Below are 54535 nucleotides of genomic sequence, written 5' to 3'. Positions count from 1 at the left end.
TCCTGGTCGTCGGTGCCGGTCCCGCCGGCTCGGCGGCCGCCGCCTGGGCCTCCCGTCACGGCCTGGACTCCCTCCTGGTCGACATGGCCGTCTTCCCCCGCGACAAGACCTGCGGCGACGGCCTCACGCCGCGCGCCATCGGGGAGCTGACCCGGCTCGGCCTCGAGGACTGGCTGCGCGCGCACGTCGTCAGCAAGGGCCTGCGCGCCCACGGCTTCGGCCAGACCCTGCACCTGCCGTGGGCGGTGCCCGGCGGCACGCTGCCCGACTGGGGCTCCGCGGTCGCGCGCACCGAGCTCGACGACCACCTGCGCAGCACCGCCATCAAGTGGGGAGCCACGGCGGTCGACGGCACCAAGGCGGTCGACGTCGTGATGGACGGCGACCGGGTGGCCGCCGTGGTGCTCGAGCGCGACGGCGTCCGCACCGAGGTCCGCTGCCGGTGGCTCGTGGTGGCCGAGGGCGTCCGCTCGCCGCTGGGCAAGAAGCTGGGCCGCGAGTGGCACCGCGACACCGTCTACGGCGTGGCGGGCCGCTCCTACGTCGCCTCGACCATGTCGCAGGACCCGTGGATCTCCTCCCACCTGGAGCTGCGCGACGAGACCGGCAAGGTGCTCTCCGGCTACGGCTGGATCTTCCCCCTCGGCACCGGCGAGGTGAACCTGGGTGTGGGTGCGCTGGCCACCTCGAAGCGGCCGGCCGACATCGCGGTCAAGCCGCTGATGCGGTTCTACGCCGAGCAGCGCCGTGCCGACTTCGGGATCACCGGCCAGCTGCGGGCCGAGACCTCCGCGCTGCTGCCGATGGGCGGCGCGGTCAGCAACGTCGCCGGCCGCAACTGGGCGCTGATCGGCGACGCCGCCGCCTGCGTCAACCCGCTCAACGGGGAGGGCATCGACTACGGCCTGGAGACCGGGCGGCTGGTCGCCGAGACCATCGCGGCTGGGGACGACCTGGGCGAGGCGTGGCCCGCGCTGCTGCGCGAGCACTACGGCGAGGCGTTCTCCATCGCCCGCCGGCTCGCCGGGATCGCCACCGTCCCCCGGGTGGTGGCCACCCTGGGGCCGCCCGGGATGCGCTCGGACTGGCTGATGACGCTCGCGCTGCGCTGGATGGGCAACCTGGTCACCGAGGAGGACCGGGACCGGGCCGCGCGGGTCTGGCGCTGGGCCGGCCGGCGGTCGCTGGCGCTCGACGCGCGTCCGCCCTTTTCCTGATTCCACCGGCGCCGGACCTCGCTGACGGCTACCGTCGGCGCCTGTGAGGGAAGGCTGCTACCGGACCACCCTGGCGCTGGGCAGCCTCGCGATGCGGGCCCTCGACGTACGCCTGGAGGTCTCCGGCCTCGAGCACCTGCCGCGCCACGGGCCGGTCATCCTCGCCGCGACGCACGTCTCGTACGCCGACTCCCTGCCGATCGCGCTGGCGGCCCGGCGCCGCGGGCGCTTCGTCCGCTTCACCGCCCGGCACGACGTGTGGCACGCGCCCGGCCTCCGGCTCCCGATGGACCGGATGCGGCACGTGCCGGTCGACCGCAGCGCGCCCGCCGGCGCCTACCTCGCGGCGCGCCGCCTGCTGCGCGAGGGCGAGGCCGTGGGCATCTATCCCGAGGCCGGGATCTCCTACTCCTTCACCGTGCGGTCACTGATGCGCGGCACCGCGGCGCTGGCCCGGGAGACCGGGGCGGTCGTCGTCCCGGTCGCCCTGTGGGGGATCCAGCGCCTCTACTCGGTGGGGCGCCCGGTCGACGGGGTGGAGCCGTCGCCCGACTGGACCCGCGGCAGAAGGGTCGACCTCGCCTTCGGCCCGCCCCTCACCTTCGGTCCCGGGGAGGAGCTGACGCAGTGGACGCGCCGGCTGGGCGCGACCCTGACCGAGATGCTGGAGGGGCTGCAGCGGCTGCCGCACCACCGGCCCGGTCCCGGCGAGCACGCCCCGTGGTACCCCGCCCACCTCGGCGGGCACGCCCCCTGCCTGGTCGAGGCCGCCGCGCTGGACGACGTGCCGCGTGCCGCGGTCAGCCCGACGTGGGGACCTGGGGCCGTCTCCGCTCCGCCCGCCACCGGGTGAAGGTGTTGACGGGGTCGACCAGCCAGAGCAGCCGGGTCGCCAGGGGGCGCCAGCCCAGCAGCAGGGCCAACCCCACCGCGGCGGCCACGGTGATGAAGAGCGACGTCCAGCCGTCCCCGGGCAGCCACTCCTGGTAGCCCTGCGCCTCCACCCAGCGGATCACGAAGCCGTGCAGGAGGTAGACCCCCATCGTGTAGGCGCCGACGTCGGTGACGGCCGACCGCCGGTGCGGGACGAGGCTCAGCACCGCGAAGGTGCCCAGCAGGGCGAGGACGATCAGCTGGGCCCGGATCTCGGCGCCCTCGGCGAGACCGACGCCCAGGGTGTCGTAGGCGTTGCGGTAGTAGAGCCACTGCGTCGACCAGTGGTCGTCGGTCCGTGCCGCCAGCCACCAGAGCCCGGCGAGCACGGCCAGGCCGGCGAGGCCGGAGCCGCGGGCGCGGAGGGCGCCGAGCACGGGGCGGGGCAGGTGCAGCCCGACGACGAAGAAGGGCAGCAGCCCGAGCGCGCGGTTGAGGTCGAGGAGCTCGACGTCGATCCCCCCGGCCAGCAGGCTCACCACCACCGAGGCCGGCACCATCAGCCAGTGCAGCACCAGCACCGGGGTGGCGAGCCGCCACAGGATGAGGACCACCAGGTACCACATCGGCCAGTGCGGGTTGAGCCACAGCGGGGAGAGCGCCTCGAGGCTGGAGACCTGGTGGACCACGTGGACCCGCCACAGCGCCATCAGCAGCTCGAAGATCAGGTAGGGGACCGCCAGCGTGGTGACCAGCGACCACAGGTGCTTGCGGGTCCACCGGAAGCTCCTGGACAGGTAGCCGGTGAGCAGCACGAAGGCCGGCATGTGGAAGTAGTAGATGAAGTCGTAGGCGCGCGACTTCAGGTCCCCGGCCGGCAGCAGCACCAGCGCATGGCCCACCACCACCAGGACTACGAGCACGGTCTTGGCGTTGTCCAGCCACGGGTCCCGGCGTCTGGGCACGCCGTCACCTTAGCCTTGCCCCATGAGCACCCCCGGCGACCTCCCCAGGCACCAGCGCGTGGCGGCCTATGCCGTGATCCGACGGACGGGCGATGCGGGTGAGGAGGTCCTGCTGAGCCGCATCTCGGAGCGGATCGCGACCCACGAGCTCTGGACGCTGCCCGGCGGGGGGCTGGACCACGGGGAGGACCCGCGCGCCGCCGTGGTGCGGGAGGTGTACGAGGAGACCGGCCTGGCGGTCACCGTCGGCGAGACCGCCCACGTCTACTCCGCCCACATGCCCGGCGTGCGCCGGGAGGGGCGGGTGGTCGACGCCCACGCGCTCCGCATCGTCTACGAGGGCTGGGTGCCGCCCACCTCCCCGGAGCCGCGCGTGGTCGAGGTGGACGGGTCGACCGTCGAGGCGGCCTGGAAGCCGGTGGCCGACGTCGTGGGCGGGGCGGTCCCGGTGGCGCCCATGGTGGTCGAGGCGCTCGGCGACCTGCAGCCGGCCAGGAACCAGCGGGTGGCGGCCTACGCCCTGGTGCGCCGGCCCGGGGCGGGCGGGGAGGAGGTGCTGCTGACCCGGATCTCCGCGCGGGGCTTCCACTCCGGGAGCTGGACCCTGCCGGGCGGGGGAGTCGACCACGGGGAGCAGCCGGCCGCGGCGTTGTCGCGCGAGGTGCGGGAGGAGACCGGGCTGGAGTGCCGCGTCGGCGCGCTGCTCGACGTGCACGACGTGCACTTCTCGGGGACCGCGCCGAGCGGCCGTTTCGAGGACTTCCACGGCGTGCACCTGATCTTCGACGCGACGGTGCCCGACGGGGCCGAGCCCCGGGTCGTCGAGGTCGACGGCACAACGGACGCCGCGGCCTTTGTGCCGCTCGCACAGATCGAGGACGGCGCGGTGGAGGTATTGGACGTGGTGAGGCACGCTGTGGCCCACCACCCCCCTCGATGAAGGAGCATCCCCGTGAGCGAGCAGATCTTCACCTACGCGGCACCTGCGCTGAAGTTCGGGCGCGGTGCCTCGGGTGAGCTCGCCCACGACCTGCGTGCCCTCGGCGCCACGCGGGTCCTGCTGGTCACCGACCAGGGGGTGGCCGCGACCGGCCACCCGGCGCGCATCGCCGACCAGCTGAGCGCCGCGGGCCTGGAGGTCACCACCTACGACCAGGTCCACGTCGAGCCGACCGACGCCTCCCTCGAGCACGCGATCGGCTTCGCCCGCGACGCCGGGCCGTTCGGGGCCGTCCTCGCCGTCGGCGGCGGCTCGAGCATCGACACCGCCAAGGCGGTCAACCTGCTCACCACCAACGACGGCGAGCTGATGGACTACCTCAACGCGCCGATCGGCCGGGGGCGGGCACCGGAGAAGCCCCTGCTGCCGCTGGTGGCGGTGCCGACCACCACCGGGACCGGGTCGGAGTCGACGACGATCTGCGTGCTCGACGTGCTGGCGCTCGAGGTGAAGACCGGGATCAGCCACCCCGCCCTGCGCCCCACCCTGGCCGTGGTCGACCCCGACCTGACCATGACCCAGCCCGCCGCGGTGACCGCGGCGGCCGGGATGGACATCCTCTGCCACGCGCTGGAGTCGTGGACCGCCCGCTGGTACGGCGACTTCGAGGCCAAGGCGCCCGAGCGGCGGGTGCCCTACTGCGGGGCCAACCCGATCGCCGACATGTGGGCCACCCGGGCGCTCGGCCTGCTGGCCGGGGCCTTCCGCGAGGCGGTGCGCGACGGCGGCGACGCGCGGGCCCGGGAGCAGATGGCCCTGGCCGCGACCTTCGCCGGGCTCGGCTTCGGCAACGCCGGCGTCCACGTGCCGCACGCCTGCGCCTATCCGATCGCCGGGCGGGTGCGTGACTTCCGGCCCGACGGCTACCCGGGGGAGGGGCCGATCGTGCCGCACGGGATGGCCGTCTCGCTCACCGCTCCCGCGGCCTTCCGCTTCACCTTCGAGGCCGACCCGGCCCGCCACCTGGAGGCCGCCCGGCTGCTCGACCCCGGCACCACCGCCACCGGTCCCGAGGCGCTGCCGTCGGTGCTCAGCGCGCTGATGCGTGACATCGGCATCCCCAACGGGCTGGCCGAGGTCGGCTACCTCGAGACCGACGTCGACGCGCTGGTCGAGGGGGCCCTGGCCCAGCAGCGGCTGCTGGCCACCGCCCCCCGCGAGGTCGGCGCCGAGGACCTCGCTGAGGTCTTCCGCGGTTCCATGTCCCTGTGGTGAGTCGGAGCAGCCGGCCGGCGTGGTTCACACTTGGCACATGAGGTGCGTCGAGAGGTCCGTGCGGTGAGTCGACAGGCGGGATCCACCGACGTGCTGGCCGCGCTGCGGCGTGCCGGCGTCACCGACGTCTCGGACGCCGACGTCACCCGGGCGGTCTACTCCACCGACGCCTCCCTCTACCGGGTGGTGCCCCGGGCGGTCGTCCGGCCGCGGCACCGCGACGAGCTGGCGGCGGTGCTGGCGGTGGCCCGCGAGACCGGGACCCCGCTGACCATGCGGGGCGCGGGCACCTCGATCGCCGGCAACGCGGTCGGGCCCGGGATCGTGGTCGACACCTCCCGCCACCTGCACCGGGTGCTCGAGGTCGACGGCGAGGCCCGCACCGCGCGGGTGGAGCCCGGAGTCGTCCACGCCTCGCTGCAGCGGGCCGCGGCGCCCCACGGGGTCCGCTTCGGTCCCGACCCGTCGACCCACACCCGCTGCACCATCGGCGGGATGATCGGGAACAACGCCTGCGGCTCCCGGGCGCTGGGCTACGGCCGCACCAGCGACAACGTGCTCGGCATGGAGGTGCTGTGGGGCGACGGCACCTCCGCCACCCTGGCCGCCGGCACCGTGCCCACCGACCCGGTGAGCCGGGGCCTCCTCGACCTCGTGGCCGGCGACCTCGGCCACGTGCGCCAGCACTTCGGCCGCTTCTCCCGGCAGGTCAGCGGCTACTCGCTCGAGCACCTGCTGCCCGAGCACGGCCGCGACGTGGGCCGCTTCGTGGTCGGGTCCGAGGGCACGCTGGGGCTGGTCCTGGAGGCTACGGTGCGGATGGTCGAGGAGGAGCCGCGGCGCCTGGTGGTGCTGGGCTACCCCTCGATGATCGAGGCGGCCGACGCGGTCCCCGCCATCCTGGCCGGGGGGCGCGAGCAGGGGCTCGGCCTGGTCGCGTGCGAGGGCCTGGACGCCCGGATCGTCGAGCTGGTGCGCGGGTCCGGAAAGAGCGTCCCCGACCTGCCGCGGGGCGCCGGCTGGCTCTTCGTCGAGCTCACCGGCGAAGGGGTGCTGCCGCCCGCCGAGGAGCTCTCCCGGCTCGAGGTCGGCGAGGCCGGCGCCGCAGCCGCCCTGTGGCGGATCCGGGAGGACGGGGCCGGCCTGGCCGCGCGCAGCCTGAGCCGACCCGCCTACGCCGGCTGGGAGGACGCCGCGGTGCCGCCGGAGAAGCTCGGCGCCTGGCTGCGCGAGTTCGACGAGGTGCTGCGCGAGTTCGACCTCGACGGGGTGCCCTACGGCCACTTCGGCGACGGCTGCGTGCACGCGCGCATCGACTTCCCCTTCGACGGCGACGCCCCCGACGGCGGGCGGGGCGTCTTCCGCGAGTTCCTGGAGGCGGCCACCGACCGGATCGTCGCCCTCGGCGGCTCCCTCTCCGGGGAGCACGGCGACGGCCGGGCCCGCTCCGAGCTGCTCTCGCGGATGTACGACGCCGACTCGCTGCGGCTCTTCGGCGCCGCGAAGACGATCTGCGACCCCGACGGCCTGCTCAACCCCGGCGTGCTCGTCGACCCCGCCCCGGTCGACGCCGACCTGCGTCCCGGCCGCCCCGTGGCCAAGGTGCCGACGCTGCTGCGCTTCGTGGAGGACGGCGGCTCGATGGGCCGTGCGGTGCACCGCTGCACCGGCGTCGGCAAGTGCGTGGCCGGCCCGGCCACCGGGCCCGCCTCGTCGGTGATGTGCCCGTCCTGGCAGGCCACCCGCGACGAGAAGGACTCCACCCGGGGTCGCGCGCGGGTGCTCCAGGAGGCGCTCGACGGCACCCTGGTCGACGGCCTGGCCGACCCCGCGGTGCACGACGCGCTCGACCTCTGCCTCTCCTGCAAGGGGTGCTCCAGCGACTGCCCCACCGGGGTCGACATGGCGACCTACAAGTCCGAGGTGCTGCACCAGACCTATCGCGGCCGGCGGCGCCCGCGCACCCACTACACGCTCGGCTGGCTGCCGGCCCTGGTCCGGCTCGCGCCGAAGCGCTTCGGGCGGGGCCTGGCCGAGCGGGCGATGGGTGCGGCCCCGCTGGTGCGGGTGGCGGCCAGGGCCGCCGGGATCGACCCGCGCCGGTCGCTGCCCCGGATCGCGACGCGGACCGCGCGGTCGGTGCTGGGCACCCGCGAGCTGGCCGACCAGGTGGACGTCTGGATCTGGGCCGACACCTTCACCGACCAGTTCCGCCCGTCGGCGGCCCAGGCCGCCATCCAGCTCCTCGGCGAGGCCGGCCTGAGGGCGGCCCTGATCGGGCCGGACGCCTGCTGCGGCCTGACCTGGATCTCCACCGGCCAGCTCGACCGGGCCCGGAGCACCATGCAGCAGACCGTCGAGACCCTGGCGCCCTACGTGGCCTCCGGGGCGCCGGTGATCGCCCTGGAGCCGTCCTGCCTGGCGACCCTGCGCTCCGACGCCGTCCAGCTCAGCGACGACCCCCGGGCCGAGCAGGTCGCCTCCGGGGTCAGCTCGCTCGCGGAGCTGCTCGCCCGGCTCTCCGAGGAGCGCGGCTGGCAGCCGCGGGACCTGCGCGGGGTGGAGGTGGTGGCCCAGCCGCACTGCCACCACCAGTCGGTGATCGGCTGGGAGACCGACGCCCGGCTCCTCCAGCGCGCGGGCGCCACCGTGACCCGGGTCGGCGGCTGCTGCGGCCTGGCGGGCAACTTCGGCATGGAGCAGGGTCACTACGACGTCTCCGTGGCGGTGGCCGAGCTGCAGCTGCTGCCGGCGGTGCGGGCCAACCCCGACGCGGTCGTGCTGGCCGACGGCCTCTCCTGCCGGCACCAGCTCGACGACCTCGCCGGCGTCCGGGCCGTGCACCTCGCCGAGCTGCTGGTGGGGCCTGGGCTGCCGGTGGGTGCCGGGAACTAGCATCGAGGTCATGAACCCCCACCACCGCCGGCTCGTGATCCCGATGGCGCTCGGGGGACTGATCGTGATCGTCGTGCTCGCCGCCCTGCTCAAGTGAGGCCCGAGGTGAGGGACTGATGGCTGCCGAACCCCTGCTGCGCGCGCTGGCCCGGATGCGCAGCCTGATCCTCGACCCCGACGTGCTGGTCCGGGCCGTCGCCTCGGGGCGCAAGAAGGGCTCCGTGCCCCGTTGGAAGCGGGTCGAGCTGCGCTACGTCGAGCTCAAGTCCGGGCTCCACCTGCAGGTGACCGCCTACGACGAGACCCAGGCCCACACCTCCAACCACGCCGTCGGGGAGCCCGGCCGGCCCAGCCCGGCCCGCGAGGCGCTCGACGACCTGCTCGACGAGCCCTTCGGCAACTGGCACGTGGAGACCACCACGCAGCAGCACCAGGTGCGGGTCACCAAGAAGCTCGAGGCGCTGGTCCACACCACCGAGCGGGGCGAGGCGGTGACCGTCGACCGCGAGCACGACCGCGACAAGCAGCGGTTGCTCGCCGAGGACGACCCGGTCCTGGTGGCACTGGGCATCTCCACGCCCGAGGGGCGGATCAAGCCGAGCCGCCAGGCCAAGTACCGCCAGGTCGAGGAGTTCCTCCGGCTCCTCGACTCCTCCCTCACCGAGGCCCTGACCAAGGGGAGCCTGCGCCGCCCGACCCCCGAGGAGCCGCTGCGGGTCGTCGACCTGGGGTGCGGCAACGCCTACCTCACCTTCGCCGCCCAGCGGTTCCTCACCCACGTGCGCGGCCTGCCGGTCCAGGTGACCGGGGTCGACGTCAAGCAGCAGTCGGCCGACCACAACTCCTCGGTGGCGGCCTCGCTCGGCATCGAGGCCGACTTCGTGGTGGGCACCATCGAGCAGGTCGAGCTCGCGGCGGCACCCGACGTGGTGCTGGCGCTGCACGCCTGCGACACCGCCACCGACGAGGCGCTGGCCCGGGCCGTCGGCTGGCAGGCGTCGCTGGTGCTGGCCGCCCCCTGCTGCCACCACGACGTGGCCGCCCAGCTGCGGCGCACGCCCACGCCCGCGCCGTACGCGATGCTCACCCGCCACGGCATCCTGCGTGAGCGCTTCGCCGACACCCTCACCGACGCGCTGCGCGCCTCGCTGCTGCGCCTGGAGGGCTACAAGGTCGACGTGGTCGAGTTCGTGGAGAGCGAGCACACCCCCCGCAACACCCTGCTGCGCGCGGTGCGCAGCGGCGGCCCGGTCAAGGGCGGCGGGGTGCGCAAGGAGTACGACGACCTGGTCGCGGCCTGGGGCATCCGGCCGCGCCTGGCCGAGCTCCTGGACCGGTGACCTCCGCGCGGGCCTGGGCGGCCGGCCTGGTCCTGGCCACGCCGTTCGTGCTGGGCACCGCGGTCGCAAGCACCCCGCCGGCGGGCGACGTGGTGCTGGTGATGTCCGATCCGCGGATCGTGGAGTCCTCGGGCCTCGCGGAGGTCCCGGACCCCGAGGCGGGGCCAGGCCCGCTGCTGGCGACGGTCAACGACAGCGGCGACACCGGACGGGTCTTCGCCGTCGACCCGGCGACCGGCCGCACGGTGGGGATCACCACCTGGTCCGACGACCCGACCGACGTCGAGGCGCTGGCGCCCGCGGGGCCGGGCGAGGTGTGGGTGGGCGACATCGGCGACAACCTGCGCGCCCGCGACGACGTCGAGGTGGCGCGGGTCCCGGTGGGCCGGGGCGCCGCGCAGGTGGCCGCGCCGCGCTGGAGGCTGACCTGGCCCGACGGCCCCCGCGACTCCGAGGCGCTGCTGGCCCACCCGGTCACCGGCCGGCTGCTGCTGGTGAGCAAGGGCGTCTTCGGCGGGGAGGTGGTCCAGGCCCCCGCCGAGCTGGACCCGGCGGGACCCAACCCGCTGGCCGAGCTGGGGGAGGTCGCCGCGATGGTCACCGACGGCGCCTTCTGGCCCGACGGCCGCCACCTCCTGCTGCGCACCTACCAGCGGCTGCACGTCTACTCCTACCCCGCGCTGGAGCGGGTCGCCGAGCTCGCGCTCCCGGCTCAGCCGCAGGGCGAGGGGCTGATGGTCACCGGCGACAGCGAGGTGTGGCTCAGCTCCGAGGGCGCCCGCAGCGAGGTGCTGCGGCTCTCGTTGCCCGGCGACGTACGCCGGCTGCTCGACGAGGCGCCGCCCGCCGACGAGGAGACCGCCGCCGGGGAGCCGATCCCGGCGTGGTGGCAGTACGTGCTGCGCAGCCTCTTGCCATGGGTGTGAGGATGAGCCCATGCCCCGACTGCGTCGCACGTCACCGGACCAGCCGGGCTGGACCCGCCGGCGCGCGGGCAGGGGCTTCGTCTACCTCGACGAGCAGGGCCGGCGCCTCCCCGAGGAGGACGCCCAGCGGGTCCGGGAGCTGGTGATCCCCCCGGCCTGGCGCGAGGTGTGGGTCACGCCCCACCCCCACGGCCACCTGCAGGCCGTCGGCACGGACGACGCCGGGCGCCGCCAGTACCTCTACCACCCCCAGTGGCGGGCCAAGCGGGACGCGGCGAAGTTCGACCGGGTCCTCGAGTTCGGTCGGGCGATGTCGGTGGCGCGGGAGAAGGTGCTCACCGACCTGGGCGCGGAGGGGATGGAGCTGGGTCGCGCCTGCGCGGTGGCCGTGCGGCTGCTCGACCTGGGCTACTTCCGGATCGGCAACGACGTCTATGCCGACCAGAACGGCAGCTTCGGCCTGACCACCCTGGAGCGGCGCCACGTCTCGCGCCGGGGGCAGCGGCTGATCTTCTGCTTCACCGGCAAGTCGGGGGTGGAGCACTGCATCGAGATCGACGACCCCGCCGTGGTCGAGGCGCTGGAGCTGATGCGCCGGCGGCGCGACCGCGAGCAGCCCCGGCTGCTGGCCTGGAAGGACGGGCGCACCTGGCGCACCCTGGACTCGGCGGCGGTCAACGACTACATCCGCGAGACCACCAGCGTGGACGCCACCGCCAAGGACTTCCGCACCTGGCACGCCACGGTGATCGCCGCCGGCCACCTGGCCCACACCCCGGAGCCGGGGGCGACCAAGGCGTCCCGCAAGCGGGCCCTGGCGGCGTGCTACCGCGAGGTCTCGGACTTCCTCGGCAACACCCCCACGCTGGCCCGCACCTCCTACGTCGACCCCCGGGTGGTCGACGCCTACGAGGAGGGCCGGACCGTGGACCGGGTCGACGAGCGCTCGTGGAAGACGCCCGACGAGCGTCAGGCGGCGCTGGAGCGGGCGGTGCTGGAGCTGCTCACCGAGGAGAGCTGAGCGCCTCGACCACGTGGTCGAGGCAGTGGGTGAGCTGCTCGACGTCGGAGGGGTCGACCGCGGGATACATCGCGATCCGCAGCTGGTTGCGGCCCAGCTTGCGATAGGGCTCGGTGTCGACGATGCCGTTGTCGCGCAGCACCGCGGCGAGCCGGGCGGCGTCGACGGACTCGTCGAAGTCGAGGGTGGCGATGACCAGCGAGCGGTGCGCCGGGTCGGCGACGTAGGGGGTCACGAAGGGTCGTCGTTCCGCCCATCCGTAGAGGACGTCGGAGGAGGCGGTGGTCCGCTCGACCATGGCGGGCAGACCGCCCTGGTCGTTCATCCAGTCGAGCTGCTCGGCCATCAGGAAGAGCGTCGCCACCGACGGGGTGTTGTAGGTCTGGTTCTTGGCGGAGTTGTCGATCGCGGTGGGCAGGTCGAAGAACGGCGGGACGTAGCGGCCGCTGGAGGCGATCTCCTCGGCGCGGGCCAGGGCGCGGGGCGACATCAGCGCGAGCCACAGGCCCCCGTCGGAGGCGAAGCACTTCTGCGGGGCGAAGTAGTAGACGTCCGTCTCCCGGACGTCGACCGGCAGGCCGCCGGCCCCCGAGGTGGCATCGATCAGCACCAGGGCGTCCTCGTCGGCCCCCGGCGGACGCAGCACCGGGGCCATCACCCCGGTGGAGGTCTCGTTGTGGGCCCACGCGTAGGCGTCCACGCCCTCCTCGGCCACCGGCTCGGGGAGTGAGCCGGGCTCCGAGGCGATCACGGACGGCTCGGCCAGCCAGGGGGCGGCCCGGACCGAGGCCGCGAACTTGGAGGTGAACTCACCGAAGGTCAGGTGCTGGCTGCGGCTGCGGACCAGGCCGAAGGCGGCGATGTCCCAGAAGGCGGTGGCCCCGCCGTTGCCGAGCACCACCTCGTAGCCCTCGGGAAGGTCGAAGAGGTCCCGCAGCCCCGCACGCACGTGGCCCACCATCCGCCGCACCGGTTCCTGGCGGTGAGAGGTGCCGAGCAGGGAGGTCCCGGTGGCGGCGAGCGCCTCGACGTGGCTCGTCGCGATCTTCGAGGGCCCGGCGCCGAAGCGTCCGTCGGCGGGCAGCAGGCCGGCCGGGATGATGAGCGCGTCGTGGGCGGTTGAGGTCACCAGGCATCCTTTCACCGGACCCGCGGCTGCCGACCAGCGCGGGCGTCCTGACGACACTGTCAGCGCGGTCCATTGTGGCACCGGCCCCCGATCTGAGCGAAACGGAACGAGCATGAGCACCGCAGCACCCGACCACCTCGGCCCCGCCCTGAGGCTGCGTCGTCGTCCGCTCACCCACCCGGACTCGGTCCGGCTGGTGCAGGAGGTCCAGGCCGAGTACGTCGTCCTCTACGGAGGACCGGACGAGGCGCCGATCGACCCGGGTGAGTTCGAGGACGGGACCGGTGCGTTCTACGTCGGCTACCTCGGCGAGGTGCCGGTGGCCACCGGCGCCTGGCGCCGGGTCGAGCCGCCCTCGGGGGTGGGCGCGGGCCCCTGCGCGGAGATCAAGCGGATGTACGTGGTCGCCGGGCAGCGCCGCCGCGGTCTCGCCCGCCGGGTGCTCGCCGAGCTGGAGGAGGCGGCGGCCGCGGCGGGGATCCGGGCCCTGGTCCTGGAGACCGGGTTGAAGCAGCCGGAGGCCATCGCGCTCTACGAGGCCTGCGGCTACCGGCCGATCCCGGGCTACGGCTACTACTGCGGCTCGGAGCACTCCCGCTGCTACGCCAAGGACCTCTCGCCCCAGCCCGCGGGGCTCGCCGAAGGTGCACGTCCAGCCGACACGCCGTGCTGATCTGACTTTCTCACCCGTATCGCGGACATCGACGCCCCTCTCGACGTAGCGTCACGGACGTGACTGGAGGGACTCGGGGAGGAGATCCGCAGGTGAGCAGGGAGTGGCCCGCACGGGCAGTCGTGAGGGCGCTGCTGGTGCTCCTGCTGGCCTCGGTGGTGACGGTGCCGGGCCTGGCCCAGGCCAGCCCGGCGCCCGATCCCGTGGCCGGCCGGTCGGCGACCCCGGTGCCGATGGCACGGGTGCCGATGCTCAGCGCGGCCCTGGTCTACACCTCGGTGCTGGAGGGGTACGCGACCTACCAGCCCCAGACCCGGTGCCGGCCCAAGGCCAAGCCCGGGGTGCTGCTGCTGGCCGCCGCCCTGGTGGCGCGCGGGGGCGGCAACGGTCCCATCGGCCGCGGCTGCGCCGGCTCCTCGACCTCGGAGCACAAGGAGGCCCGGGCCTTCGACTGGATGCTCGACCACCGCGACCCCGCCCAGCGGGCGCTCGCCGAGCAGTTCCTCGCGGAGGTGCTGGCCCCGGACCACCTGGGCAACCCCCACGCGCTGGCCCGCCGGATGGGGATCATGTACGTCATCTGGAACGACCGGATCTACTCCGCCTACGACGGCTTCGCCGGCCGTGCCTACCTCAGCTCGTCGTGCCGCACCAAGCGTCGCTGCTCGCCGACGCTGCGGCACCGCGACCACGTGCACATCTCGCTGACGCGCCAGGCGGCCCGCGGCCTGACCAGCTGGTACCTGGAGCAGCCCCCGCCCCTGGCGTGAGCCGGGGCGGGGGGCGGCCCCGGGTCACTCCTCGATGATGTGGACCGCGGCCTCCTCGGCGCTGGCGCCGGCGCCGTCGATGCCGACGTCCTCGCCGACCAGGTCCTTCTCGGTGTCCTCGGCCACCCCCTGGTCGGGGTCGACCAGGCGGCCCGCCCGCTGCGCACCGACCTCGCCGTCGTCGAGGTCCTCGTCGGCCTCGAGCTCGGCGGCCTGGACGTAGGGGTCGGGCTCGGGCTCCTCCTGGGCGATGCGCTGGTCCAGCGACTCGCCCTCGGCCTCCTCGCGGGGAGTGTTTCCGAAGCCCTGGGCCGGCGACCACTTCTCCGGGGGCGAGTAGCCCTCGTCGAGCGGCTCCGTCAGCCCGCGGTCATCGACCAGGCTGTCTCCCTCGCCCTGGGGCTGGTCCTCGTCGTCCACGGAGTAGCCGTGGTAGGACTCGCTGTCCGGGGTCTCGGTCATCGTCGTCGCTCCTGGTTCCGTCGTCTCGCTTGCTGCTGGGACGTACCCGATCCCCGTCCGGCGATGCGCCGGGTCAGGCAGACCAGGCGTCGTTCCAGCCCTCGACCTCCGAGGCCGGGCGCGAGGCGGGGCCGGTGTAGAGCGCCGAGGGGCGGATCAGGCGGCCGGTCCGCTTCTGCTCCAGGATGTGGGCCGACCAGCCGCCGGTGCGGGCGCAGGTGAACATCGAGGTGAACAGGTGGGCGGGCACCTCGGCGAAGTCCAGGACGATGGCCGCCCAGAACTCCACGTTGGTCTCCAGGACCCGGTCGGGACGCCGCTCCCGCAGCTCGGCCAGCGCGGCCTTCTCCAGCGCCTCGGCGACCTCGTAGCGCGGGGCGTTGAGCTCGCGCGCGGTGCGCCGCAGCACGCGGGCCCGGGGGTCCTCGGCGCGGTAGACGCGGTGACCGAAGCCCATCAGGCGCTCGCCGTCGTCGAGCAGCCGCTTGACGTAGGCGCGGGCGTCGCCGGTCTTCTCGACGTCCTCGATCATCCCCAGCACCCGCGACGGGGCGCCGCCGTGCAGCGGGCCGCTCATCGCGCCGATCGCGCCGGAGAAGGCGGCCGCGACGTCGGCCCCGGTGGAGGTGATCACCCGGGCGGTGAAGGTGGAGGCGTTCATACCGTGCTCGGCGGCCGAGGACCAGTAGGCGTCGATCGCGTGCGCGTGCTTCGGGTCCACCTCGCCCTTCCAGCGCAGCAGGAACTTCTCGGCGAGGGTGCCGCCCTCGTCGACGATGCGCTGGGGGACCACGGGCTGGTGCAGGCCGCGGGCCGACTGGGCGGCGTAGGAGAGGACCATCACGGCGACGCGGGCGAGGTCCTCGCGGGCCTGCTCGTCGCTGATGTCGTAGGTCTGGCCGAAGCCGAAGGCCGGGGCGAGCATGGCGATGGCGGCCTGGACGTCGACGCGCACGTCGCCGGTGTGCACCGGGAGGTTGTAGGCCTCGGCGGGCGGGAGCCCGGGGGTGTAGCTGCCGTCGATCAGCAGGCCCCAGACGTTCTCGAAGGGGACGCGCCCCACGATCTCCTCGATGTCCACACCACGGTAACGAAGGGCGGACCCTTCCTTGTCGGGCTCGGCGATCTCGCTCTCGAAGGCGACGACGCCCTCGAGTCCGTGGTGAACCTCGGTCATGCGGCTTCGACTCCTTCGACGGGGGATGGGGGCTTCTCGCAATTCTGCACCCCGGCTGGTTCCTGCGCACCATTGCGCCGGTCTAGGGTCGCGCGTGTGGAACCCCGACCGGTCCGCGAGCCGGACCCCGCCGAGTCCCTGGCCGCGCTGCGCCGCGAGTACGCCGCCCGTGGCCTGCTCGAGGAGGACGCCGGGGAGGACCCCTTCGCGCTCTTCCGGCGCTGGCTCGCCGACGCGCTCGGCTCCGGGCTGCACGAGCCCAACGCGATGGTCCTCTCCACCGTCTCCGCCGGCGGGGTCCCCTCCTCGCGCACGGTGCTGCTCAAGGGCTTCGACGAGCGCGGCTTCGTCTTCTTCACCAACCGGGGCTCGCGCAAGGGCGTGGAGCTGGCCGCGAACCCCCACTGCGCCCTGCTCTTCGGGTGGCACGCGGTGGAGCGGCAGGTGCGGGTGACCGGCCAGGCCTGGTCCCTGCCACCCGACGAGGTCGCCGCCTACTTCGCCACCCGGCCCCGCGGCGCCCAGCTGGGCGCGTGGGCCTCGGCCCAGTCCGAGCCGGTCGGGTCGGCCGCCGAGCTCCGGGCCGCGCACGAGGCCGCGGCGGAGCGGTTCGCCGGCGTGGAGGTCCCGGTGCCGCCCCGCTGGGGCGGCTACCGGGTGCGGCCGCTGGCCTGGGAGTTCTGGCAGGGCAGGCCGGACCGGCTGCACGACCGGCTGGAGTTCCGGCGCGCGGAGCCGGTGCCGACCCGGTGGGTGCGCCGGCGGCTGGCGCCCTGACCTCGCCGGGGCCGGAAAATCCCTTGGCTCCGCGCCCGCGGCGACCTACCGTGGAAGGACACGGGAAAGGAGGTGGTCCGCGAGATGATGTCTTCACGGATGCGTGAGGTGGCTGCGAGCTAGCAGCTAATCCACCGCAGTCACCCGACCCGCAGGCTCCGGCGCCATCCGACCGGCCCAGGCTCCGTCCCGGAGCAGCCTGCGGGTCGTCTGCGTCGTGCCGGTGCATGAGACGCTGACGTCATGGGGGAGGAGTCGCGTCACGCGCGCCAGGATCCGGACGACGACGTGGGCGACCTGCCCGACCGGATCGTCGGGCGGCTCAGGCTCCTGGTGTCCACGATCATGGACCTCGGCGCCGACCTCGACGAGGAGACGGTGCTGTGCCGGCTCGCCACCGGTGCGTGCGCGGTCGCCGAGGGGGCCCGGGGGCGGGTCGAGGTGCTCGACGGGCACGGTGCGGTGCAGCGGGTGCTCACCGAGCGCGGGACGCCGTACCGCCGGGCTGCCGGCCCGGACCCCCGGGGCACCCGGCTCCGCGAGGAGATCGTGGTCGACGGGGTCCCGGCGGCCGTGGTGACCGTCTTCGAGCCGCTCGGACCCCACGGTTTCGACCCACGGGCCGCCGGCCGGCTGGCGGCGGTGGCGCGGACAGCCGGGATCGCCCTGCGCAACGCCCGCGTCCACGCCCGGGGCGAGCGGCGCCGGGTCAGCCTGGAGGCGACCACCCAGGTGGCCCACGCGATCACCTCCGCGGTGCCCCTGGAGGACGTGCTCTCGGTGGTGACCGGGTCGGTCCGCCGCGCCCTGGCCGCGACCGGCGCGGGCCTCCTGGTGCCGCACCCCAGCGGCCTGCACGAGGTCAGGGCGCTCGACGTCCGGCGCGGCCACCTGACCCGCAGCCGCACGCTCTTCGAGCAGGCCCGGCCGGCGCTGGAGGAGGTCCTGGTCTCGGGCGAGGAGCAGGTCCTGGCCTTCGACCAGGACGTGATCGCGCTGGTGCCGGTCGAGCTCACCGGCGACGAGCGGCACCTGCTCGGGGTCTGGTGGGCCGGGCGCACCGCACCGCTGGCGGAGGAGGAGCGGGCCCTGGTCGCGGCCTTCGCGGAGCAGGCGGGGGTGGCGATCGACCGGGCGCGGGCCGCCCAGGACCGCGAGCGCCTGCTGGTCCTCAGCGAGCGGGAGCGCATCGCCCGCGATCTCCACGACGTGGTGATCCAGCGCATCTTCGCCTCGGGGCTCCAGCTGCGCAGCCTGCTGCGCGAGGACGACCTGGACCTCGCCCGGCGGGGGCTCTGCGCCGCGGTGGACGACCTCGACCTGACCATCCGCGACATCCGGACGACGATCTTCGCCCTGCACGACGCCGGTCAGCGGCTGCGGCAGGACGCCCGCGGGCTGCTGCGCGAGTATGCGCCGGGGCTCGGCTTCACCCCCACGATGCGGACCCAGGGGGACCTGGACGGCCTCGACGCCCCGGTCGTGGTGGAGCACGCGCTGGCCAGCCTGCGCGAGCTCCTGGCCAACGTCGTCCGGCACGCGAGGGCGAGCAGCTGCCAGGTGGAGCTCCGGCTCGGCTCCGGCTGGCTGAGCGTCGAGGTGGCCGACGACGGCGTCGGCTTCGATCATCCGGCCCGCCGTAGCGGCCTGGAGAACCTGGCGCTGCGCGCGTCGCTGCTCGGCGGCACCTTCAGCATCGGGACCAGGGAGCCGACGGGGACGCTGGCCCGTTGGCGGGTGCCGGTTCAGGCGCTCTGAGCCTCCGTGGCCGGCGCCCCGCCGGGACCCGGCTGCCCGGGCTGCGGGGCGGGTGCCCGGGCCGGCGCGGGGGCGCCCGGCCCCACCAGCTGGGAGACCACGTTGAGGGCCACCCAGCACAGCAGCACCGAGACCAGGTAGCGGGAGAGGGCGGCGTCCAACGGCAGCGTGCCCTCCACCAGGGCGAGCCACAGGGCCGGTGAGGAGACGACGGCGGCGGCCCCCAGGACCACCCCGTTGAGGGGACCGATGCTCATCGCTGGGCTCCTGTCGGGCTGAGGGCGCGGTCACCGGTGACGACGCCGACCGAGCGCACCTGAGCGCTGCCGCCGAGCTCGGAGTAGGAGAGGACCGGCAGCCGGTCGAGGGTGGGGCGCACCAGGCGCCGCAGCGCGGCCCGGATCTGGGGGGCGCAGACGAGCACCGGCCGCTGGTCGCGGTTCTCCGCCTCCGCGGTGAGCCCGGCCAGCTGGATCAGCATCTGCTGCCCGATGTCGGGGTCCAGCGCCAGGACCGCCCCGTGGTCGGTGGCCCGCATCGACTCCAGCATCCGGTGCTCCAGCTGCGGGTCGAGGCTGATCACGTGCACGTCGCCGTTCTGCAGGTAGGGCGCCACCACCGCGGGCCCGAGGGCCTGGCGGGCGGACTCGACGAGTCCGTCGAGGTCCTTGGAGGCCGCGGCCCGCAGCGACAGCGCCTCGAAGATCCGGACCAGGTCGCGCACCGAGATCTTCTCGTCGAGCAGGCTCTGGAGCACCCGCTGCACCTCGCCGAGGCTGAGCTGGGTGGGGGTGAGCTCCTCGATGACGACCGGGTGCGAGCGCTTGACGACGTCGGTGAGCAGACGCACGTCCTCGCGGCCCAGCAGACGGGCGGCGTGCTGGGTGACCACCTCGGCCAGGTGCGTGGTGATCACCGAGGCCCGGTCGACGACGGTGGCCCCGGTGAGCTCGGCCTGGTTGCGCAGCTCGGTGGGGATCCACTTGGCCTCCAGGCCGAAGACCGGCTCCACGCCGGCCTGGCCGGGCAGGTTGCCCAGGTAGTCGCCGATGGCCATGACGTGGCCCGACGGGGCCTCGCCGCGGGCGACCTCGATGCCGAAGAGGGTGATCGCGTAGGTCCGCGAGGGCAGGTCGATGTTGTCGCGGGTGCGCACCGGCGGCACCACGATGCCGATGTCTGAGGCGACCTTGCGGCGCAGCGCCTTGACCCGGTCGAGCAGGTCGCCGCCGACGCTGGGGTCGACCAGGTCGATGATGTCGGGGGCCAGCTCGAGGCCGAGCGGGTCGACCTGGATCTCGGCGGCCAGCAGCTCGGGGGAGTCGGGGTTGGGCGCGGCCTCGACCTGGCGCTGGGCCTCCGCCTCCGCGGGGTCCGGCTTGGCCGGCACCCGGGTGGAGGCCAGCAGCATCACCCCGCCGGCGACCAGGAACGGGAGCTTGGGCAGGCCGGGGATCAGGCAGAGGGAGAACGCCGCGAAGCCGGCGATGCGCAGCGGCATCTGGTTGGCGGTGATCTGCTTGATGATGTCGCTGCCCATGTCCTCGTCGCCCGCGTGGCGGGTGACCACCAGGCCGGTGGCGACCGAGAGGAGCAGAGCGGGGATCTGGGAGACCAGGCCGTCGCCGATGGTCAGCAGGCTGTAGGTCGAGATGGCCTCGCCGAAGGGCATGCCCAGCTGGGCGACGCCGATCGCGAAGCCACCGATGAGGTTGACCAGGGTGATCACGATGGCGGCGATCGCGTCGCCCTTGACGAACTTCGACGCCCCGTCCATGGCGCCGTAGAAGTCCGCCTCCGCGTGCACCTCGGCACGGCGCAGGCGGGCCTGGTCCTCGGTGATCAGCCCGGAGTTGAGGTCGGCGTCGATCGCCATCTGCTTGCCCGGCATGGCGTCGAGGGTGAAGCGGGCGCCGACCTCGGCGACCCGGCCGGCGCCGTTGGTGATGACGACGAACTGGATGACCAGCAGGATCGCGAAGACGATGATGCCGACGATCAGCGAGCCCCCGACCACGAAGTGGCCGAAGGTGTCGATGACCTTGCCGGCGTAGCCGTCGAGCAGCACCAAGCGGGTGGCGCTGACGTTGAGCGCCAGCCGGAAGAGCGTCATCACCAGCAGCACGGCCGGGAACGAGGCGAAGTCCAGCGGCCTGGTGACGAACATGGCCACCATCAGGATGAGCAGCGCACCGGTGATGTTGAGGGCGATCAGCATGTCGAGGACGACCGCGGGCAGCGGGACCACGAGCATCACGACGATCAGCACGATGCCGACCGGCACGCCCAGCTGGGTCAAGCGCTTCACGCCACGGGTCCTCTCGAAGGGTCACCTCATCCGGTGCGCCCTCCGTGGCGCGGCAGACACCGTCCTGGTGTCACGAGAGTCCTATCGGCCCTCGGCCGACGGTTCTGAGGGTTTTCTCCGGCGACCCGCGGGCAGCACCGGCGGCAGGTCGGCCTCGGTGCGCGGGCTGCGGTGCTCGCCGCCGTGGTGGCCCCGGGTGCGCCGGCTGATCACGAAGGCGAGGACCTGCGCGACCGCGCCGAAGAGCTCCGCGGGGATCTCCTGGCCGACCTTGGTGGAGAAGTGCAGGGCCCGGGCCAGCGGCACGTCGCGCACCAGCGGGACCCGGTGGGTGGCCGCCTCCTCGCGGATCTTGGCCGCGACCGCCCCGGCGCCGCGGGCGACCACCACGGGGGCGCCCCGCTCCGGCTCGTAGCGCAGGGCCACCGCCACGTGGGTGGGGTTGACCAGCACGACGTCGGCGGTGGGCACGTCGGCCATCATCCGGTTGCGGGCCGCGGCGAGCTGGCGGGACCGGATGGCGCTCTTGACCAGCGGGTCGCCGTCGGAGTTCTTGTGCTCCTGCTTGACCTCCTGCTTGGTCATCCGGGTCTGCTTGCCGATCTTGCGCCGCTGGAAGGCGTAGTCGGCCGCCGCCATCACCAGCCCGGCCAGGGCGACGTTGCGGATCAGCCCCAGCGACTCCTCGGCGATCACCTCCAGCACCGCGGGGATCGGCATCAGCCCGCCCAGCAACGGCATCATCGAGCGGATCACCAGGTAGGCCATGATCGCCACCGCCGAGCTCTTGACGAGCATCTTGGCGCCCTCCCAGAGGGCCTGGGGGCCGAAGGCGCGCTTGGCGCCCTGGAGCAGGTTGAGCTTCTTGAAGTTGGGCTTGACCGCCTTGGTGGCCAGGTAGAAGCCGCCCTGGGCCAGCGCGCCGGCGATGCCGATGACCATCACTCCGCTGGCCAGCAGGAGCAGCGCCAGAGCCACGTGCCACAGGCCGCGGCTGAAGAGCTCGAGGGCCAGGGCGACGTCGGCCGTCTCCACCGCCACCAGACAGCTGGTCATCAGCTCGCGCAGCGCGGTGAGCTCGCGGCCCATCAGCATCGGCAGCGCCATCCCGACGGCCAGCATCGAGGCCCAGCCGCCCAGCTCCTGGGTGCGCGGGACCTGCCCCTCCTTGCGGTTCTCCTTCCTCTTCTTCGGGGTCGGTTTCTCTGTCTTCTCCTCGCTCATCGCCTCACCCCCCGCCGGCCAGGGCGGCCATCGCCTCGTTGGCGAGGTCGACCAGTCGGTCGACCGCCTCGGGGAGGACGGGGAAGGAGAGCCCGAGGAGCAGCAGGGTCAGGCCGATCTTGGCCGGGAACATCACGTTGATGGCGTTGAGCTGGGGCGCGACCTTGGTGAGCAGGGCCAGCCCGAGGTCGGCGACGAAGAGCACCGCGATCATCGGCAGGGCGATCTGGACCGCGGTCACGAAGAACATCTCGAAGGCGGTCACCAGGATCCCGGGGGCGCCCTCGGTCTCCGGCAGCTCGCCGAGGGGGAGGAGCTCGAAGGTGCTGAGCAGCCCGCCGATCACCAGCAGGTGACCGCCGGTGGCGAAGAGGAGCATGGTGGCCAGCATCTGGTGGAACTTGCCGAAGACGGTGTTCATGTTCATCCCGAGCGGGTCGAAGCCCTGGGCGAGGGCGAACCCGCCGAAGATGTCGACCAGGCTGCCGGCGGCCGCGATGGCCTGGAAGAGCAGGTGGGTGACGAAGCCCATGCCCACCCCCACCAGCACCTGGGTCAGGGCCACGACCACCAGCCCCCAGGTGTCGGCCGAGACCTCGCCCGCCATCGAGGGGGCCACCGCGAAGGCGAGCCCGAGGGCCAGCACCACCTTGGCCATCGCCGGCACCGAGCGGGAGGAGAACGGCGGGACCACCGCCAGCCAGGCGCCGATCCGGATCGAGGCCATCAGGTAGGCGATCAGCTCCTGCCCGGCGAGGGAGAGGACCATGGCGCGGCCTAGGAGAGCATCGAGGGCAGCGCCTCGAAGAGGTCCAGGGTGAAGGTCACCAGCGTGTGCAGCATCCAGTTGCCGCTGATGAGCATGGCCACGCCCACGCCGACCAGCTTGGGGACGAAGGCGAGCGTGAACTCCTGGATCTGGGTCATCGACTGGAACAGCGAGATGGCGAAGCCGATCACCAGCGAGGTGACCAGGATCGGCGCGGAGAGCTTGAGCGCGACCAGCATGGTGCGCAGCGCGATCTCGATGACGACGGTGTCGGTCATCCTGGCCCCCCGTAGCTGGAGACCAGGGAGGTGACCACCAGTCCCCAGCCGTCGACCAGGACGAAGAGCAGGAGCTTGAAGGGCAGCGACACCATCACCGGCGGCATCATCATCATGCCCAGCGCCATCAGCGCGCCGCTGACCACGATGTCGATGACCAGGAAGGGGATGAAGATGATGAAGCCGATGATGAAGGCCTGCTTGAGCTCGCTGAGCACGAAGGCGGGCACCAGGGTGGCCATCCCCACGTCGTCGCGGTCCTCGGGCAGGTCCCGGCCGGCGACGTTGGTGAGCAGGATCAGCTCCTCGTCGCCCGACTGGTCGAGCATGAACTCGCGCAGCGGCTCCAGGCCGTCGGTGTAGGCGGCGGTGGAGGTCTTGTCCCCGTCGAGGTAGGGCTGGAGCGCGACCTCGTTGATCTGGGAGAGCACCGGGCCCATGATGAACAGGCTCAGGAAGAGGGCGAGGCCGGCGAGGACCTGGTTGTTCGGCGTCTGCTGGAGCCCCAGCGCGTTGCGGGTCAGGCCGAGCACCACCAGGATCTTGGTGAAGCTGGTGCAGGTCAGCAGGATGGCCGGCAGCAGCGAGAGCAGCGTCAGCGCGATGATGATGACGACCGAGTTGCTCGGGGTCTCGGTCAGTCCGTCGAGCTCGATGGTGACCGAGCTGTCGCCGGGGCCGCCGGGCCCGGCGGGACCGCCCGGACCCTCGGGGGACAGCGAGAGGTCGACGGCGTGCGCGGCGCCGCCCACCGAGCCCAGAAGCAGGACCAGCAGGAGGCCTGCCAGGGCGGCTCCGAGCAGCCGCGGCAGCCACCTCATGGCTGGTGCCTGCCGCCGGTGGGGCCGCCGTCGTCCTTGCCCCGGAGCGCGGCCAGCGCCTGGCGCCAGGTGCGCGGAGAGAGCACCGAGCCGCCCAGCGGGGTGGGCTCCTCGGGGACGACCTGGGCCAGCTGCTCCTCGGTGACCAGCTCTTCGGGGTCGAGCTCGGCCAGCACGTTGACCTGGTGCTCGGTGGTGCCGAGCACCAGCACCCGGCTGCCGACGGTGACCACGGCCACCGACGAGGTGCGGGTCAGCGGCTGGCGGTGCACCACCCGGACCAGCGAGCTGGCCCCGCCCTGGAAGCGGCGCGCCCCGAGACGGGCCAGCAGCAGCAGCAGGCCGACGACGACGGCCAGGGAGAAGGCCAGCCGGAGGGTGAGCTCGAGCACGGGTCAGGCGCTCGCTTCGTCCACGATCTCGGTGATCCGCAGACCGAAGTCCTCGTCGACCACGACCACCTCGCCCCGGGCGATGAGCCGGCCGTTGACCAGCAGGTCGGCGGGCCCGTCGGCGGCGCGGTCGAGCTCGAGCACGGTGCCGGGCGAGAGGGCCAGCAGGTCGCGGACCGCCATCCGGGTGCGGCCCAGCTCGACGGTGACCTCCATGTCGACCCCGGCCAGCATCTCGATGCCCCGTCGGGAGGCGACGTGCTCGCTCCGGGGGACGCCGGTGTCGGGCGCGCCGTAGGACAGCGGGCCCGCCGGGGCGGGCGGGGCGATGGGCTGGCCGGCCGGCTCGTGGGTGGGGGTGAACACGGGGGAGGCCGGGGCCACGGCCGCCGAGGGGGTCAGCGCGGTGTCGACCAGGAGGACGGCGGCCTCGATGCCCTGGCCGACCAGCGGCACGGCGGTGAAGGGGGCGCCCAGGTCGCTGACCACCATCGACAGGTCGACCGGGGTGGCGGCGCGGGCGGTGCAGCCCAGCGCGGCGGCGACCGCGTCGATCGCCGGCTGGGTGGCCGCGGCCAGGTCGAGCCCGCCCAGCGGGCTCTCCATCAGGGCCCGGACGAACTCCTCGCCCACCAGGACGGCGACCCGGTGGGTCCGGCCGTCGGGGCCTTCCAGGACGGCGATCGAGGCCCCGGAGAAGGCGGCGGTGACGTGCTCGTTGCCGGGCTGCGCGCCGACGGCGCTGAGCGGGGTGACCGCGGGGAGGACGCCGGCGGCCGCCGTGGCCGCGGTGACGGCCAGGCTCGTGTCCGGGGCGGACGTCTGGGGGGTCATGAGTTCTCCTTCGGGGTGCCCACGATGAGGGCGGCGAGCCGCGGGCCCTTGGCCCCGGCGGTGGCGTGGGCGAACGGCGTGTCGTCGACGCAGACGTCCAGCGGGGCGGAGGCGGGGTGGGCCAGTCGGACGACGTCGCCGGGCTTGAGGGCGGCGAGCGCCGTCGGGTGCAGGGTCGTGGGCCGCAGCCGGACGGTGGCCTCGACCGGCACGTCGGCGAAGCGCCGCTGCAGCAGCGCGGCCGCCTCCCCGCGCTTGTGCAGCTCGCGCTCGGAGACCGGCGCCGGGGCGGCCGCCTTGGTCAGGTGCGGGAGCAGGCCGTTGAACGGCAGGCAGAGCGTCATCCGGTGCCCGATGTCGGTGATCCTCAGCTCGAACTCGACCACCACCATGATGTCGGCGGCGCCCGCGATCTGCGCGAACTGGGGGCTGTACTCGATGCCGGCCGGCACCAGCTCGAAGTCGGCGATCGCGGCCAGGCCGTAGCGCATCTCGCTGAGCAGGCGGTCGATCAGCCCGCGGACCACGCCGGACTCGATCTCGGTGAGGGGTCGCACCGGCTGGGTCTTGCCGCCCGGGCCGCCGAGCATGTGGTCGATGGCGGCCATGGTGCCGGGCAGCGGGAGCTCGAGCATGGCCAGGCCGTGCATCGGCTCGGCGGTCAGCTTGATCATGTAGGTCGGCGCCGAGAGCGAGTCGATGTACTCGTCGTAGCTGAGCTGCTGGATCGAGAGGAGCTGGACCGCGCAGACGGTGCGCAGCCAGGAGGTGAAGACCGTGGTCGCCTGGCGCGCGAAGCTGTCGAAGCCCAGCTGCAGGATGCGGGAGTGCTCGCGGCTCAGCTGGATCGGGCGACGGAAGTCGTAGACCACCGGTTCCGTGCCCCGGCTGCGGCGGCGCGAACGGGCGCCCGACGTCCCGTTCGGGGACGCGGCCTGGGCTGGAGGAGGGGTCACGTACGTCGTATCGGCCCGGCCGCGACCCTCCTGAGGATTTTGGACTAGACCATCCCGACGACCCCGCCCCGGTCTCGGGGCGGGCGGGTCACTGGGTGACGAACTCGGTGTAGTACACCTCCAGCACCTCGCCGTGGTAGGCGTGGTCGAGCTTCTCCATCAGCTCCTCGCGGAGCTTCTCGCGCTGCTCGCCGGTCACCAGCTCCGACATCTCCCGGCCGCTGAAGACGGTGATCGAGGCGTCCAGGGCCTTGCTGCCGTCGAGCTTGTGGGCGCCCTCGACCAGCTCCAGGGCCAGACCCAGGCGCAGGTAGTGGCCGGCCGCCAGGTTGACCTGCATCGAGTCCAGCGCCATCACCTCGCCCGGCTTCGGCTCGCTGGGTCCCGACGGCTTGAGGAAGAAGAACCAGCCGCCGGCCAGGGCCAGCACCAGCACGAGGACCACGAGGAGCTTCTTCTTGCCGCCCTTCTTCTTGACTTCGGGCTCCTCCAGCGTGGTGCCGCCGGGGGCGGGGGGCATCGCGGTGACGGTCATGTCCGGTCTCCTTCTTCGTCGTTGGCGGCCTGCTCCAGCAGCTCCCGGGTCTCGGCCGGCAGCGAGGAGAGCACCACGATGTCGACCCTCTTGTTGATCTGCTGCGACCCCGGCTCTGCCGGGTCCATCAGTGGCTTCTCGTGGCCGAAGGCCGACGCGGTGAGTCGCCCCTCGGAGATCCCGCGCCCCTCGCTGAGGTGGCGCAGCACCGTGATCGACCGGGCGGCCGAGAGGTCCCAGTCGCTGGCGTAGTACTTCGGCTTCACCGGCACCTGGTTGGTGTGGCCGTCGATCTGGAGGGGGTCCGGGATGTTGGCGAGCACCGGGGCCAGGGTGTCGACCACCGTGCGCCCACGGGAGGTCAGGTCGGCCATGTCGGCCTGGAAGACGACGTGGCGCGAGACCAGACTGACCACCAGGCCGCGGTTGTCGATCGTGGTGACCACGTCGTCGCCCAGGCCCTTCGCGGCCAGGGCCTTCTTGACCCGACGCATGATCTTGGCCAGCCGGTCGGCCTCCGCCTCGGCCTCGGCGTACGAGCGCTGGGTGCGCAGCCGCTCGTGCTGCGCCACCGCCTCGGTCACCATCTCCTGCTGCTCGGGGCTGAGCTGCGCGTACTGCTTGGGGCTCATCGTCTTGACCGCGGCGCTGCCGGGGTTGTCGAGCAGCGACTCGGCCCCGTCCATCACCACCGCGGACTGCCCGAATCCGGCGGCCAGTCCCTCCTTGAGCGCGCTGAACTTCTTCTCGTCGACCTGGCTCATCGCGAACATCACGATGAAGAGCACCATCAGCAGCGTGACCATGTCGGCGTAGGTGACCAGCCAGCGCTCGTGGTTCTCGTGCTCCTCCTCGATGTGACGCTTCCCGCCGGCCATCAGGCGGCCTTGGCCAGGGCGGCGAGCTCCGCGGCGGGGAGCAGCGAGTGGAGCTTCTGGGCGATGACCCGGGGGTTGGCCCCGGCCTGGATGGCGGCGATCCCCTCGATCGCCACCTCCATCCGCGTGCACTCCAGGTCGCTGAGACGCTTGAGGCGGGCGCAGATGGGCAGCCAGATGGCGTTGGCCGAGCAGACGCCCCACAGGGTCGCGAGGAAGGCGGCGGCGATGAGGTGGCCGAGCTCCTCGGGCTGGGCGAGGTTCTCCAGCACGTGGACCAGGCCCATCACGGTGCCGACGATGCCGATGGTGGGGGCGTAGGCGCCCGCATCGCCGAAGAACTTGGCCGCGTGCTTGTCCTGGACCTTCTTGGCGTAGACCTCGGCCTCCAGGATCTCGCGGACCTCGTGCGGGTCGGTGCCGTCGATGGCCAGGGTGACGCCCTTGACCAGGAACGGGTCGTCGATGCCGCGCAGCTGGTCCTCCAGCGCCAGCAGGCCGTCGCGGCGGGCGCGCTCGGCGAGCTGGACGACGACCGGCACCAGGTCGGCCGACGAGGCGGCCTTGCCGGTGAAGGCGCGCTTGAGGGAGGTCACTGCCGCCTTGCCGTCGGCCACGGTGCCGCCGGCGAAGCAGATCGCCAGGGTGGCCCCGAAGACCAGCAGCATCGGAGGGAGCAGCAGCATCGACATCGGGTTGCCGCCCTCCATCATGTTGGACACGATGATGATGACGAAGGCGAGCAGGATGCCGATCAGGGTTGCCGGATCCATGTCAGTGCTCCCGCATCTCGCCGCGGGCGGAGGCCTCGAAGCCCGGGAGCACCGAGACCGGGGCCAGGCGCGCCGTGGAGGGCGTCGGGAAGAGCTCCTCGAGGTCGGGCGGCACCATGGCCGAGAGCGCGACGATCTCGGAGCGGAAGCAACGGATCGCGGCGACGACCTGGGTCATGGAGTCGGCCACGACGTACTTCGTCCCGTCGGTCAGCGTGATGACGGTGTCCGGGGTGGCGTCGATGCGCTCGATCAGGTCGGAGTTCAGCACGAACTGCGTCCCTGAGAGTCGGGTAAGCATGATCACGATCAGCACCATCCTTGTGCGTCCAGCCGAGGGCCGTCCGTGGCCCTCGATGTTCAGTTCGGCCGGTTGGTGTCCGACCTGAGGCCTTCTGGCCGGTCCGTCCCGATCGAGGACGGACCGGCCGAGGCGGGGGTCAGCGCTTGATGTTGACCAGCTCCTCCAGGACCTGGTCGGAGGTGGTGATCACCCGCGAGCTGGCCTGGAAGCCGCGCTGGGCCAGGATCAGGTTGGTGAACTCGGCGGCCAGGTCGACGTTGGACATCTCCAGCGAGCCCGCCTTGACCGTGCCGCGGCCCCCCGCGCCGGCCACGCCGAGCTCGGCCTCGCCGGAGCTCGCCGAGGCGCGCCAGCTGCTCTCCCCGACCTTCTCCAGGCCCTGGGGGTTGGTGAAGTCGGCGATGGCCAGCTGGGCCAGCCCACGCTGGATCCCGTCGGAGAAGAGGCCGGTGACCTTGCCGTCGCTGCCGATCGAGTACGACGTCAGCTCCACTCCGGCGGGGACGGCCGGGAGGACCCCGGCGGTGTTGCGGGTGACGTCGACGAGGTCGCCGGTGGCGACGCCGTCGGCGTCGAGCGCGTAGCCCTGGACCCGGTTGCCGGTCGGGGTGACCAGAGCGCCGGTGTTGTCGAAGGAGAACGCGCCGGCGCGGGTGTAGAGCTGCTCGTTGCCCTTGCGGACCACGAACATGCCGTCGCCCGAGAGCATCAGGTCGGTGCCGCGACCGGTGGTCTGCTCCGAGCCCTGGGTGAGGTTGGTGACGGTGCCGGCGAGCTGCACGCCGAGACCGACCTGGACGGGGTTGGTGCCGCCGTTGTTGGCGTTGGCGGCGCCGGCGCCGGTCATCATCTGGCTCAGGGTGTCCTGGAAGACGGTGGTGCTGGACTTGAAGCCGGTGGTGTTGGCGTTGGCGATGTTGTTGCCGGTCACGTCGAGCATGGTCTGGTTGACGCGCAGGCCGGAGATGCCGGTGAAGAGCGAACGAAGCATGGTGATTACCTCACGGAGTGGGAAGGGACGGTTCAGGGAGTGGTGGAGCCGGGGACGGCGGGAGCCGCTCCCGTGTCGGTGCCCGTCGCGGGGCTGGCCGGGGCGTTCACGGAGGCGACCATCGCCAGCGGCACCTCGGTGCCGTCGACGTCGAGGACGGGGCCCTGGGCGCCGAAGGTGACGCCACCGACCAGTCCGCTGCCGACGCTGCCGTCGGGGTTGGTCCAGGAGACCTCACGGCCAACGAGACCGCTGGCACCGAAGGCCATCTGGGCCGAGAGCAGCAGCGCGGTCTGGTCGGCCACGGCCTGCATCTTCTCCAGGGCCGTGAACTGCGCCGACTGGGCCAGGAACTGACCCGAGTCGGCCGGGTTGAGCGGGTCCTGGTAGCGCATCTGCGCCACCATCAGCTGCAGGAACATGTCCTTGTCGTTCTTCGTCGACGGGGTCGACGTGCTCGTGGCCGGACCGAACATGCCGGGTGCCACGGCCTCCGTTGCCTGGACAGACACGGGTACCTCCTCAGACGGTCACGTCGAGTCCCGTGGCACGGGAACGGCTGACCGGTTCGTGCGGAGCGGGGGTGACCCCGGTTCCGCGGATGGTGCCGTCCGTGGCGTTTCTTCCCTCACGCGTCCCTGCGTGGTGGTCTGTGGGTCCCCGGCCGTCGCCGGGGGTGTCGGCGTCGGCCGCCGGGCCGCTGCCGTCGCGGGCGCCGTCGCGCTGGCCGTCGCGGCCGGTCGCGGTGGCGAGTGCCTGGTCGGGTGCGCCCGGCTCGCGGACCAGCACCCGGCTCTCCGAGGCGCCGGCCAGCTCCAGCAGCCGCGCCAGCTCGGGGGCGCCCTCGAGGAGGGCGCCGCGGGCCTGGTCGCCGGCCGCGAAGCTGACCGTCACCTCGCCGTTGCGCACCACCAGGGTGACCCGGACCTCGCCCAGGGCCTCGGGGTTGAGGGTCAGCGTGATCCGGTGGGTGCCGTTGCCCCGGCTGACCAGGCTGGTCACCTCGGGGAAGACCTGGCCCCGCACGTGCGCGGCCGGCTCGGCCGCCCCGCCCGGGGTGGGCGCGGACACCGCGGTCATGCCGGCCGGGACCGCGGTGGCGCCGGCTGCGCCGACCTCGCCGGAGGTGCCCGTCGTACCCGCCGCGCCCGCGGCGCCCGCCGTACCCGTCTGCGGCGCCGCTGCTGCCGCGCTGACGTCATCGCGAGCGGTCGCCGGAGCGACCGACTCCGATGACGTCTCCAGAGGGCCGGCCGGCGTGCTGGTCGACGTGCTGGCCACCGCGCTGGGCTCGCCCGGCGTGACGTCATCGCCGGCGGTCGCCGGGGCGACCGCTTCTGATGACGTCCCGAGGGGGGTGGGCAGCGGGGTGGCTGAGGGGGTGGTGGTCGGGGTGGCGTCGGGGACGGCCGGGGTGGCGACCGCGGGGGTGCCCCCGCTGGCCACCAGGGCGGCGTCGAGCCCGAAGGGGCCGAGCAGCGCCACCTCCGCGGGGAGGTAGAGCGGCGGGACGGCGCTGGCGTCCGGAGCGGCCTGCGGGTCGGTCCCTTGCGTCTCCTCCCCGTCCTGCGCCGGTACGTCGTGCTGCGGCGCCGCCGTCGCGGCGGGGTCGGCGGCGGGGTCGGCAGCGGGGTCCGCGGCCGGGTCGGCTGTGGGGTCGGCTGCGGGGGCGGCTCCGGGGGCGGCGCCCGGGAGTGCGGCCATCAGCAGCCCGAGGAAGCCGGAGACCGTCTCGGGCGGGACCGGCGCTCCCGTCGGCGTGCTGGGCGCGGGGGTCGCCAGGTTCGGCAGCGACGCGAGGGGCGTCATCGGGCACCTCCGAGTGCGCCCATCACGGAGCGCACGTAGTTCTGGGTCTCGGCGTAGGGCGGGATGCCGTCGTAGCGCATCACCGCACCGGGTCCAGCGTTGTAGGCGGCCAGCACCAGGTCGGTGCGGCCGAACCGGTCGAGCAGGTCGCGCAGCAGACGCGCGGCCCCGTCGACGGCCTGGGCGGGGTCGAAGGAGTCACTGACCCCGAGCCCCTGGGCGGTGGCCGGCATCAGCTGCATCAGGCCCTGGGCCCCGGCGGGGCTCACCGCCTGCGGGTCGAAGCCGGACTCCTGACCGGCGACCGCGCTGAGCAGGGCGGGGGAGACCCCGTACCGGCTGCCGGCGCTGCTGAAGAGGTCGGCGTACGGCGTGGCGCCGGCCGCGGGGACGCCCCCGACGCCCCCGACACCCGGGAGTGCCGGGACGCCGGCGGTGCCGCCGGCCGCGCCGTCGGGCAGGATCCGCCGGATCACGTCGGGGGTGCTCGGCACGTCGATGATGCGGATGTCCAGGCCCGTCCGGGGCGCCTCGATCATCTTGCCGCCGCCGATGTAGATCGCGATGTGGTCGACGCCGTCGTTGCGGCTGGAGTTGTCCCAGGCGATCAGGTCGCCCGGCTGGGCCTGGCTCATGCTCTCCACCGGACGGCCCGAGGCGGCCTGCTGGAAGGAGACCCGGGGCAGGTCGTAGCCGAGGTTCTTGTAGACCACCTGCACCAGCCCGGAGCAGTCCATCCCCTTGTTCGGGTCGGTGCCGCCCCAGACGTAGGGCAGCCCGAGGTACTTGCGCGCCTCGGCGACCACGTCGTCGCCGGAGACCGAGCCGGGCGTCGCGCTGCCGGTGACGGGAGCCGCCCCGGTCAGGGGCGTGGCGCCGCCGAGGCCCGAGGGCGAGTAGGTGGACCCGCCGGCGGCGGCGGTGCCGCCCAGGGCCTGGCCCAGGACGGAGGAGAAGTCGGCACCCGAGCTGCGGGGCGGGGCGAGCAGGGCCAGCTGGGACTGGATCTGGGCGATCCGGCCGGTGACCTCGGCGACGCTCATCGCGTGCCCCCCTGCCGGCGGACCCACAGCTGGGCGGCGATGTCGTCGAGCTCGTGGGCCTCGCGGCGGGCCCGCTCGGCGCGCCGGGCCGCGGCCCGCCGCTCCAGCAGGCTCTCCACCGCGGAGAGCCGGGTCTTGTCCTGGCTCCAGTGGGCGTGGGCCGACTCGGCGATCCGCTCGGCGGAGGCCGTCTCCTGGGCGGTGCGCTCGACCGCCTGGCCGAGGTGGAGCAGCGAGTCGCGCAGGACCAGGTAGCCCCCGGTGGTCCCCTCGCCCCAGGCGGGGGTGGTGGCGATCCGGTCCTCGAGCTCGGCGACCCGGGCCCGGAGCCGGTCGCGCTCGGCGCCGGCCTCCTGCAGGCCCAGGCGGCTGTCGCGCTCCCGCACGGCACGGACCCGCTCGACGGCGCGCATGCCACGGTCGGCGGCGGCGCCCTGACGCGCGCTCACGGTGCCACCAGCTCGTGGAGCCGGGTCCAGGTGGCGAAGGTGGGCGTGGTCTCGTCCATCGACTGGCGCAGGAAGTCGTCGATCTGCGGCATCCGCGCCAGGGCGGCGTCGGCGTCGGCGTCGGCACCGCGCACGTAGGCGCCGATCTCGACCAGCTCGCGGACGTCGCGGTGGGCGGCCAGCATCCGGCGCAGCCGGGTGGCGTCGGCGCGCTGCTCGGGGGTGGTCACCGCGCCGGTGACCCGGGAGATCGACTCCAGCACGTCGATGCTGGGGAAGTGCCCGGAGGTCGCCAGGCGGCGGGAGAGCACGACGTGGCCGTCGAGGATCGAGCGAGCGGTGTCGCCGACCGGGTCCTGCATGTCGTCGCCCTCGACGAGCACGGTGTAGAGCCCGGTGATGCTGCCGGCCGCGGAGGTGCCGGCCCGCTCCAGCAGCCGCGGCAGCAGGGCGAAGACGCTCGGCGGGTAGCCGCGGGTGGCGGGGGGCTCGCCGGCGCTCAGCCCGATCTCGCGCTGGGCCATCGCGACCCGGGTGAGGCTGTCCATCATCAGCACCACGTCGCGGCCCTCGTCGCGGAAGGACTCCGCGATCCGGGTCGCCACGAAGGCCGACCGCAGGCGCTCCACCGGCGGGGCGTCGGAGGTGGCGACCACGACCACCGAGCGGGCCAGGCCCTCGGGGCCCAGGTCGTTCTCGATGAACTCGCGGACCTCGCGGCCGCGCTCGCCGACCAGGGCCAGCACGCAGACCTCGGCGTCGGTGCCGCGGGCGATCATCGAGAGCAGGCTCGACTTGCCGACCCCGGAGCCGGCCATGATGCCGATCCGCTGGCCGCGGCCGCACGGGGTCAGCGAGTCCAGCGCGCGGACGCCCAGGCCCAGCTGCTGGGTGATCCGGGGGCGGGAGAGTGCGGGGGGCGTGGGGTGGTCCACGCTGACCAGGGGCAGGTGGTCCAGCGGCGGACCGTCGTCGATCGGCCGGCCGAGGCCGTCGAGCACCCGGCCGCGCAGCTCCTCCCCGACGCGGATCCGCAGCGGGCCGCCGGTGTGCTGCACCAGCGCGCCGGCGCGCAGGCCGGTGGTCTGGCCCAGCGGCAGGCAGACCAGGCCGGTGGCGCCGGAGGCGGCCACCTCGGCCAGCACGGGGACCCCGGTGGTCGACTCGATCTCGACCAGGTCGCCGACCGCGGCGGCCACGCCGGCGACCAGCAGGTGCAGGCCGAGGATCTCCGTGACCCGCCCCAGGCGGGGGGCGGCGACCGCGGCGAGGGCGGCCGCGTGCCGGGTGGTGGTCAGCGCGCTCATCGCAGCGCCTCCCGGACCCTGGCCATCGCCGAGTCGAGCCGCAGGTCCAGGGCGTGGTCCTCGATCTCTACGACCGCGTCGAGGGGGCCCAGGGTGGGGTCCGCGACCACGGCCACGCCCCGCTGGGCGAGGTCGTCGACGGCCGGGTGGTCGAGGTGGCCGGGGGCCAGGTGGACCCGGGCGACCGCGCCGCCGGGGGACAGCGCCAGCACCCGGCGTACGACGTCGGCGCCGTCGGCGGCGGCGACCTCGCGGGCCAGCAGCTCCTCGGTCAGGGTCCACGCGAGCTCGGTGCCCTGGACCTCGAGGCGCTCCACGGTCTCCTCGACCCGGGAGGCGAGCCGCTCGGCGGCGGCGGTGAGCGCGGCCAGCGCGGCGGCGTGCTCCTCGGCCCGCTCCCGCTCGGCGACGGCCCACCGCTCGGCCTGGTCGTGCGCGGCGACGGTGGCCTCCTCGGCCGCCTCGCGGCGACCCTGGGCCCAGCCCACGCTGTAGCCCTGGGCGCGGGCGGCGGCCCGGGCCTGCTCGGCCACGGCGGAGAGGGTGTGCTCGGCGACGGCGTCGCCCAGCAGGCCGTCGGGGCCCAGGCGGGTCCACTCGCCGCGGCGCAGCTCGGGGGGACGGACGCGGGTCACCTGCGGCACGGTCGCGCCCACGGCGAGCGCCGCCTCACTCGACGAACTCATCGTCGCTCCCTCGCCGGACCATGATCTGGCCGGACTCCTCGAGCTTGCGGATGGTGCGGATGATGCCCTGGCGGGCCTCCTCCACCTGGGTCAGGCGGACGGGCCCGAGGAGCTCGACCTCCTCCAGCAGGTTCTCGGCGGCACGCTCGGAGAGGTTGCCGGTGATCTTGCTGCGCACCGGGCCGTCCTCGATGCCCTTGAGCGCCAGGGCCAGGTCGGAGCCCTCGACCTCGCGCAGCACCTGCTGCACCGAGCGGTCGTCGAGCATGACGATGTCCTCGAACATGAACATCCGGCTCTTGACCTCGTCGGCCAGCGAGGTGTCCAGGGCCTCCAGGCCCTCGACGATCTGGCGCTCGGTGGAGCGGTCGGAGCGGTTGATGATGTTGACCAGCGGATCCAGGCCACCGACCCGCGACATCTCGGCCGGCTGAAGCATGGAGGAGAGCTTGCGCTCCAGGGTGGTCTCCACGACGTGGACGATCTCGGGCGAGGTGCGGTCCATCACCGCGATCCGGTGGGCGATCTGCGCCTGCTGCTCGGGCGGCAGGCCGGAGAGCACCAGGGACGCCTTGTCGGCGGTCATGTGGGCCAGCACCAGGGCGATCACCTGCGGGTGCTCGTCGGCGATGAACGAGCGCAGCTGGGCGGGGTCGGCGCGGTGCAGGAACTGGAACGGCATCTGCACCGCGGCGGCCTGGAGCCGCTCGACGACCTCGGCGGCGCGCTCCGCACCCAGGGAGCCCTCGAGCAGCTCGCGGGCGTAGTCGAGGCCGCCCTTGGCGATGTGGGCGCGCGCGGTGAGCAGGTCGCGGAACTCGCCCATCACCTGGTCGGACTCGTCCCCGCTGACGTAGGCGAGCCGGGCGATCTCGCCGGAGATCGCCTCGACCTCCTCGGGGGAGAGGTGGCTGAGCACCTCGCTGGCCCGCTCCTTGCCCAGCTGGATGAGGAGGACTGCGGTCTTGCGCAGCCCCTTGGTGGCGACGGCGGTCATCAGGGACGCTCCACCAGCCAGCCGCGGAGCAGCTGGGCGACGTCCTCGGGCTGCCGCTCGACGAGCGCGGCGAGCTCGTCGCGCAGCTCCTCGGCGTCGGTGCGCTCAGCGGCCTCCAGCGCCATCAGGGCGGCGCCGGCCTCCACCGGGGGCGTGGTGGTGCGGGTGGCCTGGTCGGCGCGGAGCTGCTCCACGACGTAGGTGGTGGCCTTGGCCCGGGCCTTGGCCCGCTGACGACCCTTGAGCCAGGCCAGCAGCAGCATCAGCGCGATGAGGGCGCCGAGGCCGAAGTTGCGCAGCATCTGGTTGCGGGCGGCCTTGGCGTCCGCGGCGGCGGCGGCCTTCAGCTCGGCCTCGACCGCCTCCTGGGCGCTGCGGTCGAAGGGCAGCGAGGTGACCTCGATGGTGTCGCCGCGCTCCAGGTTCTCCCCGATCGCCGCGGCGATGAGGTTGCGCATGTCGGCGGCGCCGACCTTGACCGGGGCGTTGGCGTCCATCGCCACGCCGATGTGCAGGGACTCCACGCCGCCGGGGGCGGCCTCGCGGGTCTCGACGACCTTGTTGACCGCGTTGTCCTCGGTGGTGGTCTCCTTGTTGTAGGAGCCGTCGCCCTCGCCGCCGGGGTTCTCCATCTGGCCTTCCGGGCCCACGACGCCGCCGGCCGTGCCCGGGTCCGCGCCACCGCTGTAGGTCTCGCGCTGGAGGGAGCGGGAGAGGGGCTTGGCGTCGGGGTCGGACTCGTAGGTCGTGGTGGTGCTGACCGCCTTGTCGAAGTCGAGGTTGGCGGTCACCGCGACGGTGGAGTTGCGCGGGCCGACGACCGTGTCGAGCGTCTGCTGGATCTTGGCGGCCAGGTCGTCCTGGTACTCCTCGACGGCCTGGGCGCGGGTGCCCGCACCGGTGCCGCTGGTGGCGTCGTCGGCCGACAGCAGCCGCCCCGTGGAGTCGGTGACGGTCACCTTCTCCGGGGCCAGCCCGTCGATGCTGGAGGCGACCAGGTGGACCACGGCCTGCACCTGCTCGGGGGCGAAGGTGTCGCCCCGGTCGGTGGCGACCAGGACCGAGGCGGTGGCGGGGTCCTGCTCCTTGGCGAAGACCTGCTTGGCCGGCAGCGCCAGGTGGACCACCGCGGTGTGCACGCCGTCGATCGCCTCGATGGTGCTGGCCAGCTCGCCCTCCATCGCCCGCTTGAAGGAGGTCTGCTCCTGGAACTGCGAGGTCGAGAGGCTCTGCTCGTCGAGCAGCGAGTAGCCGTCGCCGCTGCTGGTCGGCAGGCCCTCGCCGCTGAGCGCGATCCGGGTCTCGTGGACCTGCTCCTTGGGCACCATCACCGTGGAGCCGTTGTTGCTGATCTCGTAGGGGATGCCGGTGGCCTCGAGCTCGTCGATCACCGCAGCGGCGTCCTCGGCGGCCATGTTGGAGAAGAGCGGGCTGTAGCTGGGCGTGGCCGCCCACCGGAAGACCATGAAGCCCGCCATGAGCAGCGCGAGCGTCCCGACCACGGCGACGGCCTTCTGGCCCGCGGTGAACGAGGTGAACGTGGTCCGGAAGCGCGCCAGGCTGCGCGTCATCGTGTCCTTCATCAGACCTGCATCCGCATGATCTCGTTGAACGCCTCGAGCGCCTTGTTGCGCACCGCGACGGTCAGCTGGGTGGTGACCGCGGCCTCGGTGGCCGCGATCGTGTAGTCGTGCATGGCGGCCAGGTCACCGGTGGCGGCCTGGACGGCGAGCTTGTCGGCGCGGTCCTGGACACCCTCGAGCCGGTCGAGCCCGTCGAGGACCAGCTCGCCGAAGTCGGCCCCGGCGCCCTGCGGCCCCTGGGGGCCCTGCGCGCCGGCCGCGCCGGCGCCACCGGCGGCGCCGACACCGAGGTTCTGGGGGACGAACGGCGTGAAGCCGACGCTCTCGATGCCTGAGATGCTCATCAGCCACGTCCGATCTGGAGGGCGGCGTTGTAGGTGTCCTGGGCGTTCTTGGTGACCTGGACCGAGGCCTGGAAACCACGCTGGGCCATCACGAGCTGGGTCATCTGGCTGGCCATGTCCATGTCGGGCATGCGCACGTAGCCGTTCTCGTCGGCCAGGGGGTGCTCGGGGCTGTGGACCATCAGGCCCTCGGCCGCACCGAGCTCGAGGCCGCCGACCTCGACACCGCCGTCGGGCCTGGCGCGCGCCACCACCATCCGGGCCTGGAAGGCGTCCTCGTCGGTGCTGGCCGCGGTGTTGGCGTTGGCGATGTTGTGGGAGACCGAGTCGAGCCAGGTCTGGTGCATGCCCAGGCTGGAGCCGGCGATCCGGAGCAGGTCGAAGGCGCCCATCACTGCCCCATCGCCGCGGTGCGGACCAGGGAGAGACGGTCGTTGACCGCGCGGGTGAGCAGCTGGTACTGGAACTGCGACTGCATCGCGGCCAGCGACTCCTTGCGCAGGTCGACGTTGTTGCCGTTGACCCCGACCGGGGTGTCGGTCGGGGTGGCGGACACCGAGACCTGGGCGTCGCCCCGGGCCAGGCCGCCGTCGGCGATCGCGGCGCGCAGCGAGGCCTCGAACTCCACCGAGGTGGCGCGGAAGCCGGGGGTGTCGACGTTGGCGATGTTGTCGGCGATCACGCGCTGGCGCAGCGCGACCCCGTCCAGGGCAGCGCCGAGCGCGGACGACACAGCGTCGGTGACGGCGAAGGACGACAAGGCAGAGGCCTCTCTCGAGGGTTTGCCGGTCCTTCGGCGGGGGTGAGCGTTCCGTGCTCGAGGGTCAGTTCGGCCGGCGGCGGGGGGAGTTGAGGAGAAACGGCCCCGGCGGTCCACATCGGGACCTTCGGACCACCCGGACCACCCGGACTGACCATGCGGGTCTGGTCATCTCCGCCGGTCGGGTCGCGCTCAGCGCGCGACCAGGACCACCGAGAGCGCTCCGCGTCCGTAGCCGGCCACGTCGACCGCGACGTCGGTGCGCTGGCCCAGCGTCAGGGACCTGGCCAGCACGTCCTGCGGGACGTCGCCGCCCGCCGCGTGCACGGCGTGCAGGCGGAGGTGGTCGGAGTCGCCGGCGTGGAAGAGGTTGACGGCGACGTTGAGGACCTCGCGCAGGTTCTCCTCCAGCAGCGGGGGGAGCACGCTCCACTTGATCGCGTTCTCCGCGACGGTGCGCGGCACCAGTCCGATGGCCGCCCCGGCATAGGCCGAGAGCCGTACGTCGAGGACCAGGAGCGAGGAGACCCGCAGGTAGTCGTCGACGTAGACCGCGAACGTGGCCGGCGTGGCGGGCCCGGGCGCCAGCGGGGCCGCCATCGAGATCTCGACCTGTCGGCCGAGGAGGTCGGCGAGCAGGTCGCGGATCTCCTTGGGGGCGGGCAGGTGGACGGTCATGGGGCGGTGGGCAGGACCGCGGAGATCTGGTGGGCGAAGACCTCGGCGGTGAAGGGCTTGGCGATGAGGAACTGCGCGCCCGCCGCGACGGCGCGGACCCGCATGTCCTCGGTGCCCTCGGAGGTGACGAAGCCGAACGGCACCCGCGAGCCGGAGGCGCGGATGACCGCCAACGCGTCGATGCCGTTCATCTCGGGCATGTTCCAGTCCGAGAGGACGAGGTCGGGGCTGTGGGTGCGCACCAGCTCGACGGCCTGGCGGCCGTTCTCGGCCTCCACCACGTCGTGGCCGGCGAAGCCGGCCTGGCGCAGCGTCCGGATGACGATCTGGCGCATCACCCGGCTGTCGTCGGCGATGAGGATCTTCACCGGGCTCCCGCCCCCACGTGCTTGGTCGGGCGGCCGGCGTGCACGGTGATGGCCAGCGGCTCCTGGGCCCAGGTGCAGCCGAGCCGGACGACCTCCATGTGACCGGTCCCGCGGGCCAGCCGCCCCGCGGCGACCAGCGGCAGGGAGAGCCGGCACGGGCCGCGGACCAGGCTCTTGACGTTGCCGCCGATCATGTTGACCATCTCGCCGATCGCGTCGACCAGGTCGCCGTCGACCAGGTCCTCGGAGGTCGCGAGGCCGAGCATGCTGCGGGTCAGCTGCTGGGCGCCGGAGGTCGTCATCTCGAGGGCGACGACGCCGTTCCACTCGCCGCGCACGCTGACGCTGGCCGACCACTCGGGGGTGAAGTCGAGGCCGGTGCCGACGTACAGCGGGCCGTGCTCGTCAAGGAACGAGGCCCAGACCTCCTCGGTCAGCTTGCGGACGTCGGACGACCTGGGGCTGGCGGCCACCAGGGCCTGGTCACCGTTCATGGCCAGGATCATGTGAGGGCTCCGTCCTGGATGAGCCCGAGCAGCTCCAGCTTGTCGCGGATGGCGTCCGCAGTGAAGGGTTTGATGACGTACTCGTGGGCCCCGGCGGCCAGGGCCTTGACGATCTGGGCGTGCTCGCTCTCGGTGGTGACCATCATCAGCGTGATGTCGCGCCACTCCCGCACCTTGCGGACCTCGGAGACGAAGTCGTAGCCGTCCATCACCGGCATGTTCCAGTCGATCAGGCACAGGTCGGGGTGGAGGCCGACCTGGAGCAGGTCGAGGGCCTCGCGCCCGTTGGCGGCCTCGGTGGCGCCGAAGCCCAGCCCGTCCAGGATCCGGCGCAGGATCAGGCGCATCGCGCGGGAGTCGTCGATGATCAGAGCGTGCATGTCAGGATCCCGTCGCGGTGAGTCTCGAGCCGGCTGCCGCGGTGGCAGACGGGGCGGGCGGGGGAGCGAACTCCCCCGGAGCGGGCCGGTGCAGCTGCAGCCGCCCGCAGGTGTCGCGGACCCAGTCGTCGCCGAGGTCCATCGCGGTCTCCGAGGAGCCCAGCACCAGGTAGCCGCCGGGGGCGATCGTGGAACGCACCCGGCGCAGCACCTCGCGGCGCACGTCGAGGTCGAAGTAGATGAGGACGTTGCGCAGCAGCACCACGTCGAAGAGCGGCATCGGGGGCAGGTCCTGGACCAGGTTGACCACCGAGGGGCGGACCATCGCGCGCAGCTCGGGGACCACCTCCCACTCCGAGCCGGAGCGGGCGAAGTACTTGACCAGCGAGGTGGCCGGCAGGCCGCGGTTCATCTCCACCTGGCCGTAGCGGGCGTCGGCCACCCGCTCCACCATGGTGGGGGAGACGTCGGTGGCCCAGATCTCGGCCGTCCAGTCGTGGGGCAGGTGGTCCTTCAGCGTCATCGCGACGCTGTAGGGCTCCTGGCCGCTGGAGCAGGCCGCCGACCAGATCCTCAGGTGCCGGCCGGTCCGCTGCTGCACCAGCGCCGGGATGATGCCGGTGGCGAGGGCGCGGAAGGGGGTGTTGTCGCGGAACCAGGAGGTCTCGTTGATGGTGAGCGCGTCGACCACCCGGCCCTGCTCGACGACGTCGTGGCGCAGCCGGGCGACGTAGGCCTCCAGGCTGCAGCCGGCCCGGGCCGCGAGCGGCGCGAGCCGGGACTCCACCAGGTAGGCCTTCTCCGGGGGATACAGCATCGCCGTCTCACGACGCGCCAGGTCGGAGACGTAGGCGAAGGCCAGCGACGAGAGACTCACGTCCTCCCCATCGGTCGCGGGCCACCCGTCCTGAGGGAAAACGGGATCCGGTGCGCCTCACGTCGCGCCGATGCCTGCCGATAGGAGTCTCGTGATCAATGTTCTGGTCGTCGACGACTCGGCCGCTGTCCGCCGCATCGTGACCGCCGCCCTCGAGACCGATCCCGGGTTCGCGGTGGTGGGTCAGGCCGTCGACGGGCAGCACGCCCTGGAGCTGGCAGACGAGCTCTCGCCGGACGCCGTGGTGCTCGACATCGAGATGCCGGTGCTCGACGGGCTGGCCGCCCTGCGCCGGCTCCGTGCGGCCCACCCCCGGATGCCGGTGATCATGTTCAGCACGCTCACCGAGCGGGGCGCCATGAAGACCCTGGAGGCCCTCTCGCTGGGGGCCTCGGACTACGTCACCAAGCCGACCGGCAGCGACAGCCTGGCCGCCAGCGTCCGGGAGATCGCCGACCAGCTGGTCCCCAAGATCACCGCCCTGGTCGGGAGGGCACAGGCGACGGCCGTCGCCGAGCGGCCGCTCCCGCCGCAGCAGGTGCTGGCGACGGGGCCGATCACCCGGCCCGAGGTGCTGATGATCGGCAGCTCGACCGGGGGCCCCGACGCGCTCGCCGGCGTGCTGCGCGACCTGCCCTTCAACCTGCGCGTGCCGGTGGTGGTGGTCCAGCACATGCCGCCGGTCTTCACCGCCATGTTCGCCTCCCGGCTGGACAGGGTGAGTGCCCTGAGCGTCACCGAGGCCGTCGACGGCGAGCCGCTGCTGGCCGGCCACGTCTACGTGGCGCCCGGTGACCGCCACCTCTCGCTGCACCGCAGCGGTGAGCAGGTGCTGACCCGGATCGACGCCGGGCCGCCCGAGAACTTCTGCCGGCCGTCGGTCGACGTGCTCTTCCGCTCCGGTGCCCACGTGTTCGGCGAAGGTGCCCTCGGCGTGGTGCTCACCGGCATGGGGCACGACGGGACCGCCGGGTGCCGCGCGATCCAGGCCAACGGCGGCACCGTGCTGGTCCAGGACCAGGAGTCCTCGGTGGTCTGGGGGATGCCCGGTGCGGTGGTCTCGGCCGGCCTCGCGCACGAGCTGCTGGCTCTGGACAAGATCGCGGCCCGGGTCCTGGACGTCGTCCGGGGCTAGAGGGCTCGCCCGGGGCGGAGCGCCGCGGTCCCGCTCAGGCGGTGATGTCGAGGTAGGACGGCCCCGCCGGGCCTGGCGCCGTGGCGTCGCTGACCCGGTCGGTGAACTCGCGCTGGCGGGTCAGGTCGGCCAGCGACCTGCTCAGCTGCGCGCGGAGCTCACCCTGGCGGGCGAGGAGCTCCTCGGCCCGGGCCTCGAGGTGGTCGGGGACCGGGCCCAGCGAGGGCGCGTGCCAGGTCGGACGGGCGTGCCAGGACAGGAGCGCCTGAGTCGGGTCGGTGAGCAGCTGCTCGGTCCGACGGACGTCGTCCTCGAGGCGCTCGAGCTCGGCGACCCAGGCCGCCGAGATGACGCTGTTGGCCTGGTCGTGCGCCCGGTCGTGGGTGCTCATCAGCTGGCGGCCGCCTGCTGCAGGGCCGCCTCGCGCCAGGTGTCGCTGAGCTGCTCGGCCAACGTCAGCACGTGGCGGGTCGCGGCGACGTCGCGGCGGGTGTTGGCCCGCACCAGCTGGCCGAACATCCAGTCGTAGAGCGAGGCCAGGCGGGGTGCGCCCTCCCAGGCGTCGGTGCGCAGGGTGGAGCGCAGGTGCACCACGATGTCCTGGGCGTGCAGGAGCAGGGCGTGGGCCGCAAGATGGTCGCCGGCGTCCTGGGCCTCGGTGGCGCGGCGCAGGTCGAGGGTCAGCCGCTCGCACAGCATGACCACCAGCCGCTCGGGGCTGGCGGTGCTCACCGAGGCGCCGAGGTAGGCGGCGCGTGCGTCGTTGGGGACCATGACGATCATCACTTCCAGGAGGGGAGGCCGCTGATCTGGCCGGCCAGCCAGGTGGACTGGCTGTTCATCTGGCTCAGGGCGGTCTCGAGGGCGGAGAACTGGCGGGAGAGGGTGGCGCGACGCAGCTCGAGGCGGGTGTCCCACTGGTCGACGGAGTCGTTGAGGCGCTTGATGCCGGCCTGGCGGCCGGTGACGGAGGTGGAGAGGGTTCCGTCGTAGGGATCGCTGGCCTGCTTGGCGACGTCCTGGACACGGGCGGCGAAGCCGCCGGCGGTGGAGCCGAGGGCGACGGCGACCTGCTCGGGGTCGGCCTCGTAGGCCTTGGCCAGGGCCTGCTCGTCGAGGACGAGCTTGCCGTAGCGGTCGGTCTGGATGCCGAGTGAGGCGAGCGAGGCGCCGCCGCCGGGGTAGACCGAGTCGAGCAGGGCCGCTCGGATCGAGCGGACGGTGTTGTCCCCGGCGAGCAGCCCCTTGGGCGCGCCGCTGCCGCCGGAGGCGGTCAGCGAGTCGATCTCCTTGAGCAGGGCGTTGAGGTCGTCGACCAGCGACTTCACCGACGCGGTGACGGCGGTGGCGTCGCGGGCGACGGTGAGCTCGGCGACGGTGCCGGCGGTGGCCGGGGGAGCGAGGGTCACCGAGACGCCGGGCATCAGGTCGGCGAAGGTGTTCGTCGCCGAGGTCGCGGTGATGCCGCCGAGCGAGACCGCCGCGTCCTGGCCCGCCCGTGCCGTGGCGCCGCCGAGCAGGTCCGAGCCGTCGAGGTTGGTCAGCGTGAAGTCGGCGGCCTGGCCGGTGGTCGTCGACTCGACGAGCATCCGGTAGGAGCCGTCTGCGACGCGGACCGCGGTGGCGCGGACGCCGGTCTCGTTGGCCGGGTCGTTGAGCGCGGAGACGAGCCCCTGGAGGGTGCCGTCGGTCTCGAGCTCGAGCGGAGCCGTTGCGTCGAGCCGGTCGAGCCGGACGGTCGTGGACCCCGAGGTCACCGTGTCGGTGAGCGCGGCCGGGCTCGTGAAGGCCAGCTGGTGGGTGAGCGCGAGCCGCTCGACGGTGACGGAGAACGACGAGGCGGCCGTGGCGGAGGAGGCGGTGGCACTCACACCGGGGGCGGAGGAGGCGGCGCTCAGCGTGGACCAGGCGCCTGCCTTGCCGGTGTCGGCGGCCTTGGTCGCCAGCGCCGCGAGCCTGGTGTTGAGGCCTTGGAGCGCCTTGAGGGCGTTCTCCTCGGTGCGGACCCGGGTCTGGACGCGGGTCTTGCCGACGGTCTCCAGCTGCATGAGCTGGTCGACGATGCTGGCACCGTCGAAGCCTGAAAGTCCGGAAACGCTGGCCACGGGGTCCTCCTCTCAACCGCTTCTCGAGCGGGGTGACGATGAGACGGCGGCCGGCCGGGGCACCGCAGTGCCCGACCGACCGCCGTCAGCCATCAGCGGAGCAGGGAGAGGACGCCCTGCGGCGCCTGGTTCGCCTGCGCCAGCATCGCGGTGCCGGCCTGGGAGAGGATCTGCGAACGGGTGAAGTTCATCATCTCCTGCGCCATGTCGGTGTCGCGGATCCGGCTCTCGGCGGCCGAGAGGTTCTCCACGGTCACGTTGACGTTGTTGATGGTGTGCTCGAACCGGTTCTGGATGGCACCGAGCTCGGCCCGCTGGGTGGAGATCGCGGTGATCGCCGTCTGCACCGTGTCGCTGTCGGTGATCAGCGCGCCGCTCACGTCGATCGCCGCCAGGGCGGTGGCGGTGACCTCGATCACGTCGGCCTTGGCGTAGCCGACCTGGAACGACGCCGTGGTGTCGGCGAAGAGCGAGATCCCGTTGAACTTGGTCTGGGTCCCGATCCGCGCGATCTCGGTCGACAGCTGGGTGAACTCCGCCGACAGGTTGGCCTGCGACTCGGTGCTCTGGGTGCCGCTGGCGTGCTGCACCGCGAGGTCGTTCATCCGCTGCAGCATCGAGTGCACCTCGGTGAGCGCACCTTCCGCGGTCTGGACGAGCGAGATGCCGTCCTGGGCGTTGCGGGCGCCCATCTTGAGGCCGCCGATCTGCGAGCGCAGCCCCTCGGAGATCGCCAGGCCGGCGGCGTCGTCGCCGGCCCGGTTGATCCGGAAGCCCGACGACAGCTTCTCCAGCGACTTGGCCATGTCCCCCGAGGTGGTGGACAGGTTGCGGTAGGCCGACATTGCGTCGATGTTCTGGTTGATGCGAAGACTCATGATGGTTTCCTTCCTGGAATGGAGTCACGTGCTGGAGTCCGTCCGTGGACTCCGTTGGCGTTCTCATCGGCCCCCGTCGGACCGGCCTGAGGAATTGGCGGAAGTTTTTCCGCGCGTTCCCGACCCGGGGGCGCCCAGGCTCAGGCGGTGGCGTCCAGGACCGGACGCGCGGCGGGGCGGCGCAGTGTGGCGGCGTGCCGGGCGGAGACGGCGGCGAAGTAGGACTCGCGACGGCGGGCCGCGCAGCCCTCGGGCTTGGCGGCCGGCTTGACCAGGCCCGGCTCGAGCTCGCGGTGCAGCGCCTCGCGGAGCAGGCTGAGCGCCTCGGCCCGCAGCTGGGAGACGCGGGACTCGCTCACCCCGAGCTGCTCGGCGATCTCGGCCATCGGGCGCTCGTGGAGGAAGTAGTCGCTGACCACGACGCGCAGCCGCTCGGGGAGCTCGGCGACCGCCTCGATCATGTAGGTGAGGCGCTCCTTGTGCTCGAGCAGCTGCTCGGGGGTGGCGCCGTCGGCGGGCAGCATCTCGTCGAGGGCGTCCTCGGGGGCGCCCTGGAGGGAGAGCACCTGGGCCCGGGCGATGTCGTCGTCGTTGGCGACGACCTCGTCGAGGGTCATCCCCATGGCGCTGGCGACCTCGGCGCTGCTCGGGACGCGGCCGAGGGTGGCCGCCATCCGGTGGCGGGTCTCCTCCAGGTCGCGGGCCCGGCGGCGGACGGAGCGGGAGGCCCAGTCGACGCTGCGCAGCTCGTCGAGGAGCGCGCCTCGGATCCGGGTGGCGGCATAGCGGGCGAAGGGCACGCCGCGCTCGGCGTCGAAGGCGTGGGCGGCCTGGACCAGGGCGGCCAGTCCGGCCGACGTCAGGTCGTCGCGGGAGACGTGGGACGGCACCCGGCCCGCCATCTCGCGGACGATGTGCCCGACCAGCGGCATCGTCGCCGTGATCAGCTCCTCGGTGGCCTGCCCGGCCTTCTTCTCGTTCACATGGACGAGAGTCGTCCAGGGAAGCGCACCGTGTACCCACTATTGGGGAGCAACCCTCCGGGTGTGCAGGAATCAGGACGAAGGTCCCGACCGGGCATGGCCCGCGCCGGCTACCCGGGTGTAGGCACAGCGGTGCAGAGGTCCCGGAGACCGGGTGGGAAAAACGCTCAGGTCCCCCTGGGCGCCGCCGATGGGAGTCCTCGAGGAACTGCCCGTCCTCTCTCGTCCCACGCACCGAACGACATCGAAGCCCCACACACCGAGGCCCACCACACCGAAGGGAACCGCCATGGAGAAGCTCTCGCTCATCCTGTGGCGCGAGCGCGAGCTGCTGGAGACCCTGCTGTTCAAGCTGGAGGTCGAGCAGCTGGTGATGGCGACCGGCCGCACCAAGTGGCTCCTGCGCGCGGCCAAGGAGGTCGAGGCCGTCCTGGAGACGATCCGGCAGACCGAGGTGCTGCGCGCGGTGGCCGCCGACGAGGCCGCCGCCCAGGCGGGTCTCGCCCCCAACCCGAGCCTGCGGGCCCTGGTGGAGTCCGTGGCGGAGCCGTGGGCGTCGATCCTCTCCGACCACCGCGACGCCTTCGAGGCGATCACCCGCGAGGTCACCGCGATGGCCGAGGCCAACCGCGACCTCGTCACCGCCGGCATCCGCTCGGCGCGGGAGACCCTGCTGACCCTGGGGGAGGGGACCGAGGGATACAGCGCCGACGGCACCGCCGTCGCCGCCGGCTCCCGCCGTCCGCTCGTCGACCGGAGCCTGTGAGCCGGCCATGAGCGGGACCTTCGCCTCCTTCAACACCGCGCTCAGCGGCCTGCGCTACAACCGCGTCGTGATGGACACCGCGAGCGGCAACATCGCCAACGCGGCCACCCCCGGCTACACCCGCCGCCGGGTCGAGGGGGAGACGGTCGGCGCCCCGGCGCAGCCGGCCATGTGGTCGCGCTACGAGGGGGCCGGCGACGGCGTCCGGGTCGCGGACCTGCGCCGGATGACCGACCAGTTCCTCGACACCCGGGTGCGCCAGGAGCGCGCCACCCTCAGCTACCTCGACGTGCGCCGCACCACCCTGGAGCGGTTGGAGACCGGGGTCGCCGAGCCCGGGCCGAACGGTGTCTCCGCGGCGCTCGCCGACTTCCGCGCCAGCTGGCACGGCCTGTCCAACGCGCCCGGCTCCGACATCGCCCGCACCCAGGTGCTCTCCGAGGCGCAGGCAGTGGCCGACTCGATCCGCACCCAGGCGGCCAACGTCGCCCGGGAGACCGCGGACGCCCGCACCCGGCTCGACGGGGCGGTCACCGAGGTCAACGGTGCCGCGGTCGAGCTGGCCGAGCTCAACCGGCAGATCGCGCAGCACGGTGCGGCCGGGTTGGACGTCAACGCCCTGCTCGACCGTCGCGACCAGGTCGCCACCGGTCTCGCCGAGCTCACCGGGGGGACCGCCACCGAGCGGGCCGACGGCGGGCTCGACGTCAGCGTCGGCGGGGTCCTGCTCGTCTCCGGCCGTCAGGCCGGAACCCTGGTGGCCAGCGCGCCCGGCACCGTGCCGATCGCCTTCGAGATCCGCGGGATCGGACCGAGCACCCCGGTGCCGGGCGAGATCGGCGGGGAGGTGGGGGCCGGAGCCGACCTGCTCAGCGTCACGCTGCCCGCCTACGCGGCCGGGCTCGACGCCGTCGCCGCGCGGCTGTCCCAGGAGGTCAACGACGCCCAGGGCCGGGGATTCGACCGGTCCGGCGGCGTCGGCGGCCCGATCTTCGACTACGACCCGACCCAGGGGGCTGCGTCGCTCCGCCTCGTCTCCACCGACCCCGGTCGCCTCGCGGCCTCCTCCCAGTCCGGCGCGCTGCTCGGCGACGTCGCCGCGAGCCAGGGCATCGCCACCGAGGTCGAGTCCGACTACCGGCGCCTGATCAACGGGCTCGGCACCGCGGTCTCCTCCGCCGGCAGCCTGGTGGTCAACCAGGCCTCCCTGGTCGCCCAGGTCGACGGCCAGCGTGAGCAGCTCTCGGGGGTGAGCCTGGATGAGGAGATGGTCTCCCTGATGTCCGCCCAGCGCGGCTACGAGGCCGCCTCGCGGGTGATGAACGCCGTGGACGCCATGCTCGACACCCTCATCAACCGGACAGGACTGGTCGGCCGATGACCATCACACGGGTCACCCAGAACATGATGACCCAGCGTTCGCTGGAGCACCTGAACACCGGCCTCGCGCGCCTCGCCACGCTGCAGGACCAGGTCTCCTCGGGGAAGGCGATCTCCCGCCCGTCCGACAACCCGGCCGACACCACCACCGCGATGCGCCTGCGCGGCCAGCTCACCGAGGCGGTCCAGCACCGGCGCAACGCCGAGGACGGGCAGGGGTGGCTCGCCGAGGTCGACACCGTGCTGCAGTCGATGATCACCCAGACCCGCCACGCTCGCGAGATCGGGATCCAGGCCGCCAACCCCGGGGCCGTCAGCCCGAGCTCGCGCGAGGTGCTCGCCGCCGAGATCGAGCAGATCCGCGACTCGCTGGTCGCCCTGGCCAACACCAACCACCAGGACCGCCCGGTGATGGGCGGGGTCACCGCCGGCCGGCTCGCCTTCGAGCAGCTCGGCGACCAGATCACCTACGTCGGCGTCCCCGGCCAGGTCACCCGTACCGTCGCCGACGGGGTGAGCGTCCGCGTCGACCTCGACGCCCGCGCCACCCTGGGGCCGGACGGCGCCACGCTCTTCGACGACCTCACCGCGATGGCGGAGGCCGTGCGCACCGGGGACACCGCCGGGTTGCGCACCGGCCTCGACGCGCTGGCCGGCGACCTGGACCGGCTCGGTGTCGCCGTCATCGACGTGGGCAACCGGACCGTCGCCCTCGACCGTGCCGTGGAGGCCGCCGAGGAGCGCGAGTTCGCGCTCACCAAGTCGCTGGTCGGCGTCGAGAACGTCGACCTCCCGAAGGCGATCATGGACCTGCAGATGCAGCAGACGGCCTACCAGGCGGCGCTCGCGGCCACCAGCCATGTCATGCAGCCCAGCCTCATGGACTTCCTGCGATGACCGCGTCTGTCATGATCGGGCCGGAGAGCCGAGCAGTGCCGAACCGCCAGGAGGAACGGAGCGTCGTGGACGAGATCCCGGTGATCGAGCTGGTCAACCCCATGCCCGGCTTCCCCGAGCACCGCCGCTTCGCGCTGGTCCGTCTCGACGAGGACGGCACGCTCTGCGCCCTGCGCTCCGTGGAGGACCCCGACCTGCGCTTCCTGGTCACCAGCCCGTTGGGCTTCTTCCCCGACTACGCCCCGCTGGTCGAGGACGACCTGGTGGCGCAGCTCGGCATCACCGACCCCTCCGAGGTGCTGGTCCTGGTGGTGCTCACCGCCGGTCACACCCTGGCCGAGACGACCGCCAACCTGCTGGCGCCGATCCTGGTCAACACCGTCAGCCGGCAGGCCAGCCAGGTGATCCTGGACGACCCCGCCCTCTCGGTCGCCACGCCGCTCGTCGCCTGAGTCCTCCCGCGCGGTCGCCTCGCGTGCCGTAGGGTCCTCCCCATGCTGGTGCTGAGTCGTCGTACGGGGGAGAGCGTCGTCCTGGGCGACGACATCACCGTGACGATCCTCGAGGTCCGCGGCGACGTCGTCCGCGTGGGCATCGACGCGCCCCGCTCGGTCAAGGTTCACCGCGCCGAGCTGCTGGCCGAGCTCGCCTCCAGCAACCAGTCGGCCGCCTCGCCCCCCGAGGACGCCGTCGCCTCCCTCGCCGCGGCGATGCGCAAGCGCCAGGAGTGAGCCGCGACCCCGACTGATCGGGGCGTACCTCTCAGATCCGGTGCGGTGTGGCCGATGTGACCACCGAGGCACGGCGCAGCAGCGCGTTGCGCCCGGAGCGCCGGGGGGAGGGCACGTCGTGCACGACGATGCCGAGATCATCGCCGAGTTCCTCGTGGAGAGCCACGAGAACCTCGACCAGCTCGACCGCGACCTCGTCGAGCTCGAGCAGCACCCTGGGAACCCCGAACTGCTGGCCAGCATCTTCCGGACCATCCACACGATCAAGGGCACCAGCGGCTTCCTGGCCCTGCACCGGCTCGAGGCGCTGACCCACGTGGGGGAGAACCTGCTCGCCACCCTGCGCGACGGTGAGCGCACCATGACCACCGAGGTCACCGGTGTGCTGCTCACCATGGTCGACGCGGTACGCCGGCTGCTGGCCGCCGTCGAGGCGACCGGGTCCGACGTGGCCGGCGACGTCGACGTCGACTCCGTGGTGGTGGCGATCAAGACGGTGCTGGACCGCGACGCCGCTCCCGCTCCCGCTCCCGCCCCCGCTCCCGCGTCGGCCCCGGCTCTCGCGCCGACGCCGGCCCCGGCACCGGAGGTGGCGCCTGGCCCGGCCGAGCAGGCGCCCCCGCGCGCCGCCGACGAGACACCCGTGCCGGAGCTCGCGGCCCGCTCCGCGGTGGAGTCCACGGTCCGGGTCGACGTCGACCTCCTCGACAGCCTGGTCCAGCTCGTCGGCGAGCTGGTGCTGACCCGCAACCAGATCCTGCGCCGCACCGAGACCGAGCAGGACCTCGAGCTCGTCCGGGCCGCCCAGCGGCTCGACCAGGTCGCCAGCGAGCTGCAGGAGGGGGTGATGCGCACCCGCATGCAGCCCATCGCGCACGTCTGGTCGAAGATGCCGCGGGTGGTGCGCGACCTGGCCCACCAGCTCGAGCGCCAGGTGCAGCTGGACCTGGAGGGCCACGAGACCGAGCTCGACCGGTCGCTGCTGGAGGCGCTCAAGGACCCGCTGACCCACCTGGTCCGCAACGCGATCGACCACGGCATCGAGAGCCCGGCCGTCCGCCTGGCTGCCGGCAAGCCCGCCACCGGCCGGCTGCTGCTGCGCGCCCGGCACGAGAGCGGCCAGGTCGTGGTGGAGATCAGGGACGACGGCAAGGGCATCGACCCCGCCGTCATCGCGGCCGCGGCCGTGGCCCGCGGCGTGGCCACCCGCGAGGAGCTCGCCCGGATGGATCAGCGCGAGGTGCTCGGACTGGTCTTCGAGCCCGGCTTCTCCACCGCCTCGGTGGTCACCAACGTCTCCGGCCGTGGTGTCGGCATGGACGTGGTGCGCACCAACATCGAGCGGATCGGCGGCACCGTCGACGTGCACAGCGTCGTGGGGGAGGGCACCACCTGCCGGGTGCGCATCCCGTTGACGCTGGCGATCATCCCGGCGCTGCTGGTCCAGGAGGGCGCCGAGCGCTACGCGCTGCCCCAGGTCAACCTGGTCGAGCTGGTCCGGGTCGAGGGCCAGGCCCTCGCCGACGACGTCGACGTGGTGGCCGGCGCCCCGGTGCTGCGGCTGCGCGGCGAGCTGCTGGCGCTGCTCCCGCTCGGCCGGGCCCTCGGTGGCCCGGTCGGCGACGCCCTGCCCCTGGACCAGCGCGACGGGATCACCGTCGTGGTGGTCCAGGCCGACGGGATCCGCTACGGCCTGTGCGTCGAGGAGGTCCACGACACCCAGGAGATCGTGGTCAAGCCGCTGGGCCGCCAGCTGAAGACGCTGGGGATGTATGCCGGGGCCACCATCATGGGCGACGGCCGGGTGGCGCTGATCCTCGACGTGGCCGGGCTGGCCGGTGCCCACGGCATCGTCGCGGTCCCGGTCTCCAAGGTCGAGGTAGCCCTCCGGCGGCAGGCGACCACCCCGATGCTGGTGCTCGAGGTGGTGCCCGGTCGCCGCGCCGCGCTGCCCCTGCACGAGGTCTCCAGGCTCGAGGAGATCCAGGTCTCCCGGGTCGAGGGGGCCGGAGCCCTGGAGGCCGTGCAGTACCGGGACGGCATCCTGCCGCTGGTCCGGCTCTCCCAGCTGATCGGTCTGCCCCCCGCGCCGGCCCCGGCCGACGAGGCGGCGCCCGAGGACCGCACGACGCTCTCGGTCGTCGTCCACGAGGACGGCGAGCGGCGGGTGGGCCTGGTCATCGAGCGCGTGGTCGACGTCGTCGACACGGTGCTGCGCCGCAGCGAGGTGGGCCGCCGCGCCGGGGTCCTCGGCTCGGCGGTGATCGACGGCCGGGTGACCGACCTGCTCGACCTGGAGGCCGTCGTGACGGCGGCGGGGGCGGCGTGATGACGACGACGCCCGTGCTCCCGGCGACACCGTGGGTGCCCGCCGACGTGGCCACCCAGTACTGCACCTTCACCGCGGACGGCCTGCTCTTCGGGGTCCGGATCCAGCAGGTGCAGGAGGTGCTGCGCTTCCAGCCGCTGACCCCGGTGCCGCTGGCCCCGGCCCCGGTGCGCGGCCTGCTCAACCTGCGCGGCCAGATCGTGACGGCGCTCTGCCTGCGCCGCTGCCTGAACCAGCAGCTGCGCGACGCCGACCAGCTGCCTCTCAACGTCGTCGTCCGCTCCGGCGGTGAGGCGGTGAGCCTGCTGGTCGACGAGGTGGGCGACGTGGTCGACACCGCCGGGCTCGACCTGCTGCCGCCGCCGGCCAACCTGCCGGCCGACGTCCGCGACCTGCTGGAGGGCGTCGTCGCCCTGCCGGGCGCGATCCTGCTCGTCCTCGACGTCGACCGCACGGTCGGCGTACCGCTCGAGAGTCCTACCGGAGGAACCCCATGACCGACCTGATCGCCGCGCCGACCACCCCGGTCACCCCGACCGCCCTGGTGGAGTCGCAGGGGTGGCCCGCCCCCGGCGCCCCGGCGATCGTGCAGCACGTGCTCGACGGGTTCCCCGCCGCCGTCCTGCTCGCCGACTCCCACCAGCGGGTCGCCTACGTCAACGAGAAGGCGCTGGAGGACCTGCGTCCGCTGGCGGACTTCCTCCCGCTGCCCCTGGACCAGTGGGTCGGCGCCGACGTCAGGCCCCTCTTCGCCCTGCTCGGGGACGTCGGTCCCTTCGAGAGGGTCTGGGGCGACCCGTCGCTGCTGCCCTTCGAGACGCAGGTCGAGATCGGTGACGAGGTCGCCGACCTCAGCATCACCGGCGTCACCTCCGACGGCGAGTTCGGCGGGGTGATGCTCTCCTGGATCAAGAAGACCGCGCAGGTCCGCGAGCAGCGCAAGTTCGCCCGCGTCCACGCGATGCTGGAGAACTCCCCGACCAAGATGATGTTCGCCAACGCCGAGGGGATCATCACCTACCTCAACCCGGCCTCCCTGCGGGCTCTCGAGGGCCTCGTGGAGCACATGCTGGTGCGGCCCGAGGAGCTCATCGGCGTCCCGCTCGCGATGATCTACGAGGAGCAGGACACCCAGCGGGCCGGCCTGCTCGACCCCAAGGGCACCCTCGCGCGGGCCGAGGAGCAGCTGAGCAAGGTGCGGTCGACCATGCACCAGATCGGGCCGGAGACCCTCGACGGCACGATCAACGAGATGTTCGACGACGAGGGGCAGCGCCTCGGCTTCCTGCTCACCTGGGACATCGTCACCGAGAAGCTGCAGATCGAGCGCGACCGCGAGCAGGCGATGGCCGACACCGCCGCGATGAACCACGTCCTCGGACTGCTGGGGGCCGCCACCTCGGTCGAGGAGGCGATCCTGAAGACGCTGGAGGCGGTCCGCCAGGAGTTCCGCTGGGCCGCCGGGACCGCGTGGCGGGTGGATCCCGAGATCTCCCGGCTGCGGCTCGCGCACGTGGTCGGGCACATCCCCGACGAGATGCTGCGCACGTTCTCCGAGACGACGCTGGCCCGCGGCCAGGGGATGGCCGGCAAGATCTGGGCCAGCGGCGAGGTCCACAAGGAGATCGAGCGCGCCGACATCCCGGCCGGCATCCTCGCCGAGCGGCCCGAGCTGCCCACTCCTTCCGCGGTGGGCTTCGCGGTCCGGGCGGGGCGCGAGGTCGTCGCCACCATGGAGTTCTTCGCCGACGCGCCCATGGTCCTCAACGACCAGCGCCTCGGCACCCTGCGCAACATCAGCGACCTGGTCTCGCAGGCGGTGGCGCGGATCCAGCGCGACGAGGCGGACCGGGCCGTGGCCGCGGAGCTGGCGGGCAAGGTCGACCTGGTGCTCGAGGTGGTCCGCGCCGCCGGTGAGGGCGACCTGACCCGGCACATGCCGGTGACCGGTGACGACGCGATCGGTCAGCTGGCCCAGGGTCTGGGCGAGGTGCTGACGACGTTGCGTGGGTCGCTGGGTGACATCGGCGGGACGGCCGACTCGTTGGCGGTCGCGGCCGAGCAGCTCTCCTCGCTGTCTCAGGGCATGGGCGAGGGTGCGATCTTGACCTCGGAGCGGGCCGGGAGCGCCTCGGGTGCCTCGGTGCAGGTCTCGGCGTCGATCCAGACGGTGGCCACGGCGGCGGAGGAGATGACGGCCTCCATGCGGGAGATCGCGAAGAACGCGACGGAGGCGGCGACGGTGGCCACCACGGCGGTGGGGGTGGCGTCCTCGGCGCAGGG

The 54535-nt window shown here is 73.2% G+C and carries 60 protein-coding genes (1 of these 60 cut by a window edge); 21 read left to right on the top strand and 39 right to left on the bottom strand.

From position 1 onward, the window contains the following. Both AC4BG9_RS06555 and AC4BG9_RS06550 read left to right on the top strand, forming a co-directional pair. Positions 1–1217, top strand: partial view of a geranylgeranyl reductase family protein gene (locus AC4BG9_RS06555; protein WP_490570285.1) — the 3' portion only. Its footprint begins 31 nt before the window's first position; 1217 of the gene's 1248 nt are visible here — the last part of the coding sequence; its start codon lies off the left edge, out of view; the stop codon is at positions 1215–1217. Positions 1218–1260: 43 nt separating this feature from the next. Further along, the gene (locus AC4BG9_RS06550; RefSeq protein WP_490570284.1) at positions 1261–2070 is read left to right on the top strand and encodes a lysophospholipid acyltransferase family protein; all 810 of its coding nucleotides are present in this window, start codon (positions 1261–1263) and stop codon (positions 2068–2070) included. On the opposite strand, the gene AC4BG9_RS06545 is transcribed toward AC4BG9_RS06550, so the two are convergent. Next, the gene (locus AC4BG9_RS06545) at positions 2018–3055 is read right to left on the bottom strand and encodes an acyltransferase family protein (protein ID WP_490570283.1); all 1038 of its coding nucleotides are present in this window, start codon (positions 3053–3055) and stop codon (positions 2018–2020) included. The genes AC4BG9_RS06550 and AC4BG9_RS06545 overlap by 53 nt on opposite strands. A gap of 22 nt (positions 3056–3077) precedes the next feature. Between AC4BG9_RS06545 and AC4BG9_RS06540 the strand changes: the two genes are divergently transcribed. The 6 genes from AC4BG9_RS06540 (at position 3078) to AC4BG9_RS06515 (ending at position 11452) form a co-directional block, all read left to right on the top strand. Continuing rightward, positions 3078–3995, top strand: coding sequence for an NUDIX domain-containing protein (locus AC4BG9_RS06540; RefSeq protein WP_490570282.1), 918 nt, complete (start codon positions 3078–3080; stop codon positions 3993–3995). Between the two features lie 12 nt (positions 3996–4007). Beyond that, positions 4008–5270 (top strand): hydroxyacid-oxoacid transhydrogenase, encoded by a 1263-nt coding sequence (locus AC4BG9_RS06535; protein WP_490570281.1) that lies wholly within the window; start codon positions 4008–4010, stop codon positions 5268–5270. Positions 5271–5333: 63 nt separating this feature from the next. Next, on the top strand, positions 5334–8165 hold the full coding sequence (locus AC4BG9_RS06530) for an FAD-binding and (Fe-S)-binding domain-containing protein (RefSeq protein ID WP_490570280.1): 2832 nt from the start codon (positions 5334–5336) through the stop codon (positions 8163–8165). A 116-nt stretch (positions 8166–8281) separates the two neighbouring features. Further along, positions 8282–9505 carry a class I SAM-dependent methyltransferase gene (locus tag AC4BG9_RS06525; RefSeq protein WP_490570279.1) on the top strand — a complete coding sequence of 408 codons (1224 nt, stop codon included), beginning with the start codon at positions 8282–8284 and terminating at the stop codon, positions 9503–9505. Next, on the top strand, positions 9502–10431 hold the full coding sequence (locus AC4BG9_RS06520) for a hypothetical protein (RefSeq protein WP_490570278.1): 930 nt from the start codon (positions 9502–9504) through the stop codon (positions 10429–10431). The genes AC4BG9_RS06525 and AC4BG9_RS06520 overlap by 4 nt, the downstream gene beginning before the upstream one ends. 10 nt (positions 10432–10441) lie before the next feature. Beyond that, positions 10442–11452: a DNA topoisomerase IB gene (locus tag AC4BG9_RS06515; protein WP_490570277.1), complete on the top strand. Its 1011-nt coding sequence runs from the start codon at positions 10442–10444 to the stop codon at positions 11450–11452. Here the strand turns inward: AC4BG9_RS06515 and serC are convergent. Further along, positions 11436–12584 carry a phosphoserine transaminase gene (gene serC, locus AC4BG9_RS06510; protein WP_490570648.1) on the bottom strand — a complete coding sequence of 383 codons (1149 nt, stop codon included), beginning with the start codon at positions 12582–12584 and terminating at the stop codon, positions 11436–11438. The two genes, AC4BG9_RS06515 and serC, sit on opposite strands and share 17 nt — an antisense overlap. 109 nt (positions 12585–12693) lie before the next feature. Here serC and AC4BG9_RS06505 point away from each other — a divergent pair, with 109 nt between their 5' ends. Further along, the gene (locus AC4BG9_RS06505; protein ID WP_490570276.1) at positions 12694–13254 is read left to right on the top strand and encodes a GNAT family N-acetyltransferase; all 561 of its coding nucleotides are present in this window, start codon (positions 12694–12696) and stop codon (positions 13252–13254) included. 92 nt (positions 13255–13346) lie between these two features. Then, a complete protein-coding gene (locus AC4BG9_RS06500; RefSeq protein ID WP_490570275.1) occupies positions 13347–14024 on the top strand; it encodes a VldE C-terminal domain-containing protein in 678 nt (225 codons plus the stop codon). A 24-nt stretch (positions 14025–14048) separates the two neighbouring features. Here AC4BG9_RS06500 and AC4BG9_RS06495 read toward each other — a convergent pair whose 3' ends face one another. Both AC4BG9_RS06495 and AC4BG9_RS06490 read right to left on the bottom strand, forming a co-directional pair. Continuing rightward, positions 14049–14486 (bottom strand): DUF5709 domain-containing protein, encoded by a 438-nt coding sequence (locus AC4BG9_RS06495; RefSeq protein WP_490570274.1) that lies wholly within the window; start codon positions 14484–14486, stop codon positions 14049–14051. A gap of 73 nt (positions 14487–14559) precedes the next feature. Continuing rightward, positions 14560–15663 carry a citrate synthase 2 gene (locus AC4BG9_RS06490; protein ID WP_490570273.1) on the bottom strand — a complete coding sequence of 368 codons (1104 nt, stop codon included), beginning with the start codon at positions 15661–15663 and terminating at the stop codon, positions 14560–14562. A 96-nt stretch (positions 15664–15759) separates the two neighbouring features. Between AC4BG9_RS06490 and pdxH the strand changes: the two genes are divergently transcribed. Next, positions 15760–16440: a pyridoxamine 5'-phosphate oxidase gene (pdxH, locus tag AC4BG9_RS06485; protein WP_490570272.1), complete on the top strand. Its 681-nt coding sequence runs from the start codon at positions 15760–15762 to the stop codon at positions 16438–16440. Between the two features lie 243 nt (positions 16441–16683). Continuing rightward, positions 16684–18198, top strand: coding sequence for a sensor histidine kinase (locus AC4BG9_RS06480; protein ID WP_490570271.1), 1515 nt, complete (start codon positions 16684–16686; stop codon positions 18196–18198). Here AC4BG9_RS06480 and AC4BG9_RS06475 read toward each other — a convergent pair. From AC4BG9_RS06475 to AC4BG9_RS06330, 30 genes are all read right to left on the bottom strand, one after another. After that, a complete protein-coding gene (locus tag AC4BG9_RS06475) occupies positions 18186–18455 on the bottom strand; it encodes a hypothetical protein (RefSeq protein ID WP_490570270.1) in 270 nt (89 codons plus the stop codon). The genes AC4BG9_RS06480 and AC4BG9_RS06475 overlap by 13 nt on opposite strands. Further along, positions 18452–20506: a flagellar biosynthesis protein FlhA gene (gene flhA / locus AC4BG9_RS06470; protein WP_490570269.1), complete on the bottom strand. Its 2055-nt coding sequence runs from the start codon at positions 20504–20506 to the stop codon at positions 18452–18454. Before flhA ends, AC4BG9_RS06475 begins: the two co-directional genes overlap by 4 nt. 81 nt (positions 20507–20587) lie before the next feature. Continuing rightward, positions 20588–21730: an EscU/YscU/HrcU family type III secretion system export apparatus switch protein gene (locus tag AC4BG9_RS06465; protein WP_490570268.1), complete on the bottom strand. Its 1143-nt coding sequence runs from the start codon at positions 21728–21730 to the stop codon at positions 20588–20590. Positions 21731–21734: 4 nt separating this feature from the next. After that, positions 21735–22499, bottom strand: coding sequence for a flagellar biosynthetic protein FliR (locus AC4BG9_RS06460; RefSeq protein ID WP_490570267.1), 765 nt, complete (start codon positions 22497–22499; stop codon positions 21735–21737). Positions 22500–22507: 8 nt separating this feature from the next. Then, the gene (locus tag AC4BG9_RS06455; protein ID WP_490570266.1) at positions 22508–22777 is read right to left on the bottom strand and encodes a flagellar biosynthetic protein FliQ; all 270 of its coding nucleotides are present in this window, start codon (positions 22775–22777) and stop codon (positions 22508–22510) included. Next, positions 22774–23598: a flagellar type III secretion system pore protein FliP gene (fliP, locus tag AC4BG9_RS06450; protein WP_490570265.1), complete on the bottom strand. Its 825-nt coding sequence runs from the start codon at positions 23596–23598 to the stop codon at positions 22774–22776. The genes AC4BG9_RS06455 and fliP overlap by 4 nt, the downstream gene beginning before the upstream one ends. After that, positions 23595–23990 (bottom strand): flagellar biosynthetic protein FliO, encoded by a 396-nt coding sequence (locus AC4BG9_RS06445; protein WP_490570264.1) that lies wholly within the window; start codon positions 23988–23990, stop codon positions 23595–23597. Before AC4BG9_RS06445 ends, fliP begins: the two co-directional genes overlap by 4 nt. Positions 23991–23993: 3 nt before the next feature. Beyond that, complete coding sequence (fliN, locus tag AC4BG9_RS06440; RefSeq protein ID WP_490570263.1) at positions 23994–24824, bottom strand: flagellar motor switch protein FliN; 831 nt, start codon at positions 24822–24824, stop codon at positions 23994–23996. Continuing rightward, a complete protein-coding gene (locus tag AC4BG9_RS06435) occupies positions 24821–25780 on the bottom strand; it encodes a flagellar motor switch protein FliM (protein WP_490570262.1) in 960 nt (319 codons plus the stop codon). Before AC4BG9_RS06435 ends, fliN begins: the two co-directional genes overlap by 4 nt. 88 nt (positions 25781–25868) lie before the next feature. Beyond that, positions 25869–26315, bottom strand: a complete 447-nt coding sequence (locus tag AC4BG9_RS06430; protein WP_490570261.1) for a flagellar basal body-associated FliL family protein — start codon at positions 26313–26315, stop codon at positions 25869–25871. Next, positions 26312–27193 carry an OmpA/MotB family protein gene (locus AC4BG9_RS06425; RefSeq protein WP_490570260.1) on the bottom strand — a complete coding sequence of 294 codons (882 nt, stop codon included), beginning with the start codon at positions 27191–27193 and terminating at the stop codon, positions 26312–26314. Before AC4BG9_RS06425 ends, AC4BG9_RS06430 begins: the two co-directional genes overlap by 4 nt. After that, entirely contained in the window at positions 27193–27966 is a 774-nt protein-coding gene (locus AC4BG9_RS06420; RefSeq protein WP_490570259.1) for a motility protein A, read from the bottom strand. Before AC4BG9_RS06420 ends, AC4BG9_RS06425 begins: the two co-directional genes overlap by 1 nt. A 1-nt stretch (position 27967) precedes the next feature. Then, entirely contained in the window at positions 27968–28267 is a 300-nt protein-coding gene (locus AC4BG9_RS06415; RefSeq protein WP_490570647.1) for a flagellar FlbD family protein, read from the bottom strand. 139 nt (positions 28268–28406) lie between these two features. Next, positions 28407–29261 (bottom strand): flagellar hook protein FlgE, encoded by an 855-nt coding sequence (locus tag AC4BG9_RS06410; RefSeq protein WP_490570258.1) that lies wholly within the window; start codon positions 29259–29261, stop codon positions 28407–28409. A gap of 32 nt (positions 29262–29293) precedes the next feature. Next, positions 29294–29773 (bottom strand): flagellar hook assembly protein FlgD, encoded by a 480-nt coding sequence (locus AC4BG9_RS06405; protein ID WP_490570257.1) that lies wholly within the window; start codon positions 29771–29773, stop codon positions 29294–29296. 10 nt (positions 29774–29783) lie between these two features. Continuing rightward, positions 29784–31070 carry a flagellar hook-length control protein FliK gene (locus AC4BG9_RS06400; protein WP_490570256.1) on the bottom strand — a complete coding sequence of 429 codons (1287 nt, stop codon included), beginning with the start codon at positions 31068–31070 and terminating at the stop codon, positions 29784–29786. Next, complete coding sequence (locus AC4BG9_RS06395; RefSeq protein WP_490570255.1) at positions 31067–32113, bottom strand: transglycosylase SLT domain-containing protein; 1047 nt, start codon at positions 32111–32113, stop codon at positions 31067–31069. Before AC4BG9_RS06395 ends, AC4BG9_RS06400 begins: the two co-directional genes overlap by 4 nt. Further along, entirely contained in the window at positions 32110–32562 is a 453-nt protein-coding gene (locus tag AC4BG9_RS06390; protein WP_490570254.1) for a flagellar FliJ family protein, read from the bottom strand. The genes AC4BG9_RS06395 and AC4BG9_RS06390 overlap by 4 nt, the downstream gene beginning before the upstream one ends. Further along, on the bottom strand, positions 32559–33869 hold the full coding sequence (locus AC4BG9_RS06385; protein WP_490570253.1) for a FliI/YscN family ATPase: 1311 nt from the start codon (positions 33867–33869) through the stop codon (positions 32559–32561). The genes AC4BG9_RS06390 and AC4BG9_RS06385 overlap by 4 nt, the downstream gene beginning before the upstream one ends. Next, on the bottom strand, positions 33866–34555 hold the full coding sequence (locus AC4BG9_RS06380) for a FliH/SctL family protein (protein WP_490570252.1): 690 nt from the start codon (positions 34553–34555) through the stop codon (positions 33866–33868). The genes AC4BG9_RS06385 and AC4BG9_RS06380 overlap by 4 nt, the downstream gene beginning before the upstream one ends. Continuing rightward, on the bottom strand, positions 34539–35552 hold the full coding sequence (gene fliG / locus AC4BG9_RS06375; protein ID WP_490570251.1) for a flagellar motor switch protein FliG: 1014 nt from the start codon (positions 35550–35552) through the stop codon (positions 34539–34541). The genes AC4BG9_RS06380 and fliG overlap by 17 nt, the downstream gene beginning before the upstream one ends. Beyond that, positions 35552–37123 (bottom strand): flagellar basal-body MS-ring/collar protein FliF, encoded by a 1572-nt coding sequence (fliF, locus tag AC4BG9_RS06370; protein WP_490570250.1) that lies wholly within the window; start codon positions 37121–37123, stop codon positions 35552–35554. Before fliF ends, fliG begins: the two co-directional genes overlap by 1 nt. Before the next feature lie 11 nt (positions 37124–37134). Then, complete coding sequence (gene fliE, locus AC4BG9_RS06365) at positions 37135–37479, bottom strand: flagellar hook-basal body complex protein FliE (RefSeq protein WP_490570249.1); 345 nt, start codon at positions 37477–37479, stop codon at positions 37135–37137. Beyond that, complete coding sequence (locus tag AC4BG9_RS06360) at positions 37479–37871, bottom strand: flagellar basal body rod protein FlgC (RefSeq protein WP_490570248.1); 393 nt, start codon at positions 37869–37871, stop codon at positions 37479–37481. Before AC4BG9_RS06360 ends, fliE begins: the two co-directional genes overlap by 1 nt. Continuing rightward, entirely contained in the window at positions 37871–38239 is a 369-nt protein-coding gene (flgB, locus tag AC4BG9_RS06355; RefSeq protein WP_490570247.1) for a flagellar basal body rod protein FlgB, read from the bottom strand. The genes AC4BG9_RS06360 and flgB overlap by 1 nt, the downstream gene beginning before the upstream one ends. Positions 38240–38431: 192 nt before the next feature. After that, positions 38432–38917 carry a hypothetical protein gene (locus tag AC4BG9_RS06350; protein WP_490570246.1) on the bottom strand — a complete coding sequence of 162 codons (486 nt, stop codon included), beginning with the start codon at positions 38915–38917 and terminating at the stop codon, positions 38432–38434. Continuing rightward, a complete protein-coding gene (locus tag AC4BG9_RS06345; protein WP_490570245.1) occupies positions 38914–39285 on the bottom strand; it encodes a response regulator in 372 nt (123 codons plus the stop codon). The genes AC4BG9_RS06350 and AC4BG9_RS06345 overlap by 4 nt, the downstream gene beginning before the upstream one ends. Further along, a complete protein-coding gene (locus tag AC4BG9_RS06340; RefSeq protein WP_490570244.1) occupies positions 39282–39779 on the bottom strand; it encodes a chemotaxis protein CheX in 498 nt (165 codons plus the stop codon). Before AC4BG9_RS06340 ends, AC4BG9_RS06345 begins: the two co-directional genes overlap by 4 nt. 8 nt (positions 39780–39787) lie before the next feature. Further along, positions 39788–40171, bottom strand: coding sequence for a response regulator (locus tag AC4BG9_RS06335; RefSeq protein WP_490570243.1), 384 nt, complete (start codon positions 40169–40171; stop codon positions 39788–39790). A gap of 1 nt (position 40172) precedes the next feature. After that, positions 40173–41048, bottom strand: a complete 876-nt coding sequence (locus tag AC4BG9_RS06330) for a CheR family methyltransferase (protein WP_490570242.1) — start codon at positions 41046–41048, stop codon at positions 40173–40175. Positions 41049–41139: 91 nt separating this feature from the next. On the opposite strand from AC4BG9_RS06330, the gene AC4BG9_RS06325 reads away from it, so the two are divergent. Next, complete coding sequence (locus tag AC4BG9_RS06325; protein WP_490570241.1) at positions 41140–42183, top strand: protein-glutamate methylesterase/protein-glutamine glutaminase; 1044 nt, start codon at positions 41140–41142, stop codon at positions 42181–42183. A gap of 34 nt (positions 42184–42217) precedes the next feature. Here the strand turns inward: AC4BG9_RS06325 and AC4BG9_RS06320 are convergent, their stop codons facing one another. The 5 genes from AC4BG9_RS06320 to AC4BG9_RS06300 all read right to left on the bottom strand — a co-directional run bounded on the left by AC4BG9_RS06320 (position 42218) and on the right by AC4BG9_RS06300 (position 46149). Then, positions 42218–42574, bottom strand: a complete 357-nt coding sequence (locus tag AC4BG9_RS06320; RefSeq protein WP_490570240.1) for a hypothetical protein — start codon at positions 42572–42574, stop codon at positions 42218–42220. Further along, the gene (gene fliS, locus AC4BG9_RS06315; protein WP_490570239.1) at positions 42574–42957 is read right to left on the bottom strand and encodes a flagellar export chaperone FliS; all 384 of its coding nucleotides are present in this window, start codon (positions 42955–42957) and stop codon (positions 42574–42576) included. Before fliS ends, AC4BG9_RS06320 begins: the two co-directional genes overlap by 1 nt. 8 nt (positions 42958–42965) lie before the next feature. Next, on the bottom strand, positions 42966–44288 hold the full coding sequence (gene fliD / locus AC4BG9_RS06310; protein WP_490570238.1) for a flagellar filament capping protein FliD: 1323 nt from the start codon (positions 44286–44288) through the stop codon (positions 42966–42968). A gap of 92 nt (positions 44289–44380) precedes the next feature. Next, a complete protein-coding gene (locus tag AC4BG9_RS06305) occupies positions 44381–45166 on the bottom strand; it encodes a flagellin N-terminal helical domain-containing protein (RefSeq protein ID WP_490570237.1) in 786 nt (261 codons plus the stop codon). Positions 45167–45306: 140 nt separating this feature from the next. Next, positions 45307–46149 (bottom strand): sigma-70 family RNA polymerase sigma factor, encoded by an 843-nt coding sequence (locus AC4BG9_RS06300; RefSeq protein WP_490570236.1) that lies wholly within the window; start codon positions 46147–46149, stop codon positions 45307–45309. A gap of 289 nt (positions 46150–46438) precedes the next feature. Here AC4BG9_RS06300 and AC4BG9_RS06295 point away from each other — a divergent pair, with 289 nt between their 5' ends. The 8 genes from AC4BG9_RS06295 to AC4BG9_RS06260 form a co-directional block, all read left to right on the top strand. Then, positions 46439–46915: a flagellar protein FlgN gene (locus AC4BG9_RS06295; protein WP_490570235.1), complete on the top strand. Its 477-nt coding sequence runs from the start codon at positions 46439–46441 to the stop codon at positions 46913–46915. A gap of 7 nt (positions 46916–46922) precedes the next feature. Further along, positions 46923–48296, top strand: coding sequence for a flagellar hook-associated protein FlgK (flgK, locus tag AC4BG9_RS06290; RefSeq protein WP_490570234.1), 1374 nt, complete (start codon positions 46923–46925; stop codon positions 48294–48296). After that, positions 48293–49192 (top strand): flagellar hook-associated protein FlgL, encoded by a 900-nt coding sequence (flgL, locus tag AC4BG9_RS06285; protein ID WP_490570233.1) that lies wholly within the window; start codon positions 48293–48295, stop codon positions 49190–49192. Before flgK ends, flgL begins: the two co-directional genes overlap by 4 nt. Continuing rightward, positions 49189–49644 (top strand): flagellar assembly protein FliW, encoded by a 456-nt coding sequence (gene fliW, locus AC4BG9_RS06280; protein WP_490570232.1) that lies wholly within the window; start codon positions 49189–49191, stop codon positions 49642–49644. The genes flgL and fliW overlap by 4 nt, the downstream gene beginning before the upstream one ends. A 42-nt stretch (positions 49645–49686) precedes the next feature. Next, positions 49687–49923 (top strand): carbon storage regulator CsrA, encoded by a 237-nt coding sequence (csrA, locus tag AC4BG9_RS06275; protein ID WP_489964484.1) that lies wholly within the window; start codon positions 49687–49689, stop codon positions 49921–49923. Positions 49924–50041: 118 nt separating this feature from the next. Next, positions 50042–52252, top strand: coding sequence for a chemotaxis protein CheW (locus tag AC4BG9_RS06270; protein WP_490570231.1), 2211 nt, complete (start codon positions 50042–50044; stop codon positions 52250–52252). Then, positions 52252–52749 carry a chemotaxis protein CheW gene (locus AC4BG9_RS06265; protein ID WP_490570230.1) on the top strand — a complete coding sequence of 166 codons (498 nt, stop codon included), beginning with the start codon at positions 52252–52254 and terminating at the stop codon, positions 52747–52749. Before AC4BG9_RS06270 ends, AC4BG9_RS06265 begins: the two co-directional genes overlap by 1 nt. Next, a partial coding sequence (locus tag AC4BG9_RS06260) for a methyl-accepting chemotaxis protein (RefSeq protein WP_490570229.1) occupies positions 52746–54535 on the top strand: 1790 nt, incomplete at its 3' end. The genes AC4BG9_RS06265 and AC4BG9_RS06260, both read left to right, overlap by 4 nt.

It is taken from the genome of Nocardioides sp. Z40_12 (assembly GCF_058215795.1).
Note: the sequence above shows the minus strand (reverse complement) of the source record. Positions and strands in the feature narration are given on the sequence as shown.

Bases quoted from the DNA above. Each gene is read 5' to 3' on its own strand.
- AC4BG9_RS06400 (WP_490570256.1), bottom strand. From the start codon at position 31,070: ATGACGCCCCTCGCGTCGCTGCCGAACCTGGCGACCCCCGCGCCCAGC.
- fliF (WP_490570250.1), bottom strand. From the start codon at position 37,123: ATGACGCGCAGCCTGGCGCGCTTCCGGACCACGTTCACCTCGTTCACC.
- AC4BG9_RS06415 (WP_490570647.1), bottom strand. From the start codon at position 28,267: ATGCTTACCCGACTCTCAGGGACGCAGTTCGTGCTGAACTCCGACCTG.
- fliS (WP_490570239.1), bottom strand. From the start codon at position 42,957: ATGGTCCCCAACGACGCACGCGCCGCCTACCTCGGCGCCTCGGTGAGC.
- AC4BG9_RS06295 (WP_490570235.1), top strand. From the start codon at position 46,439: ATGGAGAAGCTCTCGCTCATCCTGTGGCGCGAGCGCGAGCTGCTGGAG.
- AC4BG9_RS06455 (WP_490570266.1), bottom strand. From the start codon at position 22,777: ATGACCGACACCGTCGTCATCGAGATCGCGCTGCGCACCATGCTGGTC.
- AC4BG9_RS06460 (WP_490570267.1), bottom strand. From the start codon at position 22,499: ATGGTCCTCTCCCTCGCCGGGCAGGAGCTGATCGCCTACCTGATGGCC.
- flgK (WP_490570234.1), top strand. From the start codon at position 46,923: ATGAGCGGGACCTTCGCCTCCTTCAACACCGCGCTCAGCGGCCTGCGC.
- AC4BG9_RS06320 (WP_490570240.1), bottom strand. From the start codon at position 42,574: ATGAGCACCCACGACCGGGCGCACGACCAGGCCAACAGCGTCATCTCG.
- AC4BG9_RS06410 (WP_490570258.1), bottom strand. From the start codon at position 29,261: ATGCTTCGTTCGCTCTTCACCGGCATCTCCGGCCTGCGCGTCAACCAG.
- AC4BG9_RS06340 (WP_490570244.1), bottom strand. From the start codon at position 39,779: ATGAACGGTGACCAGGCCCTGGTGGCCGCCAGCCCCAGGTCGTCCGAC.
- AC4BG9_RS06380 (WP_490570252.1), bottom strand. From the start codon at position 34,555: ATGAGTTCGTCGAGTGAGGCGGCGCTCGCCGTGGGCGCGACCGTGCCG.
- AC4BG9_RS06385 (WP_490570253.1), bottom strand. From the start codon at position 33,869: ATGAGCGCGCTGACCACCACCCGGCACGCGGCCGCCCTCGCCGCGGTC.
- AC4BG9_RS06305 (WP_490570237.1), bottom strand. From the start codon at position 45,166: ATGAGTCTTCGCATCAACCAGAACATCGACGCAATGTCGGCCTACCGC.
- fliE (WP_490570249.1), bottom strand. From the start codon at position 37,479: ATGAGCATCTCAGGCATCGAGAGCGTCGGCTTCACGCCGTTCGTCCCC.
- AC4BG9_RS06360 (WP_490570248.1), bottom strand. From the start codon at position 37,871: ATGGGCGCCTTCGACCTGCTCCGGATCGCCGGCTCCAGCCTGGGCATG.
- AC4BG9_RS06515 (WP_490570277.1), top strand. From the start codon at position 10,442: ATGCCCCGACTGCGTCGCACGTCACCGGACCAGCCGGGCTGGACCCGC.
- AC4BG9_RS06505 (WP_490570276.1), top strand. From the start codon at position 12,694: ATGAGCACCGCAGCACCCGACCACCTCGGCCCCGCCCTGAGGCTGCGT.
- AC4BG9_RS06265 (WP_490570230.1), top strand. From the start codon at position 52,252: ATGACGACGACGCCCGTGCTCCCGGCGACACCGTGGGTGCCCGCCGAC.
- AC4BG9_RS06465 (WP_490570268.1), bottom strand. From the start codon at position 21,730: ATGAGCGAGGAGAAGACAGAGAAACCGACCCCGAAGAAGAGGAAGGAG.
- fliP (WP_490570265.1), bottom strand. From the start codon at position 23,598: ATGAGGTGGCTGCCGCGGCTGCTCGGAGCCGCCCTGGCAGGCCTCCTG.
- AC4BG9_RS06335 (WP_490570243.1), bottom strand. From the start codon at position 40,171: ATGCACGCTCTGATCATCGACGACTCCCGCGCGATGCGCCTGATCCTG.
- AC4BG9_RS06350 (WP_490570246.1), bottom strand. From the start codon at position 38,917: ATGACCGTCCACCTGCCCGCCCCCAAGGAGATCCGCGACCTGCTCGCC.
- csrA (WP_489964484.1), top strand. From the start codon at position 49,687: ATGCTGGTGCTGAGTCGTCGTACGGGGGAGAGCGTCGTCCTGGGCGAC.
- AC4BG9_RS06495 (WP_490570274.1), bottom strand. From the start codon at position 14,486: ATGACCGAGACCCCGGACAGCGAGTCCTACCACGGCTACTCCGTGGAC.
- AC4BG9_RS06420 (WP_490570259.1), bottom strand. From the start codon at position 27,966: ATGGATCCGGCAACCCTGATCGGCATCCTGCTCGCCTTCGTCATCATC.
- fliN (WP_490570263.1), bottom strand. From the start codon at position 24,824: ATGACCCCCCAGACGTCCGCCCCGGACACGAGCCTGGCCGTCACCGCG.
- AC4BG9_RS06425 (WP_490570260.1), bottom strand. From the start codon at position 27,193: ATGGCCGGCGGGAAGCGTCACATCGAGGAGGAGCACGAGAACCACGAG.
- fliG (WP_490570251.1), bottom strand. From the start codon at position 35,552: ATGACCGCCGTCGCCACCAAGGGGCTGCGCAAGACCGCAGTCCTCCTC.
- AC4BG9_RS06430 (WP_490570261.1), bottom strand. From the start codon at position 26,315: ATGACCGTCACCGCGATGCCCCCCGCCCCCGGCGGCACCACGCTGGAG.
- AC4BG9_RS06480 (WP_490570271.1), top strand. From the start codon at position 16,684: ATGGGGGAGGAGTCGCGTCACGCGCGCCAGGATCCGGACGACGACGTG.
- AC4BG9_RS06490 (WP_490570273.1), bottom strand. From the start codon at position 15,663: ATGACCGAGGTTCACCACGGACTCGAGGGCGTCGTCGCCTTCGAGAGC.
- flgL (WP_490570233.1), top strand. From the start codon at position 48,293: ATGACCATCACACGGGTCACCCAGAACATGATGACCCAGCGTTCGCTG.
- AC4BG9_RS06475 (WP_490570270.1), bottom strand. From the start codon at position 18,455: ATGAGCATCGGTCCCCTCAACGGGGTGGTCCTGGGGGCCGCCGCCGTC.
- AC4BG9_RS06395 (WP_490570255.1), bottom strand. From the start codon at position 32,113: ATGAGCGTCGCCGAGGTCACCGGCCGGATCGCCCAGATCCAGTCCCAG.
- fliW (WP_490570232.1), top strand. From the start codon at position 49,189: ATGACCGCGTCTGTCATGATCGGGCCGGAGAGCCGAGCAGTGCCGAAC.
- AC4BG9_RS06525 (WP_490570279.1), top strand. From the start codon at position 8,282: ATGGCTGCCGAACCCCTGCTGCGCGCGCTGGCCCGGATGCGCAGCCTG.
- AC4BG9_RS06540 (WP_490570282.1), top strand. From the start codon at position 3,078: ATGAGCACCCCCGGCGACCTCCCCAGGCACCAGCGCGTGGCGGCCTAT.